Origin of the sequence: Paenibacillus marchantiophytorum, assembly GCF_014640555.1 — a bacterium.
GTDB lineage: Bacteria > Bacillota > Bacilli > Paenibacillales > NBRC-103111 > Paenibacillus_E > Paenibacillus_E marchantiophytorum.
Window position 1 is genome coordinate 1 of the sequence record NZ_BMHE01000056.1, and the last position, 44,496, is coordinate 44,496.

General features: G+C 46.5%; 37 protein-coding genes. 24 read left to right on the plus strand and 13 right to left on the minus strand.

Annotation, left to right across the window (positions count from 1 at the left end; translation table 11 throughout):
- Positions 1-209 precede the first annotated feature (209 nt).
- Genes IEY34_RS37055 through IEY34_RS31110 form a run of 3 tightly spaced genes read left to right on the plus strand, consistent with a single transcriptional unit; the run spans position 210 to position 3,434 of the window.
- The gene (locus tag IEY34_RS37055; RefSeq protein WP_229757922.1) at positions 210-581 is read left to right on the plus strand and encodes a sugar-binding domain-containing protein; all 372 of its coding nucleotides are present in this window, start codon (positions 210-212) and stop codon (positions 579-581) included.
- A complete protein-coding gene (locus IEY34_RS31105; protein ID WP_229757923.1) occupies positions 529-2,307 on the plus strand; it encodes a glycoside hydrolase family 2 TIM barrel-domain containing protein in 1,779 nt (592 codons plus the stop codon). The genes IEY34_RS37055 and IEY34_RS31105 overlap by 53 nt, the downstream gene beginning before the upstream one ends.
- 26 nt (positions 2,308-2,333) lie before the next feature.
- Entirely contained in the window at positions 2,334-3,434 is a 1,101-nt protein-coding gene (locus IEY34_RS31110) for a glycoside hydrolase family 88 protein (RefSeq protein ID WP_189019384.1), read from the plus strand.
- Between the two features lie 486 nt (positions 3,435-3,920).
- Here IEY34_RS31110 and IEY34_RS31115 read toward each other — a convergent pair whose 3' ends face one another.
- Positions 3,921-4,136, minus strand: a complete 216-nt coding sequence (locus IEY34_RS31115; protein WP_189019386.1) for a hypothetical protein — start codon at positions 4,134-4,136, stop codon at positions 3,921-3,923.
- A 299-nt stretch (positions 4,137-4,435) separates the two neighbouring features.
- Entirely contained in the window at positions 4,436-5,218 is a 783-nt protein-coding gene (locus IEY34_RS31120; protein WP_189019388.1) for a sugar phosphate isomerase/epimerase family protein, read from the minus strand.
- Between the two features lie 188 nt (positions 5,219-5,406).
- Here IEY34_RS31120 and IEY34_RS31125 point away from each other — a divergent pair, with 188 nt between their 5' ends.
- A complete protein-coding gene (locus IEY34_RS31125) occupies positions 5,407-6,231 on the plus strand; it encodes an AraC family transcriptional regulator (RefSeq protein WP_229757925.1) in 825 nt (274 codons plus the stop codon).
- A 582-nt stretch (positions 6,232-6,813) separates the two neighbouring features.
- On the opposite strand, the gene IEY34_RS31130 is transcribed toward IEY34_RS31125, so the two are convergent.
- The gene (locus IEY34_RS31130) at positions 6,814-8,520 is read right to left on the minus strand and encodes a glycoside hydrolase family 2 protein (RefSeq protein WP_189019392.1); all 1,707 of its coding nucleotides are present in this window, start codon (positions 8,518-8,520) and stop codon (positions 6,814-6,816) included.
- Positions 8,521-8,631: 111 nt separating this feature from the next.
- Between IEY34_RS31130 and IEY34_RS31135 the strand changes: the two genes are divergently transcribed.
- From IEY34_RS31135 to IEY34_RS31175, 9 genes are all read left to right on the plus strand, one after another.
- The gene (locus IEY34_RS31135) at positions 8,632-9,450 is read left to right on the plus strand and encodes a helix-turn-helix transcriptional regulator (protein WP_189019394.1); all 819 of its coding nucleotides are present in this window, start codon (positions 8,632-8,634) and stop codon (positions 9,448-9,450) included.
- A 72-nt stretch (positions 9,451-9,522) separates the two neighbouring features.
- The gene (locus IEY34_RS31140) at positions 9,523-10,020 is read left to right on the plus strand and encodes a CYTH domain-containing protein (protein WP_189019396.1); all 498 of its coding nucleotides are present in this window, start codon (positions 9,523-9,525) and stop codon (positions 10,018-10,020) included.
- Positions 10,021-10,254: 234 nt separating this feature from the next.
- The gene (locus IEY34_RS31145; protein WP_189019398.1) at positions 10,255-10,659 is read left to right on the plus strand and encodes a hypothetical protein; all 405 of its coding nucleotides are present in this window, start codon (positions 10,255-10,257) and stop codon (positions 10,657-10,659) included.
- A 23-nt stretch (positions 10,660-10,682) separates the two neighbouring features.
- Positions 10,683-12,254, plus strand: coding sequence for a methyl-accepting chemotaxis protein (locus IEY34_RS31150; protein WP_189019399.1), 1,572 nt, complete (start codon positions 10,683-10,685; stop codon positions 12,252-12,254).
- Positions 12,255-12,270: 16 nt separating this feature from the next.
- The gene (locus IEY34_RS31155; protein WP_189019401.1) at positions 12,271-12,717 is read left to right on the plus strand and encodes a chemotaxis protein CheW; all 447 of its coding nucleotides are present in this window, start codon (positions 12,271-12,273) and stop codon (positions 12,715-12,717) included.
- Complete coding sequence (locus IEY34_RS31160; protein ID WP_189019403.1) at positions 12,710-15,220, plus strand: chemotaxis protein CheW; 2,511 nt, start codon at positions 12,710-12,712, stop codon at positions 15,218-15,220. The genes IEY34_RS31155 and IEY34_RS31160 overlap by 8 nt, the downstream gene beginning before the upstream one ends.
- Before the next feature lie 48 nt (positions 15,221-15,268).
- Positions 15,269-17,434 (plus strand): EAL domain-containing protein, encoded by a 2,166-nt coding sequence (locus IEY34_RS31165; protein WP_189019405.1) that lies wholly within the window; start codon positions 15,269-15,271, stop codon positions 17,432-17,434.
- A gap of 114 nt (positions 17,435-17,548) precedes the next feature.
- Positions 17,549-20,776, plus strand: coding sequence for a PAS domain-containing hybrid sensor histidine kinase/response regulator (locus tag IEY34_RS31170; RefSeq protein ID WP_189019407.1), 3,228 nt, complete (start codon positions 17,549-17,551; stop codon positions 20,774-20,776).
- A 12-nt stretch (positions 20,777-20,788) separates the two neighbouring features.
- Entirely contained in the window at positions 20,789-21,292 is a 504-nt protein-coding gene (locus tag IEY34_RS31175) for a GNAT family N-acetyltransferase (RefSeq protein ID WP_229757924.1), read from the plus strand.
- Positions 21,293-21,321: 29 nt separating this feature from the next.
- On the opposite strand, the gene IEY34_RS31180 is transcribed toward IEY34_RS31175, so the two are convergent.
- Positions 21,322-22,371 carry a ParB/RepB/Spo0J family partition protein gene (locus tag IEY34_RS31180; RefSeq protein WP_189019409.1) on the minus strand — a complete coding sequence of 350 codons (1,050 nt, stop codon included), beginning with the start codon at positions 22,369-22,371 and terminating at the stop codon, positions 21,322-21,324.
- 206 nt (positions 22,372-22,577) lie between these two features.
- Here IEY34_RS31180 and IEY34_RS31185 point away from each other — a divergent pair, with 206 nt between their 5' ends.
- Positions 22,578-24,893 carry a putative bifunctional diguanylate cyclase/phosphodiesterase gene (locus IEY34_RS31185; protein ID WP_189019411.1) on the plus strand — a complete coding sequence of 772 codons (2,316 nt, stop codon included), beginning with the start codon at positions 22,578-22,580 and terminating at the stop codon, positions 24,891-24,893.
- A 63-nt stretch (positions 24,894-24,956) separates the two neighbouring features.
- Here IEY34_RS31185 and IEY34_RS31190 read toward each other — a convergent pair whose 3' ends face one another.
- Both IEY34_RS31190 and IEY34_RS31195 read right to left on the minus strand, forming a co-directional pair.
- Entirely contained in the window at positions 24,957-25,763 is an 807-nt protein-coding gene (locus IEY34_RS31190) for a histidinol-phosphatase (protein ID WP_189019413.1), read from the minus strand.
- Positions 25,764-25,809: 46 nt separating this feature from the next.
- Positions 25,810-26,712: a LysR family transcriptional regulator gene (locus tag IEY34_RS31195; protein ID WP_189019415.1), complete on the minus strand. Its 903-nt coding sequence runs from the start codon at positions 26,710-26,712 to the stop codon at positions 25,810-25,812.
- A 212-nt stretch (positions 26,713-26,924) separates the two neighbouring features.
- On the opposite strand from IEY34_RS31195, the gene IEY34_RS31200 reads away from it, so the two are divergent.
- Positions 26,925-28,451: an MDR family MFS transporter gene (locus tag IEY34_RS31200; protein WP_189019417.1), complete on the plus strand. Its 1,527-nt coding sequence runs from the start codon at positions 26,925-26,927 to the stop codon at positions 28,449-28,451.
- Between the two features lie 12 nt (positions 28,452-28,463).
- Positions 28,464-29,042 carry a PadR family transcriptional regulator gene (locus IEY34_RS31205; RefSeq protein WP_189019419.1) on the plus strand — a complete coding sequence of 193 codons (579 nt, stop codon included), beginning with the start codon at positions 28,464-28,466 and terminating at the stop codon, positions 29,040-29,042.
- A gap of 69 nt (positions 29,043-29,111) precedes the next feature.
- Here IEY34_RS31205 and IEY34_RS31210 read toward each other — a convergent pair whose 3' ends face one another.
- Positions 29,112-29,903 carry a TIGR01457 family HAD-type hydrolase gene (locus IEY34_RS31210; protein ID WP_189019421.1) on the minus strand — a complete coding sequence of 264 codons (792 nt, stop codon included), beginning with the start codon at positions 29,901-29,903 and terminating at the stop codon, positions 29,112-29,114.
- On the minus strand, positions 29,900-31,597 hold the full coding sequence (locus IEY34_RS31215; RefSeq protein ID WP_189019423.1) for a PAS domain-containing sensor histidine kinase: 1,698 nt from the start codon (positions 31,595-31,597) through the stop codon (positions 29,900-29,902). The genes IEY34_RS31210 and IEY34_RS31215 overlap by 4 nt, the downstream gene beginning before the upstream one ends.
- 285 nt (positions 31,598-31,882) lie before the next feature.
- Here IEY34_RS31215 and IEY34_RS31220 point away from each other — a divergent pair, with 285 nt between their 5' ends.
- Positions 31,883-32,341 carry a chemotaxis protein CheX gene (locus tag IEY34_RS31220; RefSeq protein WP_189019425.1) on the plus strand — a complete coding sequence of 153 codons (459 nt, stop codon included), beginning with the start codon at positions 31,883-31,885 and terminating at the stop codon, positions 32,339-32,341.
- Positions 32,342-32,435: 94 nt separating this feature from the next.
- A complete protein-coding gene (locus IEY34_RS31225; protein WP_189019427.1) occupies positions 32,436-33,212 on the plus strand; it encodes an SDR family NAD(P)-dependent oxidoreductase in 777 nt (258 codons plus the stop codon).
- A 35-nt stretch (positions 33,213-33,247) separates the two neighbouring features.
- Here IEY34_RS31225 and IEY34_RS31230 read toward each other — a convergent pair whose 3' ends face one another.
- A complete protein-coding gene (locus IEY34_RS31230; protein WP_189019429.1) occupies positions 33,248-33,505 on the minus strand; it encodes a DUF2573 family protein in 258 nt (85 codons plus the stop codon).
- 83 nt (positions 33,506-33,588) lie between these two features.
- Between IEY34_RS31230 and IEY34_RS31235 the strand changes: the two genes are divergently transcribed.
- The 4 genes from IEY34_RS31235 to IEY34_RS31250 all read left to right on the plus strand — a co-directional run bounded on the left by IEY34_RS31235 (position 33,589) and on the right by IEY34_RS31250 (position 37,204).
- The gene (locus IEY34_RS31235; RefSeq protein ID WP_189019431.1) at positions 33,589-34,413 is read left to right on the plus strand and encodes an alpha/beta hydrolase family protein; all 825 of its coding nucleotides are present in this window, start codon (positions 33,589-33,591) and stop codon (positions 34,411-34,413) included.
- A gap of 151 nt (positions 34,414-34,564) precedes the next feature.
- Entirely contained in the window at positions 34,565-35,098 is a 534-nt protein-coding gene (locus tag IEY34_RS31240; protein ID WP_268240204.1) for an RNA polymerase sigma factor, read from the plus strand.
- A 112-nt stretch (positions 35,099-35,210) separates the two neighbouring features.
- Positions 35,211-36,611: a DEAD/DEAH box helicase gene (locus tag IEY34_RS31245; RefSeq protein WP_189019433.1), complete on the plus strand. Its 1,401-nt coding sequence runs from the start codon at positions 35,211-35,213 to the stop codon at positions 36,609-36,611.
- Positions 36,612-36,658: 47 nt separating this feature from the next.
- A complete protein-coding gene (locus IEY34_RS31250) occupies positions 36,659-37,204 on the plus strand; it encodes a hypothetical protein (protein WP_189019435.1) in 546 nt (181 codons plus the stop codon).
- Between the two features lie 585 nt (positions 37,205-37,789).
- Here IEY34_RS31250 and IEY34_RS31255 read toward each other — a convergent pair.
- From IEY34_RS31255 to IEY34_RS31270, 4 genes are all read right to left on the minus strand, one after another.
- Positions 37,790-38,968, minus strand: a complete 1,179-nt coding sequence (locus IEY34_RS31255; RefSeq protein WP_189019437.1) for an MFS transporter — start codon at positions 38,966-38,968, stop codon at positions 37,790-37,792.
- The gene (locus tag IEY34_RS31260; RefSeq protein WP_189019439.1) at positions 38,965-39,789 is read right to left on the minus strand and encodes a Cof-type HAD-IIB family hydrolase; all 825 of its coding nucleotides are present in this window, start codon (positions 39,787-39,789) and stop codon (positions 38,965-38,967) included. Before IEY34_RS31260 ends, IEY34_RS31255 begins: the two co-directional genes overlap by 4 nt.
- Positions 39,782-40,558, minus strand: coding sequence for a DeoR/GlpR family DNA-binding transcription regulator (locus IEY34_RS31265; RefSeq protein ID WP_189019441.1), 777 nt, complete (start codon positions 40,556-40,558; stop codon positions 39,782-39,784). Before IEY34_RS31265 ends, IEY34_RS31260 begins: the two co-directional genes overlap by 8 nt.
- A 129-nt stretch (positions 40,559-40,687) precedes the next feature.
- Positions 40,688-42,346 (minus strand): FAD-dependent oxidoreductase, encoded by a 1,659-nt coding sequence (locus tag IEY34_RS31270; RefSeq protein ID WP_189019443.1) that lies wholly within the window; start codon positions 42,344-42,346, stop codon positions 40,688-40,690.
- Positions 42,347-42,570: 224 nt separating this feature from the next.
- Between IEY34_RS31270 and IEY34_RS31275 the strand changes: the two genes are divergently transcribed.
- The gene (locus IEY34_RS31275) at positions 42,571-43,773 is read left to right on the plus strand and encodes an S-layer homology domain-containing protein (RefSeq protein WP_189019445.1); all 1,203 of its coding nucleotides are present in this window, start codon (positions 42,571-42,573) and stop codon (positions 43,771-43,773) included.
- Positions 43,774-43,929: 156 nt separating this feature from the next.
- Entirely contained in the window at positions 43,930-44,199 is a 270-nt protein-coding gene (locus tag IEY34_RS31280) for a hypothetical protein (protein WP_189019447.1), read from the plus strand.
- The last annotated feature ends 297 nt before the right edge of the window (positions 44,200-44,496 follow it).

Consider the following 44,496-nt stretch of genomic DNA (forward strand, 5'->3'; position numbering starts at 1 on the left):
GTGCAGCACCCAATCTATTTTTCTCAAGCATGAAGGTCATCTCCTAGAATAAATTCTGACCTCTACACCTTCGACAAAAGATTGGAAATACCTGCTAGTTAATTGTGCTGTCGTAGAAAAAAAACAAGTAGACATTAATTTTGTACATGCGACGTGTTTTGGATTTCTTTATAATGAAAGGATATCTGCATGTACATCAGGAGGAGCTTATGTTTACAAAGCGATTGAATACAGGTTGGGAGTATTTGCAGAGTTCGTTAGGCGGCGTCTGGGAAGTTTGGCGCAAAGATAAATTAAACAATCACTATAATCTTGCATGGCAGGAAGTAGAACTGCCGCATTGTTTCAATGCACTCGACGCTATGGAACCGGACAAACCTTACTACCAAGGGCCGGGCTGGTACAGGACCTTGTTGTCGATCGACAACCCGTACCCCAATGGGAGAACACTCCTTCATTTCGAGGGAGCCGGACAGCAAACGGAACTATATGTCTATGATCAACGTGTTGGCGGACATGAAGGCGGCTATGATGCAAGTATGGGATGCTGTAGGACAGGAAGTATTCACAGAGGTGTTTGATAAGGAAACGTGGGCAGGCAAGGAAGAAATCGCTAACTTTCAAATCGACAATTTTCAGCTCTGGAGCCCTGATCAGCCTCATTTGTATACGTGCAAAGTTACTTTGATGCCGGTGGATGAGGCCGTCGCAATCGAAACAGCTCTAGCTGTGCGGTTCGGTCTCCGTTATTTCGAGTTCATCGAGAAGGGACCTTTCCACCTCAATGGACGAAGATTGCTGCTTCGCGGCACACATCGGCATGAAGATCATGCCGGCGTAGGCGCAGCTATGACGGAGGCGATGATTCGTGAGGAAATGCGGCTCATCAAGGAGATGGGCGCGAATTTCATTCGCTTGGGACATTATCAGCAGTCGCGTATTGTGCTGGAACTATGTGACGAGCTGGGGCTGCTCGTATGGGAGGAAATCCCTTGGTGCCGCGGCGGTATCGGCGGCGATTCCTACCGTCAGCAATGCAAGGATATGCTGACGGCGATGATTGAGCAGCACCGCAATCATCCTTCTATTATTTTGTGGGGGCTTGGCAATGAGAACGACTGGGAAGCGGATTTCAACTATTTTGATGAAGAGGAAATTAGGGATTTCATGCGTGAACTGCATGCGTTGTCCCATGCGTTGGATGATACGAGACTGACGGCGATTCGGCGCTGCGACTTTTGCCGCGACATCATTGATGTGTATTCGCCTTCTATTTGGGCGGGATGGTATCGGGGTGTTTATCCGGAATATGAGACTTATACGCGTACAGGATTTGACAGTGTGGATCGATTCCTCCATGTTGAATGGGGAGCAGACAATGTGGCTGGACGCCATGTGAAGAAGCCATATACAGGATTCGAGGATATCCAAACCGGGGCAGGGGCTGAGGAGCGCGATGGTGATTACCTGCTGACTGGCGGCGATCCGCGCGTTTCCAGTTTGGGCGATTGGTCGGAGACCTATTTCTGCGACATGATTGATTGGTACTTGCGCGCGCAGCAGAGAATGGACTGGTTGACCGGCACTGCGAAGTGGTCTTTCAAAGATTTCTCAACCCCGGTGCGACCAGATTCGCCGATTCCTTACTTGAATATGAAGGGCGTCGTTGAACGGGATTTCAGACGGAAAGAAGCCTATTATGTCTTTCAATCTTATTGGTCTGAGCAGCCAATGGTTCGCATTTATGGCGGAAGCCTGCCTGTTCGTGCGGGGAAAGCCGATGAACAGCAGACCATCAAAGTGTATTCGTACTGTTCGATTGTTGAACTTATTGTCAATGGAAAGAGCTACGTGAAACGAACAAGAGACACGCAGAACTATCCTTGTGCAGGTTTGCGTTGGGATGTGATTCTGCCATCAGGGGAGAATCGCCTTGTAGCTGTCTCCTCTGGCGAAGGCGATATCGTAGTTCAAGACGAGACTACGTTCATTTACCAGACGGAAAGTTGGGAACAACCTGCCGCACTGCGGCTGACCGCTTATCAACACTCGGATGATGGCATTTTTGTCGAAGCTTTGGCGTACGACCAGCATGGCGTGTTTTGTGCGGATGCGGCGAATTTGGTGCATTTTGGCCTAGCGGGGTCAGGGAAATTACTTGATAACTTAGGAACAGTTAGAGGTTCCAGAACGCTAGAACTTGCGAATGGACGTGCCCGTATTTATGTGGATTTGAAGGGCGGGACATCGATCGTCTCCGTGCATGGAGAAGGATTAGAGCCTTCGTTCGTGAAGATGAATAGTTGACAATATAACACAACCGTTAGGAGTGGATGGAATTGGATATTTTGAATCTGTGGCCGCAATTGCAACGCAAAGTCGACACCATGATCGAGCAAATCGGAAGTAAATCTCCACACGTGGAGAAAGAGGGCGTGTACGATGATGCCCGTTTGGATTGGTGGACATCAGGCTTTTGGCCAGGACTCTTATGGATTATGTATGACGTCTCCCAAGAAGACAAGTATCGTCAGCAAGCTTGGGATTGGGATGGGAAAATAGAAGCTTGCTTCCTGCGGGAGAACAATTTCCATCATGATGTTGGCTTCCAATTCCTGCCTACGGCAGTAGCCAAATACAAAATGACAGGGGATCAGGATGGGCGTAGAAGAGGGCTGCACGCAGCGAATTTCCTTGCAGGACGCTTCAATCAAGCCGGACAGTTCCTGCGCGCTTGGAATCAGGACAAGCATGGCTGGGCGATTATAGATTCCAGCTTGAATCTATCCTTGCTCCTCTGGGCAGCCGAAGAGCTTGGCGATCCGCGGCTTAAACAAATTGCCATGGCGCATGCGGATACGGTTTTGGAGCATTTCATTCGGGATGACGGATCAGTCTGTCATATCGTTAGCTTTAATCCGGACACGGGTGCATTCATCGAGGCGTTGGGCGGGCAAGGGTTCTCCCCGACCTCCGCGTGGAGCAGAGGACAGTCGTGGGCTTTGCATGGTTTAGCGAACGTGTACCGATATACGGGAGAGAGCCGTTATTTGGCTGCTGCGAAGCGGGTAGCCCATTACTTCATGGCGAACACCACGGTGGATCCCATTCCGTTATGGGATTTCCGCACGGGTGATGCGGATTTGAAGTTGAAAGATACGTCCGCCGCCGCTTGCGCGGCCTCTGGGCTGCTTGAAATCGCCTCGCTGGTACCAGCCGAGGAGGCGGATTTATACCGGAATCAGGCAATCCGGATCATGGATGCGCTGACGCAGGATTACGCGGATCTGGATGGATCAAGGGAGTCAATCCTCAGAGAAGGCACCGGACATAAGCCAGCGGGACAAAACGTCAACGTAGGACTGATCTACGGGGATTATTATTATATAGAAGCCGCAGCCAAGCTGAAAAACTGGACGCAGCGAATTTTCTAAGCTGAATTGAGTTCCCTTCGAGTTCCCTTGAAGGGAGCTCTTTTTCATTGGAACCTATTGGACCCCATTGGACAATTTCCAGCAGAACGCATCATTGGTGCGATTGACTGGGGGGGGATGTATGAATTCCAGTGGTGCAAAGGCAATGAGAGGCTGCCCCTAATTTACTTTAGGGGCGCCTTTATTTATAAACGGTGAGTCATCCCAACCGCCTCGCGCGGATAAGGGAACTCCAGTGCGCTATTCCAGCAAAATGCTTCATTTTACTGAGTCAGAGGGAACTCCAGTGCGCTATTTTGCTTTTTAAGTGGAAATTCAGCAGTTTTCGCAGAAATAAGACCCTGTAGTTCCGCTAATCCCCGAGCATCCCTGCTATTTGCCCAAATAGCGCCCTACAGTTCCCTTAAGAGTAGCTGTCGCTTGAAAGATGCTCAAACTCTCAGGGCGGCGAAGTCGTTTTCTCACATTTAAGCCTAAATTGCTGCTTTAGCAGGTTACGCTGATGTCATCAAAGATCGCTTTGGTATTCGCATAGACACGAGCTCCAATTTTGCCGCTCGCAAGTGCGCTGTCCGTGGTGCTGATTTCCAAATTACCGTCTTTGTAAATTGAAATGGAGAGTTCCATCTTGCGGCCGGTTTTATCGTTGTTTTTCAGAAACAGCACATAGTAATTATTGTCGTCTGTGTAGCGGAAGACCAATTCTGCATCCTTATTTCCATTTGTATTGTTGGTGACGTTGACCTTCGCTTCGAAAGTATCATTGGTCCAGTCAGCATTCCCGGCGAGAGATAGGCTTAGCGCGGAATTGGCTTGACCGCTGTATTGGTTGCTTACTACACTCCAGGTTCCGCTGGTCGAGGCTGCTTGCCTTGCAGCAAACCCCTGACTTTATGGATCCCCTCTTTCTTTGAAATCGCTGTCATTTTGATCATAGTGGAAGAACTGGTTGTCAGCCATGATATATCATGGTCAATGTGTGATCAATGTTAGCCAAATGGTTAAGCACCCTTATGGATGCGGCTAATCACCTCTTTCAAATAGGAGATGCTATCGCTAAGTCCGCCATTTAATGCCGGCCAGTGGCACTCTGCAGAAAGCTTGCCTGTGTAGCTGATGGCTTGTAATATCTCAGATAATTTTTGATAAGGATAAACGCCTGTTCCAGGGGCATGTCTTCCCGTATCTGCAAGATGGATATGAGCGATACAATCCTTGTGTGTGAGGATTGTATCCAGAGGTTCTTTCTCTTCATCCATATGATAAAAGTCGGCTAGCACCCTTACTGTTGGGCTATTGATTTGCTTCGCCAAATGAACGGCATCGGCTACGCTGTTCATCAAATTGGATTCCTTGCGGTTCAGCGGTTCCAGCGTCAATGTAATGCCGTTTCCTTGCCAATCTTCTGCAATCCAGTTCAGCAGCTCCAACATCTGATCTTCAGCGTGCTGACGCTCCCAATTCTCAGGGATCATGCGGGCTTTGCCGCTGCCAAGCACAACAACCTCCACGCCGATTCGGCTTGCCGCTTCTCCAGCCTTGTTGACGTAGCGCCGGATTCTCTCACGATCCACTTGCGGACCTACCAACTTCATGCCGTCTGGCGCGAAAATATTCAAGGCACGTACGGGAAGCGGGGAATTAACATACAGGGGAATTCTCTCCCCTAATGATCGTTCATCCTCAACTTGCAGCGATGACAGAGCACATTCCACATAATCCAATCCATGAGCCGCAAGCAGCTCCGCTTGTTCAATTCCTGCACACCAACCGATTTGATTCATGTCGCATTCCTCCTTGAGATGAGTGCTTTCATGTTCATTGTAATAAGCATACAAACGTGTGAAAATGGCTAAAGGTATTGAATGATGTCTTTCAGTACGATTAAGGATACGTATAATTCCCTTTGTTGTTCAAGGGTCTATTCGTACGTATACTGGAAGTAAGAACATCTGGGAGCTGATGAACGTTGGTGAATCGGAATATCATAGACGAATTGAGTGAATATGTAGAGCTGCGTTTAGGCAGCATCGGCACGGCTAGTCATGATAGAGGCTGGACGGAGACGAAACAGCATCCGGACTACGATATTTGGCTGGTGACCAACGGAGAGGTTGAGGTTGATGTTCAAGGCGTCACGTCTGTGGCAAAAGAAGGGGACATCGTTTTTTTCAATCCTGGCGTGACCTATACCGCTGCTTGTTCCCTGAACCCCTGCAGTCACATATTTGTCCACTTTGATTTCTCGTTGGGTGAACGCTTTAACTTCCTGAATGAGTTTGATCTCATGGGCATTATTGGCGGGGCCTATCTGACTAAGGAGAGAGAGTTATTCAGAGGAGCCTTCGATGCTTACCAGAACAAAGAGCCGATGGCGTCATTAATGCTCAAAGGTTTCTTCCTCGCATTGTTAGCCCGTCTTTTAACGATTCCGCAACACCCTCCGAGAGGGCTGCAGGGAGCGGAACTACACTCGAAGCATTTTACCAAGCTGGTTCCAGTGCTGGCGTATATCGAGGCGCACATCGGAGAGCGCATAGCGGTGGAGCAATTGGCTGAGATGAGCAGTATGTCGCCCAAATATTTCTATGCTTTTTTCAAAGCCCAAATGGGCGTGACGCCGCAAAATTATGTGACTCGTCTTAAGCTGAATCGAGCCAGGGAATATTTGTACGAGGGGAAACTGACCGTGAAGCAGATTGCCTATCAGCTTGGCTTTGCCGATCCGTATACGTTTTCTAAGATATTTAAACGCTTCCATAAAATTGCGCCGTCCAAGTACTATGGGCATACGTAGTATTTGTAACACAATTGGAACATTCCTGTTACAGTCCTCTAACATTGGTGAGGTATTATAATAAACAAGACCCCCCTTTTTTAATATAAACTTTGGACCTGGCCCCGTTGGCTAGGTCCCTTTTTTTGTCTATTCGTTTTAGAGGATAGGAGAACGCAGCGTGCAGCTGGGTGGATAAACGCAAAAAGAGGCTGACTCTAAAGGTTGAAAACCAAGAGCAAGCCTCTTTATCAAAATATAAGAGTTTATATGTTTTGGAGTGAACGCGGAGTTATTCCAACTGCCTCTCGTGGAAGTAAAGGAACTACGATACGCTATGCAAGCTAAAAGTGTCATTTTCGGATAGGATGAGGGAACTACAGTACGCTATTTTGCCGTTTCATGGGAATTTTCAACGTTTTCGTGGAAATAAGACCCTGTAGTTCCGCTATGACCCACGCCCCCCTACTTTTTGCCTAATTAGCGTCCTCTAGTTCCCTTACAAGGTTTTGCCGCTAAGAAGAGACTGATCTATCAGGGCGGCGAAGCCGTTTGTCTTAATTTCCAGATGGGGCGAAATCTTATTGGGCGCTCCCTAATCCCTTACCGCTCCGATCGATAAATCTCCTTCACCAAGCGATAAGCGAGCTTAGGCTTGCGATACTCGTTGAGCAAGCCTTTATTGTTAAAGCTCCGCGCCCGATCGCGGAAGTACGGGCGATCGCTGCGCACGTCGACGCGAATGTCGGCGAAGTGCCAGATCAAGGTGCCGACGATGCGTGAGTCGGCACGGAAGATCTTCAGTGCCTGCTGCACGACATCAGCTTGATAATCCTCGCTGAATAAGCGCGGTTCCCAGCCGGCGTCGCCAAAGATGCCCGCGGCGCCGAATTCGCTCATGATGACCGGCTTGTCGCCGGCACCTTGCGATTCGGCATTCCGATAATAGGCCTGCAGCATGTCGTGGAATCCGTCGACGCTGCCTTCGTACCAGCCGTAATATTTGTTGATGCCAATGACGTCAAAGTAGGACAACACGATGTCTTCTACAGGATGCATGGTGGCGTAAGTGACCAGACGGCTGCCATCCATGCTGCGTATTTGGCTGACGAATTTCTTCGTAAGCTCCAGGGCTTCATTCGTACGTGTATCGATTTCGTTATGTGCACCCCAGAAGATAATGGACGGATGATGATAGTCGCGGCTGATCATCTCGCCGAGCATATGGACGCCGCGATCCGTGAAGATTGGGCTTGCCAGTGTTTCGGTGCTCATGAAACACCCCCACATCGGGATTTCGCTCCAGAGCAGCATGCCATGCTCGTCGAGCAGATCGATCCAGAACTGACTTTGCGGATAGTGGGACCCGCGAACGATGTTGCAGCCCATATCCTGGAGAATAGCCAGGTCCTTCAGCATGAGCTTAGGCGGGAACGCGAATCCCCACTCCGGATGCTCCTCGTGCCGATTCACGCCTTGCAAATAGAGCGTCTTGCCATTGAGTAGAATTTGCCCATTCGACACGTCCAACGTGCGGAATCCGGTGCGGTCGATGAGATCGTCTTCGCCTGCGCGAATCGCAAATGTATACAATTCAGGTTGACCTACGTCCCATATGCGAACGTTCGCGAGACTTCCACGAAGTGTAAGCTTAGAGGATTGGCCTGCTCTAATCTGGACGGTTGCTGCTGAGAAAATAGCCGCCTCTGTGGAGACATCGATTTCAATTTCTTGATCTGCACGGCTAAGTGAGTTTAATTGGACGTGCAGCTCAACATCGGCTGTATCGCCGCTTAATGTATAATCGATTTTCAAAGAATCAATATAGACATCAGGCAATTCCTGCAGTTCGACCGACCTGATAATACCTCCATAAGAGTACCAGTCTGCCACATCTGTAGGCAGTGTCTGCCAATCCAAGGTACTGTCGACACGAATAATTAATTCATGCTTACCCTGCGCAAGATGAGGAAGCACAAGCGCAAACTGGGTATATCCACCGAAATGATAACCTAGATGCTGACCGTCAACATAGACATCCGCATGATGAAGGATCCCTTCAAAGATGAAGCGAAGATTAGCTTCTTGTGTGGTGTCGAAGTAAGTACGGTACCAAGCGGCACCGATATATGCATAGAGGCCAAGTTCATTGTTCCAACAGGAGGGTACGACAAGCTTTTGCGACTGTGCAGGGAATTGCGTATACCACTGTTCGGTCAATCCGAGATTACCAGGATCCGTGACGAAATCCCATAGTCCATCCAAAAGTCGGGTATGGCGAAGGTGATGCTGATGAAAAGTACGTATCACAGGAAAAATCCCCTTTCATGTATGTTTAGTACAGAGTATCATGGAACTAGTGTATTATATATGGAGAAAGTAGTTTGATATTTGTCAAAATCGCTTTGAGAGTGGTGGGCCATGGAAACGAAATCACACCGAATGTACCATCTTCGTTTAACCTATGAGAAGCTGCCCGTGCCAGGTTGGAAAGATATTCGCAACATGACGGACATTCATTCGTTCTACTGGATAATGGGCGGGAAGGGCGAATTCTCTCATTCCCTGGACGAGAGGCCGATCCATGTGCAATCCGGCATTCTGCTTTACTTGAAGCCCGGCTTTACATTAAATATGATCTCATCCGTGGAGCATCCGCTCCATATCCAAATGCTATTATTTGATGTGCTGGATATTCCGTATGAGAATCAGATTTGGCAGCAGCCAATCCCTGTAGATTCGCTGCATCTTCCTTTTATCCAAACGTATTCCCCGGAACAGGCGGTCTGGATTCAAGAGCAGATGAAATTAATAGGAGCAGCGCCCAAAGCAGATTCCCATGAAGATCGGACGGAATTCCAATATCATTTGTCCAAACTAATTCAGTATATGAAAGAGACAGATTCTTCGTCGGATCCCTACCTGAAGGCTTATCAGGAAGCGAAGTTCTGGATGGAAACCTGCTATAATTGTCCTCTGCGAATGGAGGAAATAGCTCGTACGCTTCATGTTTCTGTTTCCCAATTACGTAAGCTTTTTATGCATCACTTAGGCATTTCTCCGAAAGAATATTTGAATAGAATCCGAAATGAGAAGGCCAAGACGCTGTTGCTTCTGACAGAGGAGCCGATGAAAGCCGTGGCGGATGCCTGTGGTTTTGCTGATGAATTTCATTTTGGCAAAATGTTTCGTGCTTGGAATCAGATTTCTCCTGCCCGTTTCCGTGCCTTGCATAAATGAGCTAACGTTTTTTTGGATGTGGCGTGGTAAAATAACGGTCATATCGATATGACATGGAAAAGAGGATGTTCAATGGGTTCAGAAATTGAAAGAAAGTTTTTATTGCCAGCCTTCCCCACACAGGAATTGAGTCGTGAAGAAGTAAAATTAGTATCCAAACAATATATTTATCAAACGTATTTGGCATTTTCCGAAGATCAGGAAATCCGTGTTCGTCACTTGGTGGATAGCTCAGGCTCTGACTATTTCACGCATACCTTCAAGTCAGGGCATGGGCTCGTGCGGGAAGAGATTGAATACAGCATTTCGGAATCTGTCTACAAGCAGTTGTTGGAGCGCACAGGATTAATTCCATTGGAGAAGATTCGCACGACACTTGCATATAAGGAATTGCTGTTTGAAATCGATGAATACAAACAAGTAGATTTAATGGTGGTTGAAGTGGAATTCGACGATCTTGAAGCAGCGGAGCGCTTTGAAATACCAGCGTGGTTCGGCCGTGAATTAGGCCAAGAGGAAGAATTTCGCAATAAATCGATGTGGGTAGCCCTGCAGAAGCAGCACTTATAGATCCAGCAGCGTATGGATAGGGCTAAGAGGTTGAATTTGATCCGAACCTTGGGATCAAATTCAGCCTTTTCCATTTTATTCCGGGTGTTTTTTTACAGATTCCTAACAAATGTAAGGCTCAAATGTTAGATTACGTTAGCTAACTATTAGGAAAAATAATGTTTAGCTAAGATTTAAAATAGATTTTAAATAACAACTTTTAGGTAAGATGTGGTTACTGAGAGGTGACCATCTATGAATTTGAAGCACTACTATCGCCAGCAGTTTCTCGAATTAATTACACAATTTGAACATCATTGGGAGGAGGACCCGTTATATCACTATGGTTTTCGTTGGCATTCGGAGACGAATTCCTCTTACAAAGAAATATTTCAGATTTCTCAATTTCCTGATGAAACGCTGTATATGATCTATACCATCGAACTTCCCGACACTTACAAGCGAACGAATATTCACGATGTGGTCAGAAGTGCTTCTTCTCCCTATGAGCTGTCCATGTATTATTTTGCCGATAAAATTTTGTTATCAGCTTGTGTATGCATTGATTTTTTGCAGCAGACATCGTTGGGTTTCTTGAATCAAGCAAGAGGAGAACTTATTGATCTTGTTTTCTCGGCTATACAAATACAAAACATTTAACGAGATATTAGGGGGATTTAGTGATGAAAGCAACCATTAAAATGAAACTGCTTACCAGTTTTATTATCGTACTGGCGCTAACTTTTGCGGTAGGACTTGTAGCAATCATGAAAATGAATGCCATTCAGACATCTGCGATGAATGTTCAGGGAAATTGGCTTCCAAGCATTTTGAAAATCGATGAAATTAAAACGAACTTTTATGAAATTAGAGTGGGGCTTCACCAAATCATACTGGAAGATGAGCCGGATAAAATTGCTAGCGTACAAACGACCATAAACAAAAATAAAGAACAATTAAACGCAGAATTAAAAGAGTATGCTGGTCTCGTTAATCCAGGTGAAGAAACGACTATCTATAACCAACTTCTTCAGAATATTTCCTCCTATACGGGCCAAACGGACGCTATTATTCAATTAGCCATCAAAAATGAAGATAAACAAGCACAAGGCATCGTCGATCAAGTTCGCCCCTTCCGTGTGCAGATTTCTGATTTGTTTGAGAAGTGGATTGTTTACAACAAAACAGGCGCCAAGCTGGAAGTCGATAAAGCCGTTGATCAAAATCAGGAAGGAACCCTGATGATTCTTATTTTTGGCCTTATTGCGATTGTTGTTGGGATCACGGTTGCCTTGGTGTTGTCAAGCAGCATCTCCAAAACGGTGCACTCCTTATTGTCCGTTGTTATGAAAGCTTCGGCAGGTGATTTAAGAGAGAAAGCGATGGTGAAAACGAAGGACGAGCTTGGTTCCCTAGCTCAATCTTTCAATGAGATGCTGGATAATTTGCGTGCACTGATTGGCCAAACCGTGTCATCCTCGCAAAATGTAGCCGCCGCCGCCGAAGAAATATCGGCAACGACAGAGCAGATTGCCAAAGGCAGCATGCATCAAGCAGAATCGACACAAACGGTTAATCATCTGTTTAAAGAGCTTTCTGTGGCTATCGATTCTGTCGCAAAGAATGCGGAAGTGGTTGCTGAGCTTTCGGAGAAAACAAGAAATGGCGCCAAAGAAGGCGGAGTTGCTGTACAAGCTTCTGTGACGTCAATGGGCAATGTTTCGAAGCAAATGTCTTTACTTGAACAAGATGCGATGAAGATCGGGCAAATCATCGAGGTGATCGATGATATCGCAGATCAAACCAATTTGTTAGCCTTGAATGCAGCAATTGAAGCAGCTAGAGCTGGTGAACAAGGAAGAGGCTTTGCTGTTGTGGCAGAGGAAGTAAGGAAGCTTGCCGAACGCAGTGGTGAAGCCACCAAACAAATCGCCATCATCATTAAAGGGATGCAAACCAACACGGATCTGAGTGTAAAAGCCGTATCCGAAGCTGCAGAGCTGTCCGAGCTTACCGGTGTGCAATTTGACAATATCGTGCAAATGGTTGCGAATACCGCACAGCAAGTATCCGAGATTGCCGCAGCAAGCGAAGAGCAATCCGCACAATCCGAAGAAGTGCTTACCTATATTCAAAATATTGCGGCAGTAAGCCAAGAGTCAGCTGCGGCTGCCGAAGAAACCGCCAGTTCTTCCCAATCGTTAGCACAACTAGCAGATGAATTGAATCAGTCCGTTTCGAATTTTAAGGTGTGAGGAAGAGGGGCCATACATGACGACAACGACAATTACCCCCTTATATGTGGAATGTCAGATCAAACAGGAATATTACGCGTTCTCGATTGTGTATATCCAGGAAATTATTAAAATGCATGAAATCACAGTTTTGCCTGGGGCAAATAAGAACCTGCGCGGTGTGATCAACCTCAGAGGTCATATCATCCCGATTTATTGCTTGCGTTCGATGCTGCAGCTGAGAACAGAACTTGATACGAAACAAACGCGTATCGTCATTGTTAATTTGGCTGGAAAGACATTAGGGCTAGTTGTCGATTGTGTGAGCAGAGTGTTACGGTTCTCTGAAACGAAACCCGTTTCCGAAGAATTCGGTCATAAGGGACGTGTCTATCTGCATGGGATCGGTCAATACGAAGATCGTTTCATCGGTATACTGGATGTTCAGGAGCTATTTCTTCAGGAGGTGAGGGGCTATGAGTGATTTTCAGATAGAAATGTACATGGGTGTGTTTCTGGATGAATTAAGTGAGCAGCTGCTGTTGCTGGATAAGCGTTTGTTGGAGTTGGAGGAAAGCGGGTCCAATCCAGAGACGATGCAAACGATCTTCCGTATCGCTCATACACTCAAAGGCTCCTCGGCTGCCATGGGGTTTGATAAGCTCAAAGCGGTTATGCACAATTTGGAAAATATTTTTGATCACCTTCGCAACGACCGTATTCAAGTCAGCACGGAACTAATGAATGTGTTCTTTCAAAGCGTCGATTATATCAAACATCAGCGCGAGCTGTTTATGAAGGGCGTTTACGAAGAGCAATCGGTGGATCAGCTTATCGTTATGCTGGAGCGAGCTTCACGTGCGGAAACGGCTTGGGCTGGGGAATTGGCGGATGAACAACCTTCCAAAGATATTCTGAGTACACCGGTAGAACAGTATCTCACGTCAGTTCGTATCCGGATTGAGTCTGATGCCGTTATGAAGGTGGTACGAGCGGCCCTTGTACTTCGAGAGCTGCAGGAACTTGGCACTGTGTTGTCCATGCAGCCCACATTTACGGACACGACGACGGACGAAGAGTTGGATGGCCCTATTCTGTTTATCCTGACTTCCAATGAGGAATGCCGCACCATTCAGGAGAAAATAAACCAGATTTCCCAATTGTCAGAGGTCGTCGTTGCACTAATGAACAATGATCAGCCAGCACGGCCAGAGAAAGAGCAGTATCAGCCACCTCAAGCGGCAATTGTACATAGTACGCCAGCAAATCCGGGGAAAACCGCTGCTTCCACAGTGAAAGAAACGGCTCAGGTTTCTCATACTGTACGTGTTGATGTACAGCGATTGGAGCACCTCATTAATCTAGTCGGTGAATTGCTGATTGACAATACGCGGTTAGTTGATGTGAAGAAACGGCTGCAGGATAAATACAAGCAGGACCCGGATGTTAATCTGCTGGAAGATATCACGCATCATTTGGGCAAAATTGTTAGCAATATGCGAGATGGTATGATGAAAACGCGGATGATTCCAATCGAGCAATTGTTCAGTAGATTCCCACGGCTTATTCGAGATTTGTCGCAGACAGCTAACAAAGAAATCGGATTGACCATCGAGGGGAAAGAAACCGAGCTAGACCGCACGCTTATCGAGGAAATCAGCGATCCTTTGATCCATATTATCCGCAATGCGGCTGATCATGGCCTGGAAAGTCCAGAGGGTCGAGAGGCTGCCGGAAAACCGCGCAAAGGCCAAATTCTGATGAAAGCTGCCCATGAAGAGAATTCGATTGTGATTACGGTGAAAGATGACGGACGGGGGATCGACCCTGAGCGCATACGCAAGAAAGCGGTGGACAAAGGCTTTATTAATGAGGAAGAATCGCTTCATTTGACGGAGAAAGAAGTGATTTCGCTGATCTTTCATTCTGGCATGTCCACAGCCGAGCAGGTGACGGAATTGTCCGGCAGAGGTGTGGGAATGGATATCGTGCGCTCCCATATTGAGAAGTTGAATGGTTTGATCGATATTGATACCGTGGTTGGCAGCGGGACGACGATTACGCTCAAACTACCCTTAACACTTGCCATCATCCGTTCGTTGCTTGTTCGTCAAGATCAGCGTACGATCGCTATTCCGCTTGCTAATATTATCGAAATCTTCCGTTATGATGAACAAGAAATTCAGACACTGCACGGCCAGGAAATCTGTCATGTGCGCGGTGAAATTTTACCCTTGCTGAGATTGAATCACTTGCTCTCGCCAGGTCAAAGCACGAAGCAAGAAACGACGAAGACCAGACAGTCGATTCTCATGATCGGCATGGCAGAGAAGCGTGTTTGTCTCGTCGTGGATCAATTGATTGCCAATCAGGAAATTGTGATTAAATCGTTGGATGAAATTGTCGGGCATGTTCCTTATATTTCAGGTACGACGATATTGGGCGACGGACTGGTTGCCCTGATCCTGGATGTAAATGCCATTATGCAGAAGTCCACTTCGGCTCACTTGCGTTTTGGTTCCAGAGAGCGCGCTATCAAAGGGAAACACACCATGAAGAAAGAGCTAGTGACGATTCGCTTCGATGCTGAGTGGTATGGCTTCCATCTTGAGCATGTGCAAGAAATTTTAGCGATTCCCCCGATCACGAAGATTGCGGGTGCTGAACCGCATGTGCTGGGCATCATGCAGATTCGTGATGAACTGCTGTTTGTTTATGATCTGCGCGCCAGCATGGGTTTATCTATTCAACCAGCGTCCAGTTATTCTCGTGTGCTGATCGTTCAGGACGGAGAGCAATCCTTCGGAATTGCGGTAGATTCGGTAACCGAAATTCTCACGGTCTACGAGCATGAGTTGGATGAAGATATAGCACAACAGAAGGCCTCTTTGTCCATGATACGAAGCATCTACAAGAAGGATGAGCGATTGATACAAGTTTTCGATAGAGAAAGTTTGTTCTCGCGGTTGAAAACTGTTTCGGTTTAAGAAACGTTTGTCTGGACAAGACGAATTCAAAAGAATTAGGTGACAAGAATGAGAACATTCCGTGTGTTAATCGTTGATGATTCCATCGTCATGAGGAACATGATCGCCACGCTCTTTGCCAAAGATGAACAGTTTAAGGTTGTCGGCTTCGCGGTTGACGGGGCCAATGCACTGGACAAAATCGTCGAACTGCAGCCCGATCTCGTGACACTTGATATAGAAATGCCAGAGATGGACGGACTAACGGCACTTCATCAGATCATGACCTTTCACCCAGTACCTGTTATTATGCTGAGCAGCTATACAGAAGAAGGATCCAAGGCTGCACTGAAGGCGCTTGAGCTGGGAGCCATGGATTTTTTTCAAAAAGAACAGCTATTCCAAAAGTCGAGAAATGGGGTAATGATAGAGGAGTTTCTCTTGCGCTGCAAAACCGCTACGCGCAAGAAACTGTTCCTTCATAATGAGACCAGTAAGCTCGGCAAAGAGCAATCGATTAAAATGCATTTGGAAATGCTTACGTTTCTGCTGAAAATGGAAGAGGAACTGCTCCAATTTCATGATGAGCTGAAACAAAAAATCAAACAGCAAAATGGACTGCTCAAGAAATTTCGCAAAGAAGCTGATCAATTTCGCTACATGGAATGGCAGGGATCTTTGTTCAATCGGTTTGGTGCTAAAGCTGACGAGGCCGTGGGGAAGGGTCCCCGCGATGTGTTCCCGGAGGAACTTGCAGATCACATGCTGCCCTTCTATCAGGCGGCCTGGGATCAAGAAGCCGAGGTCATCGATTTTGAAACGGAGTGGCATGGGTATTATTACTTAACGGTGCTGCGGCCGATGAAACGAAATGGCGTCATCTCGGAAGTTATTTCTCTAACTGTCGATATTACAGAATCGAGGAGTATGGAGGAACGCATCCGCTACTTAATGAATCATGACGCATTGACAGGGCTGCCTAATCGACATGGCCTGATGAAGTGGCTGGAAGACGCGATTAAGCAGCGGGAGCGATTTGCCGTTGTTTTTGTGAATTTGGATCATTTCAAGCTAACCAATGAAACATTTGGCCATGAAACGGGAGATCGTATCTTGCAAGTGATTGCCCGCAGACTCAAGAATAATGCTTTTTCCGAGGAATTGTCGGTATTCCGGGTAGGCAGCGATGAATTCGTCGGCTTGGTGAAGAATCATTCGGAGAGTGAATTGGATAGGTTCGTGAATACCGTCATGCAAAGCATTAATCAACCGATTCGTATCCTGGATCACGAAATTTATATTTCCCCTTCCATCGGGATAAGTCGGTATCCACAAGATGACCAGGACTCAGAAACCTTGATCCGTTATGCCAATATTGCAATGGACTATGCCAAGGAAATGGGCGGGAACCAGGTGCAGTATTTCAATTCGCAAATTTATGCCAAAATTGAACGGCGCATTAAGCTTGAAAAACATATGCGGAAAGCCTTGGAGAGAAATGAATTTATTCTCATGTATCAGCCGCAGGTTGATTTGCTGGAGAAGCGAATTATTGGTTTTGAAAGCTTAATACGCTGGGATAGTCCGGAGCTTGGACGTGTATCACCACTTGAATTTATTCCGATTGCGGAAGAAACAGGGTTGATTTTCAACATCGGCAAATGGGTGCTGCAAGAGGCTTGCCGACAAAATAAGCAGTGGCAGGAGCTTGGTTTCCCCAAAGTGACGATCGCTGTGAATCTGTCATCCAAACAATTCTATGATCATTCGCTCAAAGATCAAATTCTCAATATCCTCAAGGAAACAGGACTAGAACCTCATTACTTGGAATTAGAAATTACGGAAAGCATGACCATGGATGTTCAAGTTGCCTTGGCGACTTTAAATAGTTTCCGCAATATGGGGTTGAAAATTGCTATGGATGACTTCGGAACAGGCTACAGCTCACTAAGCTATCTCAAAGAGTTTCCCATCCATAATTTAAAAATTGATCAATCGTTTGTCAAAGATATCTCGATCAATCCGACGAATGCAGCTATTGTGAATACAATCATTGCTCTTGCGCGCAACTTGAAGCTAGTCGTCATTGCCGAAGGCGTAGAAAATGAGAATGATTTGAAACTGCTGCAAGAATTCCATTGCGATATGGCTCAAGGCTATTTCTTTAGCCCTCCAGTTGAGGCAAGTAAAGTTCCCGACCTCTTTGCCAACAGTAAAACGCCGCTGCATGAGTAAGCATTTATCGGCGGCGTTTTTGTGCTTCAATGTTATTGGGAAATGAACTAGACCCGGCACAATTCGACGTCATATAATAAGTGGGTAGTGGTAACTTAGCGATGAGGTGATGGCTTGTTCAAAGACCTGCTTAATAATTTTTCCGTCTTGGCTGTCTTTATTTTTATTTCCGTTCAATTGTTCTACAATCCTAAATTTAAAGCCATTTCGAAATGGAAATATCGTTTATTCGTAGGTCTTCTGCATGGGCTATATGGCGTCACGTTAGCGTTTCTTGGCGTTCATCTCAGTGCGAGTCATATTATGGATCTCAAAGCTGTTGCGATTCTTATGGCAACATTTATTGGGGGAGCTTATTCCGGTTTCATAGCGACGGTTATTATGATTATTGGCAGAACGCTCATCGATCCGACCGTTTTCCTGCGAGTAACCATTGTCGCCTTCCTGATTTTCGCAGGCTGCGCCTTAGCTAATCACTACGTGCAAGACTACTTAAGGAAGTGGTCGCTGCTTATCTTATGTCCCATAGTCGTGTTATTCATGGATATGATTGTCATCTATCATCTGCCTGCGACAGATTTGGTCATTCCGGGCTTACTTCTGCACTTAGCAGCCGGGGCTTTCGTAGGCGCTTTAATTCGCTATTTCTTACGATCCGAGGAGCTGAAAGGCCAGATTCGGTCCATACAGCAGGAGCTATCAGATATTCTGAGGCTGCAGTCCGGCTTTACTTTTAAATTAAAAAGGATCCAGAATCAGTTCGTATATTCGATGATTGACGGTCAATTACTACGTAAATTGGGATTTAATCCATTGGATTTAAAGGATAAGAATATGCGGAATATGCCGCATATTTCGACCTCATTTTCCCAATATTTAAATGATAAATATGAAGAAGCTTGGCAGGGCAGTCAAGTTGCTTATGAAGCGAAATTACGCGGAAAGACGGTCTTTACGACTTTACAGCCCGTTTATGAAGGTGAGCAAGTGGTTGAGATTATCGGTTCCACCACAGACATTACCGAACGTACGGAAGCCGAAAGACGGATTCAGGAAAGTGAAGAGCGCTACCGGATTCTCTTTGAAAATTCACAGGAAGGGATTCTGGGATTTACAAAGGAAGGGGATATCCGCTCAGCTAACCCTAGAATAGCCCAAATTATTCATAAAACTGCCGAATCTATTATTGGTCATGAGATGACGAGATTTCTTCCGGAAACCGAGCAATCCCGTTGGAAGCGTCACTTCCAGGAGGTCGTGCTGAAGGGCGGCAACATTCGCTTTGAACTCAGTATTCCGTCCATTGAAGGTGAGCGCAGAGATTATAGCGTTACGCTTTCAGCCTACAAGAATGCTGCTGGGGACTTGGAGGGAATCGTTGGAACCGTTCATGAATTCACAGAAGTAACGATGCGGCATGCCGCGGATCAAGCCAGCCAAGCCAAGAGCCAGTTCATTGCGAAAATGAGCCACGAAATCAGAACCCCCCTCAATGGGATCATTGGACTTTCTCAAATTCTCGGCAAAACGCCGCTTTCGGATCACCAGAAGGACTATTTGCACAAAATAACATCGTCGTCTCACACTTTGCTCGGCATCATCAATGATGTTCTGGATCTATCGAAGGTAGAAGCCGGCAAGTTGGAAATCGAACAGACGGGCTTCCATCTGGACGAACTGCTCAAGGATCTCTCTAGTATACTAAGTGTCTTGTCGGACAGTCGCCAAATTGAACTTATTTTCAATACCGCGGCTGAACTGCCGAATCATATCCTGGGTGACCCGCTGAGACTGAGTCAAATTCTCTTGAATCTTTGCAGCAATGCGATTAAATTTACAAGCGCAGGCTATGTGATGCTCGAAATTCAAATGGCTACGAGCCATTCTGCGGGAGAGATATTTCTTACCTTCACGGTGGAAGACAGTGGCATTGGCATTACCGATGATCGGCTTGCAATCATTTTTGAACCTTTTTCGCAAGCAGATGGTTCTACGAGCAGAGAGTATGGTGGAACAGGACTGGGCTTGACCATCAGTCAACACTTGATTGAACTGATGGGAGGCGTTTTACAGGTTCAAAGCGCAGTAGGGCAAGGAAGTAGTTTCACGTTCACACTGCCCTTCCATGTCATTGAATTAGCCGACCCGGATGAATGGGATTTGACTCAGGATCATACCCCGTATCAAATCCTTCTGGTTGAAGATCATCCGTTGATGCGAGGTGCCCTGCAGGATACACTTGAATCTTTTGCCTTGATTGTATCAACGGAGCCTTGCTGGAAAGAAATGTTCGAACATTTAGAGCGTCGGCAACTTGAAAATGAGCTCTACGATGCCATTCTGCTGGATATGGAAATTGATGATATGTACGGCATCGATACCTGGGAAACCTTCATCCGCTCGATTGATCGTGACAAGACGATTGTGGTTTGTTTGACCTCGCCTTTGGGCAAAGAAGAGATGCTGAAATTGCCGATCCAAGATCGGCCAGATGCCGTTATGATGAAACCGATTTGTCGGTTGGAGCTTTACCAAACATTGAATGCCTTGTTTCATCCGCATCTTATAGCCGGCGGGCAGCTGTTGGCGGCTCCAACGATTGAACATTTGAAGGGTCGAATTCTGCTCGTTGAAGACAACGAAATTAATCAGCAGGTGGCCCTCGAGATCCTCGAGGAACGGGGATATGACATTATCACAGCTGAGAATGGGCAGGATGCCATCGATAAACTAGCCTCTGAAGCGATTGATTTGATCCTTCTGGATATCCATATGCCAATTATGGATGGCGTTGAAGCTACCAAGCTGATCAGAGAGCATGAGGCATACCGGCACATCCCGATAATTGGACTGACGGCCAATGTCGTGAAACAGGATCATGAGCGCTATTTGCGCATCGGGATGGATGATGTCCTTAGTAAACCATTGGATGTGAATCGCTTGTTCAGTGTAATAGGCAAATGGCTTTTGCCGCCAGTTGCTCGTCCAACACGCTTGCAAGAGCAGGGAGATGCCTTCTATATGAGAATTGAAGCCATTGATTGGAGGACAGCGCTGGCGCGTCTGGAAGGCAAAGAAGCCATTCTAACGGTCATGCTTCAACTGTTCAAACGGAATTATACGACCTTTGCTGAACAAGTAACGGATTCCATGCGGAATCAGGATTGGGCGGCAGCCAAACGTGCTGTGCATACCTTGATCGGTGTTGCGGGAAGTCTATCCGCGCATGACTTGCATGAAGCAGCATGCCGGTTGGAAACGACAATTCTGCTGCGAGATGACTTCTTTGTGCCGCTTCGTGACGTTACTGTGCAGATCGAGCGAATTACGAATTTTGTGTAGGAGGGTTTACTTTTGGAGTTGATTCGACTGTGGGAGCAAGAAATTCCGCAAGTGCAGGAACTGATGATGGATGTGGTCTCACGACTTCCTTCCGAAGCGCTGTATGCGATGGATCGAATTGAAGCGCTGTATGCTTATTTGGAACAGGATAGCGAGATTTATGGCGTTTATGAAGCTGACAAGCTGGTGGCTTTTACGATGCTTGCCTTCCCGGCATTCAGCGAAAGCAATCTCGGACGAGAATTTGGCGTACCCGAGAGTGATCTGGCCAAAGTAGCTTCGCTGGAGGGATCGATTGTTCATGAATCGGTCAGGGGGAGAGGATTGCAGCGGCATTTCCATGCAAGGAGAGAGCAGCTTTCACGCGAAAAGGGAATGAAGTATTTGTATGCAACCGTGCATCCTGACAATGCCGTAAGCCGGAGAAACCTGGAAGCTGCCGGTTTAACCGTGCAGTTCTCACGCCTGATGTATGGCGGGCTTCCTCGGCTTTGCTACGCCAAAAAGTTAGAGTAACAGGGCTCGACGTAGCTTCCCGTGCTGGACTAGTGGGAAGCGGCGAGCTCCTTCACTTTTTTCCAGGCTTCCAGCTGTTTCTCTAATTGTTCGACCAGTGTGGCAAGATCCGTCACTAGCTGGTCTTGGTCAGCACCATGCAGGTTCAAATCCTCTCCTTGGATGAGTTCAACGGGAGCAGGCAAAACCGACAATAGCTGCTGAACCTTGCTGTGAATGATGCTTAAGCCTCCATACTCTACGGTTGTATGAATGGCGGGAGTCTTCGTCTCGCTGGCAGCTGCAACCAGTATGGACGCCGCTGCATCAACTTTGGGCGCTTTCGTAGGCGCTTTGACCGGAGCAGCAGGAGCGGGCTTGGCTCGTTCTGCGCGGTTGTTTTGGAAGTTGGACCAAGTCTCAACGAGATCGCGTCCGGATTTGTAGAGCAGCTTGCCTTTGGTGCTTTCGGAAATGTCTTTATCCTTAAACATTTTGGCGATTTTCTTGACATCGCTGACAGGCATTTCGTCCCGTGCCATAATGAGCGCGAGCGGATCGCGATGTTCCATCGGCAAATCTTTGAGCGGCAGCAATTGATCTTCGGTCAGCTTGTCTTTGCGAATCTCCGTTCCGCTGACGATCAGCTTTTTGACACTGTTGCCGAATTTCAGCAAATCACATTTGTTTTTGATATAAGCTTCGGGTTTGCCCAGTTTGCCGGAAAGATATTTAATCGATGAACTAAACTTGGCATCATTCATCAATTTATGGAAAGCCTCAGCTTCCTCAATTGGTGAGAAGCCTTCGCGTGTCAAATTCTCCGCAATTTGCTCCAAATAGATCTCAAGCTCGTCCGTAACTGTAGATACTATGCAGGACATGGTTGCTTTTCCAAGCATTTTACTTGCCTTGTAACGGCGGTTTCCATAAATAATTTTGTAGCGGTTATCCGCTGTCGTTCTTACCTTAATCGGGGAAAGCAAACCGATTTCCTCAATGCTTTTCATAAGTTCCTGCAGCGCTTCTTCATCGAATTGGTATCTGGGTTGATCCGTATCTTCGTCAATTAAAGCTATCGGGATTTCATGTATATTCATGTGAGATCTCCATTCCATCAAGTGTTCTTCTACTTAGTATATAACAAGGTTGAAATCGTGGCGAGCAGCCTTTGTTGCTTGCTTAGACGGCGCTTGGGTCCTTTCACAATAAAAAACATTGCATCAAGAGGATTTTAAATGAAATAATAGAGAGAATAGTGGTCGCAACAGGATCTAATAACAGCATTGCCTAGGAGTAGATTAGTATGAAAACGATGCAATACACGATAATCGCACTAATTTTCGTCCTATTGGTTTCATCGTCTGAATTCGTGCTGGAGAAGTATCACGAATCCTTGCTTCATGAGTTAACCGTAACCGAACAATCGCAATTATCATCGAAAGCGTTGGCATTGCAATCTGTCATTGACCGTAATTTTAATTTGATGGTCAGTCTAGAAGCTTATGTGAGTTCAACGTATCTGCGAAATAAAGATGACCAAGAAGTCCTGAATTACATTGCTTCATTATATGTCGGGGCTCAGGCTTCAACGCTCAATTTGATTATTGCTCCCAAAGGGATAGTCAAATTCGTTTATCCGATCGAAGGCAACGAAAGTATTCAGCAATGGGATTTACTGAATGATCCGCGGCCGAATGTCCAACAACAAATTGTAAGGGCTTTGCGTGCCAAGCGAATGACCATGGACGGTCCCTTTGATTTGCTGCAAGGTATCCGTGGTGTGGTTGCGCGTAAGCCTTTATATCAGGACGGCGTATTCTGGGGCTTCGTTTCGGTTGGCGTAAATTTGAAGCAATTGCTGAACGAAGCGGAAGTTAACGATAAGGATACCCAAGCGCTGCAAATTGCGATTCGCAGTCCTGGACAGCCAGCTTTTTTTGGAGATGACCAAGTTTTCCAGCAAAATCCTATGATCGCTCACATTACACTCTCGGAAAACCAATGGGAACTCGCTGCGCTGCCGAAGGAAAGTGCCGTTCACAGCATCGATCGCTCCATCCTGATGATCCGCAGTTCATTCATCTCCGTTCTGCTGCTGGGTATTTTGTTTATCCTGTATATCAATCGACAGCGGGATAAACTGAGTCGTGCCGTAAATGATCGTACGCAAGAGCTGCGGCTAGCCAATGAGGGCTTAACCGAAATGAATGATAAGCTGCTTGCTGGGCAGCAAGAATTGTTTAATTCCAATAGTCGCTTGCAGGAATCAGAGCAGATGCTCTCCTACTTGGCGTATCATGATGTCCTGACAGGCATCCATAATCGTGCCCATTTTCAAATGGTTCTGAAAGAACAAATCACTTTATGTGAAACCTGCCATTCTTCCTTAGCGGTACTTTTCTTTGATTTGGATAACTTCAAAATGGTGAATGACTCCCATGGTCATCATATGGGGGATCTAATGCTCATGGAAGTTGTGGGGAGGATTCAACAATCAGGGTTGCCATTTCACACATTCTCCAGATTTGGTGGCGATGAATTTGCTATCTTGCTGGACACTTGTACAAGTGAGCTGGATATCCAGTTGTTCTGTGAACAACTTATCGAAGTGTTGAAGCCGCCTTGCCTGCTCTCGAATCGTGCATTTTTTATTAGCGCAAGTATTGGGATTGTGCAGTATCCCTACGGCGGCTTAACTTGGGAAGCTCTGCTCAAAAATGCCGATATAGCGATGTACATAGCGAAGAAAGTGAGCGGCAGCTCCTACAGCTTCTTTAATGAGCAAATGGCGATGAATTCGCTAACGAAGCTCGAAATGGGCAATCATTTGCGCCAATCGCTTGAGCGCAACGAACTTGAAATTGTGTATCAACCTCAAGTGGATTGCCATTTAGGCCAAATCGTCGGTGTGGAGGCTCTTCTGCGATGGAATCATACGACCAAAGGTTATATATCGCCAGCGGACTTCATCCCATTAGCGGAAGAAATTGGAACCATCGTGGAAATTGGGGAATGGGTGCTTCGCGGCGCTTGCAAGCAGATGAAAGCTTGGCAGAGGGAAACAGCAACCCCGCTGACTATCTCCGTCAATCTTTCTGTGAAACAATTGAATGATGAGCGTTTTGTAGAAACAGTGAGCCGAATTTTGGCCGAAACCGGACTGGAAGCCAAATATCTGGAGATGGAAATTACGGAGAATGTCGCTATGAAGGACGAGCAGTTGGATGCGCTCCGCTGCTTGAGGCTGTTGGGTATTGCCATATCGGTGGATGATTTCGGCACCCATTACTCTTCGTTAAGCTATTTGAAAAGGTTCCCAGTGACCAAAATCAAGCTCGACCAATCCTTTGTCCGCGGCGTGCAAACGGATGATAAGGATCGCGCGATGATCATTGCCATTATTTCTGTAGCGACCTCCTTTCAGCTGAAGATTATTGCAGAAGGCGTTGAAACAGAAGAGCAAGCCAGATTCTTGGTTGCTAACGGCTGCAGCCACATCCAAGGCTTCTATTTCTTCCGTCCGATGAATGCCGAACAAATGCTAGCGGCCATGCAGGAAAGCTTGCAGCAGAAGCTGGCGTTCCTGACGACGGGAACCCCCCGCCGTTACTTTTCGTGAAATGAACATAGAAAAATAGCAGCTGCCCAAAGGAATAAGAGCCTTTGGAAGCTGCTATTTGCGTTACAGTTGAACAACTTGTTTTTGTTTGTTTTTGAAATAGACCCACTGTTTGAAGCCGATTTCTTTCAAGGTTTGACGTACTTCCTCCCAGTCATCCGCTACGCGGCCAGGGATATGGGCATCGGAGCCGAAGGTCACTTCAACACCATAATGAAGCGCTTGCTCCAGGATTTCGCGGGAAGGATACCAACCGCCCACATCTTTGGTTTTACCGGAAGTGTTAATTTCAATGGCTACACCGGATTCCCCGATGATTTTCAAGGTTTCATTGACTTTAGGGGTAGCGATATCGGAGAAAGCCGGATAGAAGCCTTTCATTGCATCGATATGACCCAGGATGTTGAACATGCCGGAACGCGCAGATTCGGCGATAAGTCGGTAGTATTCTTCTTTCTGCTCGATCTTCTGTGCTTCGTTTAGCTTGTTCCATCTATTGCGGTTGAAAATACTGACACCACCGGATAAGTGAACGGAACCGATGATATAGTCAAACGGATATTTGGCATATTCCTGTTGATAAATAGCGGTATGCTCAGGGAAATAATCGGATTCGACCCCAAGCAGGACGTCAATTTTGCCTTCGTATTCTTTTTTAAGCTGGAGGACTTCCTCGATATAACGCGGGAACTCGCTTTTCGCCATGGCAATTAAGGGCTGGGCGTGATCCTCGCTGCTTCCGAAATAGGGGGAATGATCCGAGATGCCGATGACTTGCAAGCCACCTGCTATCGCAGCCTCGATATAGTCGCGAATGGTATTCTGTGCGTGTCCACAGCGGTCATGATGGGTATGTAGATCGAATTTCATAAGTGACCTCCTATAAAGTAGTACAAGAGCTTCATGAGAAAATAGCTTATTCAGAGCCGAGAAATTGGGTTTCCGGCATTCCTTTCAAATCACGCAGGAACTGCTGCATGGCAGAATTCAAGTAGCGTCCTGATTTATATACTACACCTACTGGATGGGTAATATCCAATTCATTTACCTTTACCATCTTGAGTGACCCGTGTTTGAGTTCATCGGCAACGGACATCTTAGAGATGATGGCGACGCCAAGATTCAACTCGACCATCCGCTTCACTTCTTCACTGCTGGATAGCTCCATTACAATATGCGGCGAAACGTCATAGGTTTTGAAGATTTGATCGACAAACCGACGCCCAGCTGTTTCCGGAGACAGCGTAATGAACGGAATGTTGCGCAGCTTTTCAATGGACAGATGGGCAAAACGGGCAAGTGGATGATGGGTGGAGACGATCAGCTCAAAAGTATCGTAGTAAAGAACCGATGTTTCCAAAGCCTGGTTTTTTTCGAATAAATACGTGATTCCGATATCGATCTGGCTGTTCTCGACGGAGGTCATAATTTGCGAGGAAGTCATGGAGTGAATCGTCGTTTTGATCAAAGGGAACTGATCCTGGAAGTAGGAAAGCACCCTGGGTAAAATCTGCATCGCGATGGAAGTCGTTGTGCCAATATGAATATGGCCTTGTGGCGTTAAATGCAAGTCGGACAATCGCTGTTTGAGATCACTGGCTATTCGCAGCATCTTCTCAGCATGTTCCAAGAACAGTTTGCCGCTATCCGTCAACGTAACAGGTTGATTACGATCAATAAGTATCGTGCCGAATTCGTCTTCAAGACTCTTAATTTGGGCGGAAACGGCAGGTTGGGTCAAGTTAAGAATTTCGCCAGCTTTGCGAAAGCTCATCGTTTTGGATATGGTGAGCAATGTTTCTAACTGGTTCATATTCATGCGCATACCTCCTGCTTATAATAGGTTTAGACTTACAAATAAAATTTATCGAAATTGTAAAGGACATAAAAACCTTTTGTAAGCTTATTATATGATAGGAAGAGCAGCATCGGCAAATATTTCTGTCTGACAGAGGAAATCCCATTGCTAAATACTCAAATTTGAGTATAATGATTTTATGTATTAATTAAAGTTAAAAGGAGATTCACCTCATGTCGTTAACACGTAAGTCGAACACAACATGGACGGTTGTCGGATTGATGCTAGGGCTCTTACTCGCGTCCCTGGATCAAACAATCGTGTCCACGGCGATGCCTACCATCGTCTCGAAATTAGGAGGTTTCAGTCAATTCGTCTGGGTATTCTCAGCGTATTTGATTGCCAACGTCGCTGCAATGCCGATTTTCGGCAAGCTCTCTGATATGTACGGTCGCAAGCTGTTTTTTATTATCGGAATTATTGTTTTCATGATTGGGTCTGCGCTCTGTGGAACAGCAACATCCATGACCGAACTCATCATTTACCGGGCTATCCAAGGTATTGGTGGCGGTGCTTTGATGCCAATTACGTTTGCTATTATTTTTGATATTTTCCCTCCGGAGAAAAGGGGCAAGATGCAAGGGCTCTTCGGAGCTGTTTTTGGACTGTCCAGTGTCCTTGGTCCGATTATTGGCGCCTATTTCACCGACCACGTCACGTGGGAATGGATTTTCTTTATTAATCTTCCACTTGGTGTTGTTTCCCTACTGCTTATTATTTTCTCTTACCACGGGTCCGTTGAACACAGCAAAGCCAAAATTGATTGGAGCGGTACGGTGTTGCTGACTGCTTCGATTGTCTCCCTGATGTTTGCTTTGGAACTTGGGGGCAAAGAATATGCGTGGACTTCCTGGCAAATTATTGGTCTACTTATTGGCTTTGTTATCTTGCTCGGTGCTTTTATCACCGTCGAAAAATATGCCGCAGAGCCGATCATACCTCTGGATTTATTTAAAAATCGCTTGTTTACCTCCAGCATGGGCGTAAGTTTTGCTTACGGTGCTGTCTTGATTTCTGCCGGAACGTATATTCCGCTGTTTATTCAAGGTGTATTCGAGGGCTCAGCAACCAGCGCTGGATCGACGTTAACCCCGATGATGTTGGGCGTCGTTGTCAGCAGTGCGCTGGGTGGACGTTTTATCGGAAAATACTCGTACCGCAATGTCATGTTGGTTTCTGTCGCATTAATGCTCGTTGCTACCTCGTTGTTAGGTGGACTTTCCATTGATTCCGAGCGCTGGTTAATTACAATCTATATGATACTTCTAGGACTAGGGATTGGCGCTTGTTTCCCAATTACTTCCATGTCGGCTTTGCACAAAGTAGACTTCCGCCGCAGAGGTACGGTAACTTCCCTCGTTGGTTTTTTCCGTTCCGTTGGATCAGCTATCGGTGTTGCGATTTTTGGCAGCATTCAAGTCAATTCCCTTCGGACGAATATCACAGAATCTTTGAACGATCCTGCTATGGCAGAAAAGTTTCATGATGCGCGTATGTTGCTGCAACCGGATGTCCGTTCCAACATTCCGCAGGAAGTGCTGCATAAGCTTTTGACTGCCTTGGCGGATTCAATTGCTGTTGTTTTTCAAACGACGATCGTTTTGGCTGTAGTTGGGCTTGTGTTCATTCTTATGATGGGAAATGCTAAACTTGAAGTGGGGAGTGCTCCTGTCAAAGGAAGCGCGCCAGTAGGACACTAGGGGGTAGCAAGGATGTCGATGAAGCTTGTCATTCTGGGTCTGTTGATGGAAGCCAACCGGCACACGTACGATATTCGTCAAACAATGAAAGAAAGAAACATGCATAACTACATGAAGCTTCAGGATGGTTCCCTGTACTATGCGATGGATCAGCTTCGCAAGGACGGCTTAGTAGAAGCGCTTGAAGTCGTGCGGGATACGAATCGTCCTGAGAAAACGGTCTATCAAATTACAGAAGCCGGTAAATATAAATTTCAAGAACTGCTGATTGAGCAGTTGCATGAAGAAATTAAACATTACCACCCGCTCTATGTTGCTCTTCCTTTCACCGTTCATGGCGACCAAGCCAAAATTGCAGAAATTCTCGAGCATAAGATTATGGCCCAAAAAATCATTATGCAGCGCTCGAGGAGTGTGTATGAAGAACACATCCATACCGTTCCGCGCGTTGTCCTGCAAATGATGGTAGGCGGTTATAAACGAGCTTTCTGCGAGCTCAAATGGTTGGAAGGTCTGCAGAAAGATGCCAGAGAAGGACGGTTTCAGGAACGAAATTCACCTCTGGATGTGGACTGGGATTGTATCGAGTAGATACAGTAACATTACAAAGAGGCTGCGCGTTAAGGTTCGTGTGAACTATGACCTTAACGCGCAGCCTTTTCAATTTGCGGGAGTCTGGAATTGATCCATGAAATGCTGCAGGTCCGTACACACGAGGTCTGGCGTCAAGCCCGCCGACGCCAGCTGCTCTTGCACGTTGTCCGGCGTGGCGACGCCAGTCAACACAAGGGCTGTGCGGCAGCCCGACACCGCTCCTCCGCGGATGTCGGTGTGCACGTTGTCGCCGATCACCCAGACATCGGCGGCAGGCAGTCCAAGCCGCTCGATGGCGTAAGCCATGATGATCGGCGAAGGTTTGCCGATCACCACCGGCTCTACGCCGGAGGCGGCGGTGATCGCAGCGGCCAGGGAGCCTGCCCCTGGCATAAGACCTCCATCCGACGGCAGCATGCGGTCAGGATTGGTTAAGACATAAGTCGCGCCATCCTTCAAGTGGCGGACGGCTTCCGTCAGCTTCGCGTAGGTGAAGCTGCGGTCAATGCCTTGGACGACGTAGTCCGGCGTCGTCTCAACCAGGTCGAAGCCGACCGCCTCCAAGGCGATTCGCAGCCCGGCTTCGCCAATCATATGCACGCGCTGACGTACGCCGCGCTGCTCGGTCAAGTACTGAGCGGCTGCCTGTGACGACGTGTAGACAGCCGCAGCGGGAACTTCGATGCCGAGCGCAAGGAGATGCTCGGACACTTGTTCAGGCGTACGTGACGAGTTATTCGTCACGAGTAAATACGGCAGGCGCTCCGCCTGCAGCCATGCAATGAATGCCGCGGCATGAGGGATAGGCTCATGCCCCCGGTACAAGGTACCATCCAAATCGATTAAAAAGCCATTCATTTAACAGTCACTTCCTTATTCTCGTTGATCGTGGTGGAAGGAAGTGTAATTTCAACGGTTGTTCCTTCATCCAACTTGCTGCGAATTTGCATCAAACCGCCATGTGCTTCAATAATTCGGTAGCAGACCATAAGTCCTAGGCCTGTCCCTTTTTCTTTGGTACTGTAGAAGGGTTCGCCGAGTTTGGGAAGTCGTTCAGGCGCAATGCCGCATCCTTCGTCAATAAACCGAATCGTAATGTTGCGTCCAGGAAGATCTGACTCGGCTTGGATACGCATGGTGCCGCCCTGAGCCATGGATTCTAAGGCGTTTTTCAGGATGTTGATGAATACCTGTTTGATTTGATGCTCGTCACAAGAAACTGCCGGCAAGCCTGGGGCTATTTCCGCTTCAATTTCAATGTTCCCTAGAAGGGCCTGAGGTTGAAGCAGCTCAATAGTGCTCATCACAATGGAGTCTACGGTTTTGGTGACGAAATGGGTTGCCTGCGGCTTGGAAACAAAAAGAAACTCATTCACAATAAACTCAATACGCTGCAGTTCCTTCCGCATAATATCGATGTAATATTGTTCTTTCTCGCTGTTCGTTTTCAAAAGTTGAAGGAATCCCTTCAATGCCGTGAGCGGATTGCGAATTTCGTGAGCCACCCCGGCAGCCAATTGACCGACGGCAGACAGCTTGTCTGATTTTATCAACAGTTCCTGCGTCTTTTTAAGCTCTGTAATATCTTTGAAGGTAATGACCGTACCCAGAATCTGGCCTCTGCCCTCCAACATGGGACTGGACATATATTCAACCGGGAATGCCGTACCATCTTTGCGCCAGAATTGATCTTCTTTCATCACAGGAAATTCGTTGCCCAGAATCGTGTTCAAAATAGGGCTCTCCTCATTGGAGTAGAAGGTGCCATCGGATTTGATGGGGCGAATCAGATTATGAATCTGACGGCCCAGCATTTCATCCACTTTCCAACCGGTAATCGCTTCAGCAGCTTGATTCCAGAATATCGTGCGGCCGCTCAAATCGATCCCATAAATCCCCTCGGAGACAGAATTCAGAATCAGTTGATTCTGCTTGTAGAGTTTGTCGATTTCCTTCTTCTGTTCTTTGACTTCCGTCAAATCCTTGAGAATGGCGTAAACGCCAACAATTTGTCCGTCGATCATCGTTGGGACAAAAGTCACATTGGATGGAATCGGAAAGCCCTTTTGATGAACAAAAGCAGCCTCGAAATTTTGCGGCATTCCAGCGGACGCCACTTGAAAGTGATGCAAAGCTTTAAGTAGATCAGGCGGGTTGATCATAGGAATGAAAGACGTGAGCATGGCGCTCTCCCGGCCTAAACCGAGAAGACTTTCCAACCCGTGGTTAGCGGACAGCACCTCGCCGTCCAGGCTGAAGGAAATGATGGAATCTGGATGATTGTCATACAAAGATTTGTAACGTTCCGCTTGTTCTAGGATGAAAGCCTCTTTTCTTTTGACTGTTTTAATGCCTTGTATAGCCAGCACGAGAATGAATCCTAAGATAATAATGTCGATACTGATGCCTAGCAGACGATGGGACTGGAGATAGTCAAGTTGATGCAGAAAAAAGAAGTCTGCGCTGATCAAGGCGATAGCGATAATATGATAAACGAGTGCAATACGGTGTAAAGTCCAGGCTCCGCTTGTCGATGGCTGCTGCTTAATCATAGTAGACTTGAGCGCTCCTTTATGAGTTTTTTCGATGAATGTACCTAGGATTCGACATAGTTATATATATTCTTCCTTGTCGCTATGGTCTTTTCCTTCTAAAAAGAAACGAATTATCATAAGTTTTGACAATTTCAGTATGAGGGCAGGATTCGTTTATGTATGTGAGTAGAAGGAACTATTTTAAGAAAAATGGCAGTATACTTGTCCTAATTTTTTAGGTATAATGTTGAAAAAGGTCGTTTTTCTGTGGAACTTATTCACAAATGAGATCGGAGCGGAGCTATGAAGGCTGAGTACATTAATCCCTTTTTGGAGTCGGCTAGAATTGTCATCGAGCAAGTTGCTAACATTCGCCCAACGACGGGGCAGCTCGGCGTTAAAGACGTCAAATTTGTGGAAAAGTATATTTGGATCCAAATCGGGATGACCGGGCAAATGGAAGGCGACATTGTTTTTGGCTTAGCGGAAGATGTTGCATTGAAAATGGTTTCTGCCATGATGGGCGGATTCGTCATTACTGAAATGGATGAAATGGGCAAGAGCGCTATCTCTGAGCTCGGCAATATGATCAGCGGCAATGCGAGCACGATGTTATTTAATCAAGGGGTAAGGGTAGACATTACACCACCCAAAATTGTTCAATCAGCAACGGCTGCGGGATTTGTACCTAAGAAAGCATTGACCATACCTTTAATTATGGATAGTATCGGTGAGTTAGACATTCAGGTATTGCTCACGTAGAAACGAATTTGGATAAATAGGTTACAATGAATGGAGGACTGCGAGAGCAGGGTCTCCATTTTTTTGCAATTAGCGATAGGAAGGATAACGAACATTGAACATATCGAACAAAATTGTTTTGATCACTGGCGCATCCAGCGGCATTGGCGCCGTCATGGCGCAGCAATTTGCAGCCAAGGGAGCGATTCCTATTCTGACAGCACGCAGCACAGATAAACTGCACGAGATTGCGGCAACTTTGCAAGGTCAGCATGCTGTGTATGAGATGGATGTGACGAACAGCGGGCAAGTGAATGAGGTTATTGAGCACATAGCGGTAAAATTTGGCCGTATTGATATTTTGATTAACAATGCCGGGTATGGCATATTTGAATCTTTTGAGGGAGCGCCTTTCTCCCATTTTGAAGAGATGATGAACGTGAATTACTTGGGGATTGTTCGAGTGACCCAGGCGGTGCTGCCGCATATGGTGAAAGCGGGCAGCGGCCATATTGTGAATATCGCTTCTATGGCGGGGAAGGTTGGTTCAGCCAAATCAACGGGGTACTCGGCTACGAAGCATGCGGTCTTGGGCTTTACGAACAGTTTGCGGCAGGAACTTGTGAAGAAGGGAATTGCCGTGACGGCTATTAATCCTGGTCCTATTTCTACCCCTTTCTTTGATAAAGCAGATCCGACTGGCAACTATGTCAAAAATGTCGCCTGGTTTATGCTAAAACCGGAAAAAGTCGTCAAAGAGCTCATACATGCCATCCAGAAGAATATTCCGGAGAAAGACCTGCCTTTCGTCGCTGGCGTAGGCATTAAATTTTTTCACCTATTTCCGCGTTTATTTGACCTGGTTGCCTCAGGGTTGTTGAATAAGAAATAAAGCGGAGTCCAATCGTTGGATTGGACTCCGCTTTTTTACTTCTGATCAGGCTTATTTGCTTGCAAGGCTTGATTCAATGCGCGAATTTCTTCGAAAATGCGGCGTACTTCAGCTTTGCCTTCTGGATGAGTTTGGTTCCAGTGAGAGGTCAATGCCGGAAGCGATTTATGAACATGATTAAAAAATGCCCAAATCTTAATTTTCTCCATCATTTCAGGTGAAGTATCACCGGTAATGAGTTCAGCCGTCTTAGCAACCAAAGAGTCAAATGCGTTCTCAAAATCTGTATTCATAGTTTCATCCCTTCGGATGGAAAATAGGATGGAGCACTATTAGTTTATCTGATGGCCAGAATGCTGTCAAAAAGGAGACCCGGATGTCGATGACGCAAACGGATTTGCAGGATGGGCAATTGCTGGATAGAGTACAAATTCGCTGTTTCATGAAGCATATCTCTCTTTTTATTCTAACTTATGTAAGCCAAGGGCTGAAAGTGAAGGGGCTGCTGGCTGTGCCTGACGGATCTGTTCCCAGACCTGCCGTGATTTATTGCCGCGGCGGTATCAAGCGTGTCGGGATGGTCCGCAAACGACGAATCGTTTCCATGGCCCAGCGGGGATATGTCGTATTTGCTCCCTACTATCGGGGGAATGAGGGCGGCGAAGGTCGTGAGGATTTCGGCGGAGAGGACCGCTATGATGTTATCCATGCGATTGAAGTCGTCCAAGCTTTAACAGAAGTGCAGCCTGGCCCAGTCCCATTAATCGGATTTTCCCGAGGCGCTGTGATGGCCATGCGGGCTGCCAGAGAATGCCGTGGTGTTGGCCCTGTCGTGGTATGGGGAGGCGTAAGCGATATGCTGGACACCTATGAGCAGCGAGTCGATCTGCGCCGGATGCTAAAGCGCGTTGTCGGGCACCCCAAGAAACAAGTTGAGGCGTATGTGGATCGTTCACCTGCACTATGGGTAGAAGACATCCATACCCCCATTTATATCATCCATGGGACGAAGGATTCGCAAGTCGATATTAGTCAAGCAAGAAAGCTGGCCCAAGCACTGGATCAAGCCGGCAAAAGCTATACGATGGCACTGTATGATGGACTCGAACACCGCTTCGCGAGAGAGGAAGACGAGAAAGCGCTGGACGATGTATTCACCTGGCTGGACACGAAACTTGCGCTGATTGCCCAAGAGAAATAGCCTTCTTCATTTAATTTGCCGCTAGTTATTGTTTACTCCTCTTGAATGGCCTAAAATAAGGGAAGAACAAAGTTGGTAGTTCGACCTGGTAGGCTAGGGGGCGTTTATTACGCAGTCTCTGAGACAAATATTTTGCAGTGACTTTTACAAGTTGGACAAAAGCATACAAGAGCAGATATACCAAGAGTTCTATATACTCGTGTATCCTATGATTTACTTTATTTTACGTGATCATGCCGGTGTGGAAGATATCATTCAGGAGTCTTTTCTACGGGCGGTCCGTAAAGCACCCTTGCTTCAAGAAATCGATAAATATGAGAGTTGGGTTAAGAAGCTAACCCGTAACGTCACGCTCAATCATCTGCGCAAGCACAAACGCAACCGGGATGAACTAGAAACAGAGCTCTTGCTCAGCTTGAAAGAAGCGGCTCCCACCTCGGAATGTTTGGACTCTCTAGATAAAGAAGTTGAACTGAAATTAATGCGTGAAGCCATCATTATGTACATCAATCAACTTAGTCCTGCATACCGACAAATCATCGCGATGAAATGGATACATAATTTATCCTACAAGGAAATGGCCAGCGAATTAGGTGTTACAGAGGGTGTCGTACGACAGCGTTTATTCAGAGCGCGGGATGTCATTAAACAGAAGCTTTTCGAGGAGTGGGGAACAGGCGGATAGGAGTCCTTATGGACTCTTATTTCTGCTGTTTGCGGGATCTTTATTTGTATCGTTTTCCCTTGTGACATATAATAGGTTCATTAGCTAGGAAGAGAAAAGGGGTTTTCATAAATTGAGTACAAGCTTCGAGCAACTGCAAATCGCACAGACTTATTTAGATAAATTACAGCAATTAGGCATAGGCGAGCCTACACCTATTCAGGCTGAAGGGATACCGGTATTGAAAGATGGGAAAGACGCGATTATCCAGTCGCAAACGGGCACAGGCAAAACCTTGGCCTATCTGCTGCCAGCGCTAGAGCGTATCGATCCTGCACAGAAACAACTGCAAGTGCTTGTTGTTGTTCCTACAAGGGAACTAGGCATGCAAATCATGCAGGAAATTGAAAAGCTGACAGAGGGGGGACCGATTCGTTCCCAATCCTTGATCGGCGGGGCTGCCATTGTTAGACAAGTGGAGAAACTAAGACTTCATCCCCATATTGTGGTAGGAACGCCAGGACGTTTATTGGAACTCACGAAGATCAAAAAGCTGACGCTGCACCATGTGAAAATGGGGATCGTGGATGAAGTCGATCAGGTATTTGAACTGGGTTCTATGCAGGATGTAGAAGCGGTTCTGAAAGGGATGCTCAAGTCGAGTCAAATGGTGTTTGTCTCAGCGACGATTCCCCAAAGCACGGAGCAGGCAGCCGAACGTTGGTTGAAGGAACCTGTTATTATCAAAATCAATCCGAGCCAGCGCACAGCAGAAACATTGAAGCACATGCATGTGGTTTGTCAGGAGCGGGAGAAGATCGACACGTTAAGAAGGTTGGTCCGTTTAATTAAACCAACTTCTGCTATCGTATTCATCAACGTTACAGATGACATCGCGCAAGTGGTGGGCAAGCTCCAATATGTTGGTTTGTCGGTTGAAGCCCTCTATGGGGAAGCCAGCAAACAGGATCGGGCCAAAGTCATGGGGAATTTCCGTGAAGGGAAATTCCAACTGCTGCTGGCCACTGATGTCGCGGCACGGGGGCTGGATATTGAAGGCGTAACGCACGTCTTCCATCTGGATCCTGCCACGAATGCGGAGTATTATCTCCACCGCGTGGGTCGCACCGGCCGAATGGGCCGTGAGGGCACAACGATCTCCATCGTGACGCCCAAAGAGCTGTTCATTCTCGATAAATTCGAGAAACAGCTTGGGATCACGATCGCGCCTAAGGCGATGTTCGAGGGCCGACTCGTCGATCCGGCCCAAGACCGCAGCGCGGCTACGATGCGCAGCCGCCGTGAAGCGGCGCGCCCGAGCGGCGCAGCGCCTGCGCGTGCGGGCTCTGCCGACGCGCGGGAGACTGGCGCAGCGGAGCGCGCTCCGCTCAGCACGGCCGCGGCGAAGCCGGCAGCGCCAGTTAAGACGGCCGCCGCAGGCAAGGCCGTGAGCAAAGCCCAACGCGAGCGAGATCGCAAGAGCAAGGGCGCTCCTCGCTGGCTCAAAGACAAACAGCAGAACAAAGAAGAATAGCCCAGAGCCCTGGGCTAGCCCAAATTGTGATCTGCGAGGTGTGAAACGTGCTGAAAAAAATATTGATTACGGCCATTTGTCTTCTTCTTATTCTTCTACTTGCCGTGGTCCTTCTTATCCGGCACGTCAAGCCGACAGAGACGCTAGACTTATCGTACCAAGAGATTTCGATTGGCAGCAAAATTGCTGACATCATAAAAACTCGCAAGTTGGATGTGCAGCTCACCGAACAGGACCTCAATGATTTGGTCAAAAAGCAGTTGTCCGCGCACCAGCAGTTGCCCCATGATTTTCAGCTGGATGGGGCTAAGCTTACGCTGAATGGTTCTCATCTTGAGGCTGATTTGAATCTCAGATGGCGTGATAAAGTTCCAATCGCAGCCCAAATGCAGTTCGCGCTTGCGTGGAATCCGCCTAATGTAGTCATTCAGCCAGTTCGCACAAGCGTGAAAGGGATGCAGCTCCCCAATGAATGGCTTCATCTTGAACCCATCTCATTTTCGCTTGAAGAACACTTGCCAGCTCTGATCGGTGTGAAGAATGTTGTTTTCCAGGATAAAGCAGTTGTCGTTCAATTAAAGGTTCTGCGTTAAGTTGAGCAACACGATGTTTAACAAAAAACCTCCGAATCCACTTGGTTAAGTGGTCACGGAGGTTTTTTTGAACACGCCAGAATTTATATAAGGGAACTAGGATCCGCTATATTGCTGAAAACCGCCATATTCCTCTCCAAAGGGAACTACGATCCGCTATATCACCGTTTCCCCGTCGGAATCAGCATCTTCCGCCTAAATAACGTACCTCAGTTCCCTCTCATGCTGCTTTTACCCGGGTTCCAGCCAATTAGCGGATCGTAGTTCCTTTTCAAGCTGGGCTCTGTGTCATCGCATTAACCCACAGGGAACTAGAATCCGCTATATTGCTGAAAACCGCCAAATCCCACTCCAAGGAAAACGATTGCGGATTAGGAAAAGTCGACACCCGAAGCAAGAAGCCACGTACATGCTGAAAGTGAGGAAGGGACTTCACTATATTTAGGGTAAATAGACATCCTCTGTAGTTCCCTTACAAGATTTGTCGCTTTGAAGAGGCTGATCCCTCAGGGCGGGGAAGCCGGTTTTCTTTGCTGATCCCTCAGGGCAGGGAAGTCGTTTTTCTTAATTGGACAGTTCAAGGACTTAATTCGACTCAACAGCCTGAATCCGCCACTTTTTCGTATAGATAACGATCCCCAGCACCAAACACATGCTGATCAGTACAAACCAGATGGACACACCTGTCTGGAATTTATCCATTCCCCAGCCAACTCCTAAGGGAAGAATGGAACCACCCAAACCGCCAGCGGCGATCAGCGTACTTGTGATTTGCTCTGTGCGACCGGGCAATAATTGATTCGCATAGATCAGCGCAACAGCATACATCCCAGACATGAAAAGGCCGAGTAAAAGGACGATGGCGAAGCTGCTCCACAACTCAGAGCTAAACATCCATAACAGCAAGGTAACTACGCTCGCTGCAAAGGAGAAAAGCAAGTAGCGGAAATAGGTCAATTTCTCAGCGATGATGCCCGCGAAAACCCGACCGAAGACCATGGCCAACCAATAGGCGGTTACAGCCAGAGAAGCCACGGAACTTGAAGCATGCAGCTGATCGATAAAGATCGACGGCAAGAAGTTGACAATCGTATTTTCCATCCCAACATACAAGAAGAAGACAAACATGAACAGAATAAGGAAAGTTAAAGAGCTTTTCATAAGTGCAGGAGGCTTATTAGCGGACTTCGTGCGATCAGCCTTATGGGCCAACAGTTCATCGTGTTCACCCAAAGAGAGCTTTGACCAGATGATGCCTGTTGCCAGCGCGCTAATTCCCAGCAGCATGAATCCATATTTCCATAAGTCATTCGCGATCAAAATACTGGATATGAGCGGCATAATCAAGGCGCCAAGTCCGAAAGCGACTTCTAACTTGCTGAAAGCTGTTGCTTGATTATCTTTGGCCGCCATGAGCACGAAGGTGCTTATACTTGCTTCAACAAGTCCGAACGCGACGCCGGCAATGAAAGTCAGGCTAACTGCGAGAGGCCAGGGAGGCAGCAAGACGATGGACACCATGGCTAAGAAAAGGAGACCAAATGCGGTTGTAATGGTCGTTCTCCTGCTGATGCGGCGAGCCATGGCCGGCATGCTCAGCACGCCGAGCAGAAAACCGCCAAATTGCAGGAATACGAGAAATCCGCCGTCACTGTAACTCCGGCCATAATGCGCGAGCAGTTCAGGTAAGACGGCTCCGAATATAACGTGCGTGCAGCCTGTCAATAAGTAGGACAAGCAGCTCATAAAGAGTAATTTTTTCATCGACCAGCTATTCCTTTTTGTTTAGTAAGATAGGCCTCATTGTGGTTAAAAACGTGCACAATCGCATCGGCGACTGAATCCACTTGGTAGGCCGCTTGTTTCTTGACGTCGGGATGGGCTCCTGACATGGCAAAGCTGTGAGGGGTGATACCGAACATGGAGACATCATTAAAGGAATCCCCGACACAGGCGATTTCCTCCGTCTTCAAACCTAGTTTCTCAATCAGTTGCAGCAAGGAACTCCCTTTGGAAACGTGCAGCGGCATAATATCCAAACAATCTTTGTCCGAGATGAACATTTCCAGGTGCTCACCGAGCTCTTCTTCCATCCGTGCTTTTAAATTTAACAGGATGTCAATTTCGCCAAACATCGAGAATTTACAGACCGCGAACTCATTTTGAAGGGAATGTTCGAGATCCTCTTTGATGAGGAAAGGGCGGAAGGTCCGGGCTTGGATGGCATCCGAGGCTGGTGTCAGGTGCGTAATATAATTCGCTTCTCCTGAACAGATCAACTTCACGAGATCAAAGTCTCTCAAGAGTTGGTATACGTTATGCGCCAATTGGGGTTCAAATAGCTTGGATTGGAGATAGCTGCCATCCTCCAAGTGAATGAACGCCCCATTTTGCGAGACGGAGTAAGCGCGATGTCCAATCTCCTCCAAAACCTGCTGCATCTCCACATTCATTCTTCCGGAAGCTAGGCATAAGGCGATCCCGGCTTCTTTGACCTTGGCCAAAGCGGCTAATTCTCTGTCGCTCACTTTTTTACTGTGATCCAGCAAGGTTCCATCCAAATCGCTTACGATAAGTTTAATCATGTTGTTCTTCTCCTCCTGCTAATACAATTTCTACCTCAGCGGCAATTAATTTATCTTTGATCTCAGAGCTCAGTGCTTGATCTGTGATCAGAATATCTATGCTTTCAAAGCCAACTACGCGGTGAAAAAGTCTTTTACCGAATTTGGAATGATCCGCAAGTACGATAACTTGATCAGCATGCTGCATCATGGCTCTCACCAAATAACAATCCTCTTCGTTTGGAGCGGAGAGACCTTCCTCCGTAATCCCGCAGGTTCCGATAAGCAATTTGTCGACATGGTAATCATTGAGCATTTCAATCGCTTTGGCTCCATACACGCTGTGATGCTTGTTATCAAGCACGCCGCCAAGAATATGAATGGTAGTTTCTTCTTTACGCGTTAAGATAGCAGCAATTTCAATGGAACTTGTGACAACCACATTTTGCCGGGAAAATAGGGCTGTTGCGGCGTGAAGCACCGTTGTTGAAGCATCCATCATAATGTAGTCGCCATCTTGGATGAGCTGCGCCGCTGCCTTGCCAATCGTCAGCTTGGATAAGGATTCGGCTTGCAGCCTTTCGTCATAATTGCCTACTTCTTTGAACAGGGTAGGGAGGATAGCGCCGCCTCGCGTTCGGACAATCAGGCCCTGTTCTTCCAGCTTCACCATATCTCTTCTGGCGGTGTCGCGAGAGACATCGTAGAGTTCGCAGATAAGATCTACCGTAATGCGTTTATTTGATTTTAAGTATTCAACGATTGATATAAGTCGTTCTTCCTGGAACAAGCAGTGTCATCTCCTTTCATTAAGTATTCGTAAGCGTTTGTAAGTATATCGCTTATTATATGTCTGAACGTGGCAAATTTCAACTAAAAAAACGTGCGCCGCTCGAAAGAACGAATGCACGTTTTTTTATTATTTTTTTGTTAACGGTTTTTTTCTTGTTTGGATGTAGCTTGGATAGGTAATTTCACCGGTATCCAGTTTCGCAATTTCATCTGCATTCCAACCGCTGATTTTATTCGCAGCTGTAACGCCAGTTAATTTAATTTGATAATGAGCGGACAAGTACTGTTGAAACTTGGCCATCTCTTCCGGTGTGATTTCTCTTAATTTCTGTTTGCCGTGTACTTGACCAAGGATAACGCCAATGGATTCAGCAGCTAAACTAGTATTCGGCTGAATTCTTGTACTGCCATAGGCAATTGCGGAGGAACCCACATTTTTACCCGCGGCGATGACATTTTCATAATTTTTCAGTAAAAAGCTGCGCAGCGGCATGCCGTATTTATCCGGACGCCCCATTTCAATCCCCCACTTATTAGCGCTTGTTCCCTGTAAATCAAGTGGGTAGCCGCCAATACTGACGTTGTCCCAGAACATGGTGCCCGAAAGCAAGTCAGAAGGTTTGAGGACGTAATCCATCTCGTAATGATTATACTCACGGACATAAGGATATGTCGGTTGTTCCCCTAACTCCGCATGTTCCCAGCCTGGCAAGGTTTTGCGGAAGTGTGGCAGAATCAGAGCTGTTTCCTTGTTGCCCAAGTTTACAGCTTCTTGGATAGATTCAGGTTTGGATGGATCAACAGTGTAAACAAGAAGCGCATTAATTAAGACGTCGCCATCACGCTGATTCACAGCATTTAACCCTCTTAGAAAAACACGATCGTTCGATGGATGGTAAGCTTTCGTCATCCCGCTAAGCCCGATAGCGAAGCTGTCGCTTACATAGCCGCCACCGAATTGTTTAGATTTCTCCTCAGGCTTCAGCAAGTTAAACGCGGTATTGAATTTCTTCCAATCCACATTTTTGAACTTCATCATCATCCCGGCGCTCATGTATTCAATCTCTTTTTGACCGTAAAATTTCTCAAGACCCGGAAGCCGTTTGGCACCAAGGCGGCTGATAAGCGCTGCGTAATCACTATTTTCAACCCAATACGTAGCTGTTACTTTCTTTTTTTCATTTTTCTCATTCGAATATACAAGGGAAGCGACTTTGTGCATATTATCCGGTGTCTGGACTTGCTCGATTTCTTGAATGACAATACCCGATTCGATGGGAATATCTTTGACTAGTTTATTCATATAGGAAGTGAATTCGGGAAGTTTGCGAATCTTGGCATTTCTGAATCCGTCGAATAATTCTTTGACCCGACCTTGAACAAGCACATGGCCTTGATCATCTCGAGTTTCATCTAGGAACAGCATTTGGCTTTGAAGAATTTGGCCTCCAAAAGCCTGATGAGGATCTAATATCTTCACCTTCAGTCCTTCGTCGGCAGCTGCACGAGCCAAATAAAGTCCTTCCAGCTCACTCCCGATAACCACAACATCCACTTGTTCAGTCGGATAAGTGCTAACGTTCTCATTTTTTGTTCCTGCCGTTGGGACAGTTGAAGGCTCAAGTGAGTTAGGCTTGTCTTGATGAATCGTGGAAGGAGCGGTTACTGAGGTTGGTTCCACTTTTCCTTGCTTCAGCCAAACCTTTCCATAAGTGAATCCGCAAATAACAATAAGCAGAACGGCCAGAGCAATAACGAGTTGAACTCGCGGGTTACGTAAACGCATGTGTTAGCTCCTTTTGCGATAGTCTTCTATGCCATAAGTTTAGCAGTTTCATAGGGGTTTTGATAGTGGATTTCATAGGCGCGAATAATTCGTATTTAAAAGATTTACCAATCTACCCCCAAAAACATAAACGGGAAGGCGAATTGATTTAGCATAACACAGGAACCCTTCGCGAAGGCTCCAATTATTTATGAAATTAGATGAATAAGGGAGAGGGAACTTGAATGAAAAAGAACTTATTGAAAAAAGCAGTAGCAACAGGACTTGTCCTAACAATGGTAATGGGGGGCGCATCAGCTGCGTTTGCCAAAGGAAATGACCATGATGATCGTGGTAAAGGGAACAGCAACAATAACAACAATAATAGCTATACTCAAAATATCAAAGGCAATGTTCAAATACGAATCAATTTCAATGACCTCAAAAGTGCGGAATGGGCAATGCGCTACATTGCTAGCCTAGCTTCCAAGCAAGTTTTTGAAGGATATGAAGACGGCACATTCAAGCCTGACAAAACGGTTTCCCGCATTGAGGCGATTACAGCCGCAGTTCGTTTAATGGGATTGCGCGAGCAAGCGGAGTCTGCTGTTGAAATGCAAACCAAATTAAATTTCAAAGATGCAGATAAAGTTCCAGCATGGGCAGTAGGTTATGTAGCTGTAGCCTTAGAAAATGATCTGTTCACTGAAAGCGATGATTCTGTTCAGCCGCAGAAAGAAGCAGACCGCCTATGGGCAACTACGCTTTTAGTGAAGGCGCTTAAATTGGAAGCAGAAGCAAAAGCGAAAATGAACACAACGCTTACTTTCAAAGATGCTAAGCAAATTCCTGCAGGATCTGTTGGCTATGTCGTTGTAGCCAAAGACAAAAACCTCGTTGATGGATTTGAAGACAATACCTTCCGTCCGAATCAACCGGTAACACGTGCTCAATTGGCCGCTTTGCTTGATCGTACGGGCAGTCAATTGCCTGATGAGCAGGCTGGCAACACAGGAACAGTGAATGCAATTGTTTACAACAATGTGCTTTCCGTTACCAAAGCTGGTGTTGTTACGCAATACGTACTGCATCCAGATGCCTTCATTTTGCGTAACGGCGTGAAAGTCGCTGCATCCGCATTGCAAATTGGCGATCAAGTGAAAGTGCGTACCTTCAATAATACGGTTGTCTTTATTGAAGTAACGACTTTAGGTCAAGTGAATCAAACATTTGATGTATTAGGTACGTTGAATGCAACTACTGTTGATGGACAAGGAAAGATTAAGACGATATCGATCAACCAAAACATCAATGGCGTTAACCAGACGACAGTGTACAATGTTTCCGCTAATGTAACTTTAACAGGAAATCTTGGTTCGTTCACATCGGGCCACTTGATCCAGCTTAAAGGTCAAAACCAAGAAGTTACTTCTATTGATGTGAAATAAAAAATGATGTTAATAAAAAGGCTCTAATAGATAGATATAGAAAAAGGTTAGATTCACGCAACAGCCCTCATCTTAGGAATTAGATGAGGGCTGTTGTATAATTTTCCATACAAGGAGGGAAACTGATTTTTATCTTGGAAGGAGTGACTTTCTATTATGAACGAATCTTTAATGGACACATTTAAACGCTATTACGCTGATTACCGCAGCGCTGCCAACGTTGATGAAAGCTTCGCCGACGCTTATCACGCAATTTCCTATCATGTTATTAATCAAACGGAGCAGCTCGCTAATCAGGGAAACCTGGATGATATCCAGCAGCTTATACGCGAATTCCGGGAATTCCGCTTCTCCGAAGGTTCCAGTACCGATGCTTTGAAAGAACATTTCGAGCAGGAGTTGGTTCAAAAAGTGCTTGATCGTTAGTTTTTTGGAAACTTTAAGAATGACAGTTGCAATCTGGCAGTGAGCATGGTATATTGTCGTTCCGGCCAAGAACGAGCTGAAAATTTTATCGAAAAATGTAAAAGAAAAGCTTGCATTCGGTTGGGCGAATATGCTATATTGTAATTCCGGCCGCGAGAGCAGCTTGGTAAGCGAAAGAAATTGATCTTTGAAAACTGAACAACGAGTGAGTAAGCACGAACGAGCAATCGTTCAAAAAAGAGATTGTAAAATCTCGCTAGCAAGTCAATGAGCATTTCAGCTTTCAGATATATGGGT

What these genes read in the sequence shown, in the direction of transcription:
- IEY34_RS31275 (WP_189019445.1), top strand. Translation starts at nt 42,571, where the DNA reads ATGAAAAAGAACTTATTGAAAAAAGCAGTAGCAACAGGACTTGTCCTA.
- IEY34_RS31185 (WP_189019411.1), top strand. Translation starts at nt 22,578, where the DNA reads ATGAAAACGATGCAATACACGATAATCGCACTAATTTTCGTCCTATTG.
- IEY34_RS31260 (WP_189019439.1), bottom strand. Translation starts at nt 39,789, where the DNA reads ATGATTAAACTTATCGTAAGCGATTTGGATGGAACCTTGCTGGATCAC.
- IEY34_RS37055 (WP_229757922.1), top strand. Translation starts at nt 210, where the DNA reads ATGTTTACAAAGCGATTGAATACAGGTTGGGAGTATTTGCAGAGTTCG.
- IEY34_RS31145 (WP_189019398.1), top strand. Translation starts at nt 10,255, where the DNA reads ATGAATTTGAAGCACTACTATCGCCAGCAGTTTCTCGAATTAATTACA.
- IEY34_RS31230 (WP_189019429.1), bottom strand. Translation starts at nt 33,505, where the DNA reads ATGAATACAGATTTTGAGAACGCATTTGACTCTTTGGTTGCTAAGACG.
- IEY34_RS31160 (WP_189019403.1), top strand. Translation starts at nt 12,710, where the DNA reads ATGAGTGATTTTCAGATAGAAATGTACATGGGTGTGTTTCTGGATGAA.
- IEY34_RS31205 (WP_189019419.1), top strand. Translation starts at nt 28,464, where the DNA reads ATGTCGATGAAGCTTGTCATTCTGGGTCTGTTGATGGAAGCCAACCGG.
- IEY34_RS31210 (WP_189019421.1), bottom strand. Translation starts at nt 29,903, where the DNA reads ATGAATGGCTTTTTAATCGATTTGGATGGTACCTTGTACCGGGGGCAT.
- IEY34_RS31190 (WP_189019413.1), bottom strand. Translation starts at nt 25,763, where the DNA reads ATGAAATTCGATCTACATACCCATCATGACCGCTGTGGACACGCACAG.
- IEY34_RS31165 (WP_189019405.1), top strand. Translation starts at nt 15,269, where the DNA reads ATGAGAACATTCCGTGTGTTAATCGTTGATGATTCCATCGTCATGAGG.
- IEY34_RS31110 (WP_189019384.1), top strand. Translation starts at nt 2,334, where the DNA reads ATGGAATTGGATATTTTGAATCTGTGGCCGCAATTGCAACGCAAAGTC.
- IEY34_RS31220 (WP_189019425.1), top strand. Translation starts at nt 31,883, where the DNA reads ATGAAGGCTGAGTACATTAATCCCTTTTTGGAGTCGGCTAGAATTGTC.
- IEY34_RS31200 (WP_189019417.1), top strand. Translation starts at nt 26,925, where the DNA reads ATGTCGTTAACACGTAAGTCGAACACAACATGGACGGTTGTCGGATTG.
- IEY34_RS31155 (WP_189019401.1), top strand. Translation starts at nt 12,271, where the DNA reads ATGACGACAACGACAATTACCCCCTTATATGTGGAATGTCAGATCAAA.
- IEY34_RS31280 (WP_189019447.1), top strand. Translation starts at nt 43,930, where the DNA reads ATGAACGAATCTTTAATGGACACATTTAAACGCTATTACGCTGATTAC.
- IEY34_RS31105 (WP_229757923.1), top strand. Translation starts at nt 529, where the DNA reads ATGATGCAAGTATGGGATGCTGTAGGACAGGAAGTATTCACAGAGGTG.
- IEY34_RS31135 (WP_189019394.1), top strand. Translation starts at nt 8,632, where the DNA reads ATGGAAACGAAATCACACCGAATGTACCATCTTCGTTTAACCTATGAG.
- IEY34_RS31215 (WP_189019423.1), bottom strand. Translation starts at nt 31,597, where the DNA reads ATGATTAAGCAGCAGCCATCGACAAGCGGAGCCTGGACTTTACACCGT.
- IEY34_RS31140 (WP_189019396.1), top strand. Translation starts at nt 9,523, where the DNA reads ATGGGTTCAGAAATTGAAAGAAAGTTTTTATTGCCAGCCTTCCCCACA.
- IEY34_RS31270 (WP_189019443.1), bottom strand. Translation starts at nt 42,346, where the DNA reads ATGCGTTTACGTAACCCGCGAGTTCAACTCGTTATTGCTCTGGCCGTT.
- IEY34_RS31195 (WP_189019415.1), bottom strand. Translation starts at nt 26,712, where the DNA reads ATGAATATGAACCAGTTAGAAACATTGCTCACCATATCCAAAACGATG.
- IEY34_RS31235 (WP_189019431.1), top strand. Translation starts at nt 33,589, where the DNA reads ATGTCGATGACGCAAACGGATTTGCAGGATGGGCAATTGCTGGATAGA.
- IEY34_RS31120 (WP_189019388.1), bottom strand. Translation starts at nt 5,218, where the DNA reads ATGAATCAAATCGGTTGGTGTGCAGGAATTGAACAAGCGGAGCTGCTT.
- IEY34_RS31255 (WP_189019437.1), bottom strand. Translation starts at nt 38,968, where the DNA reads ATGAAAAAATTACTCTTTATGAGCTGCTTGTCCTACTTATTGACAGGC.
- IEY34_RS31180 (WP_189019409.1), bottom strand. Translation starts at nt 22,371, where the DNA reads ATGAATATACATGAAATCCCGATAGCTTTAATTGACGAAGATACGGAT.
- IEY34_RS31150 (WP_189019399.1), top strand. Translation starts at nt 10,683, where the DNA reads ATGAAAGCAACCATTAAAATGAAACTGCTTACCAGTTTTATTATCGTA.